The organism is Stenotrophomonas sp. PS02298 (genome assembly GCF_029959445.1).
GTDB lineage: Bacteria > Pseudomonadota > Gammaproteobacteria > Xanthomonadales > Xanthomonadaceae > Stenotrophomonas.
In genome coordinates this window covers 1-56,476 of the sequence record NZ_JASCOR010000008.1, presented here as the reverse complement: position 1 = coordinate 56,476, position 56,476 = coordinate 1, and the positions used below count along the sequence as shown (strand labels likewise).

Below are 56,476 nucleotides of genomic sequence, written 5' to 3'. Positions count from 1 at the left end.
CATGCTCGGCAGGGGCTCTATCGGTAACGCCCCTGCCGAGCATGGCTCGGCACTACAGGTGGGCTCCTGGGTAAAGCCTCTGCCGAGCATGGCTCTGCACTACCGGTGATGCCACTTGCACGCCTCGGCGTGTAGGATCGGCCCATGGCAGGCGCACTTTCCCGCATTGATCGCATCCCCAGACTCAGCCGTCTCGGCTGGCTGATGGGCTTGTATGCGGAAAACCACGATCACCTCATGCGGCTGTTCGCGCCGGATCGGCTGCACGTGGGCAGCCACCTCTCCAGCATCGGCGATGGTCTGGACCTGCGTCTGGATGTGATCGAATGCCACCGCTACACGGTGGAACTGCGGATGACCTACGACCTGTGCGATCCGGTCACCGGCGAGCCTGATCCATCGGCATTCGTGCGGCTGTACCGCGATGCGCGTCAGGCCGAAACCACGCATTGCTACGTGGGCCGACGCTGGCAGGACGTGATGGGCATGTATCCGCCGCCGGAAGCGCTGATCAGCCACCGCATGCGCATGAACACCTTCCTTGGGAAATGGCTGGAATACCTGGCCGAGCGCGGCCACAGCGTGGCCACCTTGCGACGCATCGATGAAACCGTCGTGCCAATCCGGCGCATGGATGTAATGCCCGGCTGAGGCGCGAGCTGTTCATCGGTCATACTGCACGCCCCTTGGTTCCGGTTGTCGCTATGCCGTACACCCCGATTATGGCCACGCTTGGCTATGTGCTGTCTGCCGATGGCAGCAAGGCCTTGATGATCCATCGCAACACCCGGCCCGGTGACATGCACCTGGGCAAGTACAACGGGCTGGGCGGCAAGATGGAGGCCGATGAGGACATCCTCGCCTGCATGCACCGCGAGATCCGCGAAGAGGCGGGCATTGAATGCGGCACGACGCGTCTGCGCGGCAGCATCAGCTGGCCGGGCTTCGGCAAGAATGGCGAAGACTGGTTTGCCTTCATCTTCGTCATCGACGATTACACCGGCACGCCGATGGAGGTTAACCGGGAGGGCACGCTGGAATGGGTTGCAGTGGACCAGCTGGAATCGCTGCCGCTGTGGGAGGGCGACCGCCATTTCCTGCCATTGGTGTTCGACGCGGACCCGCGCCCGTTCCATGGCGTAATGCCGTACCGGGACGGGCGCATGCAGTCCTGGAGTTACACGCGCCTGTAATGGTTTGCTGCAGTCGTGTCATGTAGGTCGCTCCGGCGAGCAGCACTGGCTTCCAGGACGATGGAGTGATCCGGACGCGAACGTGTCCGGGTCCAGCGATGGCGTGCCGCACACCGGGCAAACTGGCCAGGTGCGGGTACTGTCCACTGTTCAGGTGCTCGCGGTACCCTGTTGCGGTCCATGCACCGTGAGTTCCCATGAAACGCCATTTCTCGATGCTCCGTGAGTTCCAGCTCGCGGATTGGTTCACCCTCGGCAACGCGTTCTGCGGCACCGGCGCGGTGTTCGCGGCGATGCGCTTCCTGCAGGACGGCGAGCGCGGTTTCCTGATGTTCGGCATGGCCTTGATCCCGCTGGCGTTTATTTTTGATGCGTTGGATGGCCGGGTTGCGCGCTGGCGCCAGTCCTCGTCCACGTTGGGGCGGGAGCTGGATTCGCTGGCCGATGTCATTTCCTTCGGCGTGGCGCCGGCTGCGCTGGCCTATGCCTGCGGTATGCAAGGCGCTTGGGACTGGTTGATCCTGAGCTACTTCGTCTGCTGCGGCGTCAGTCGCTTGGCCCGCTACAACGTGACCGCCGTGGAAATCGCCGGCGAGTCGGACAAGGTGCCGTATTTCGAAGGCACGCCGATTCCGACCAGCCTGGCTTTGGTCATCGTGTTGGCCTTGGCGGCCCACTTCAATGCGATTGGCCCGGCGTTGTGGGGTGGCAGCTGGCAGCTGGGGCCGTGGCAGCTGCATCCGCTGGTGCTGCTGTTTGCATTGTCCGGCTCGTTGATGATCAGCAAGACACTGCGGATTCCCAAGCCCTGACGCCGATGGGCCGATCGCATTGCTATCATCACCGGGCATCCCGGGAGTAAGGCAATGGCTGCGGCAGGCAACAACGACAACGCGGATTTCGAGGCCAGCATGCGTGCTGCCTGGGAGGCATGGTCACAGGCCATGCAAGGCCAGGGCGCAGCTGCGGGCGGCGATTTCCCATGGGCTGAGAGCATTGCCCAATGGACCCGCCTGGTCAGTACCGATACGCCCCCGGAAGTACAGGCGCTGGGGGCCCGTTTCCAGCATCAGGCCGGCGATTGGCTGGGCATGATGCAGCAGGTGGCCGCACGCTTTGCCGGTCGTGATACCTCGGCGGCGGAGGTAGCAGGGGCGTGGCGCGAGGCCGTGCAGGCGGGGCAAGGCGATGATCTGCTGCAGTGGATGCTGGGTGCCGCACGCGGTGGCAGTGCACTGAACGATCAACCTTGGTTGCGTGAGTTCGCCAAGGCCGCGCAGAGTGGCTTTGGCGGTGGCGATTGGTTGAATGCACCGGCATTCGGTCCAGCCCGTGAGCATCAGGCGCGGTGGCAGGCCTTGCTCAAGATCCAGCAGGAATACCAGGCGCGCGCCGAAGCCTATGTGGATACGATCCGCAGCGTCCTGGACGATGCCTTCAAACGTTTCGAGGCCAAGCTGGCCGAGCATGAAGTGCCCGGTAGCCAGCTGACCAGTGCGCGGGCGATGTTCGATCTGTGGATTGATGCCGCCGAAGAAGCGTATGCCAACGTGGCGCTTTCCGAAGATTTCCAGCGCATCTATGGTGAGCTGGCCAATGCCCAGATGCGTCTGCGCGCAGCGTCGCAGAGTGAACTGGAACGTGCCTGCGACGCGATGGGTGTGCCTACCCGCACGGAGATGGATGCGGCGCATCGGCGCATCGCCGAGTTGGAACGGCAGGTGCGGCGCTTGATGGCGGCAGCCCAGCAGGCCAGCGCGCCCGCGCAGTCCGCGTCAGCGGATGAATCGGCAAAGCCATCGGCAGGGAAAACAGCTGCCAAGCCAGCGAAGCCGGCGCCGCAACGTGCGGCGACGAAAGCGGCGAAGAAAGCCACCAGGAAGGCTGTGAAAGAAATCGTGCAGAAGGCTGCGCCGAAGAAGAACACAGCGAACAAGCCAGCCGCCAGGAAGCCGGCAGCCAAAAAGGCCGTGGTTTCCAGCAAACCGAAGTCCGCACCGGCCCGTCGCAGGAGTGCCAAATGAAGGGCCCGCTGGGTTTTGGCAACGATGACCTGCTGCAGGAAACCCTGCAGTGGCAACGCAAGCTGGTCGATGGCCTGAAGCTGCTGCCCGGTGTCGAAGACGTGGATTATGGCGTCACCGAGCGCCAGGAAGTGTGGAGTGACGGCAAGGTCAAGTTGTATCGCTTCGTCAGCGATCACGCCGATGCTAGCAAGCCGCCGTTGTTGATCGTCTATGCGCTGGTCAACCGGCCCTACATGGTCGACCTGCAGGACGGTCGTTCGCTGGTACAGAAGCTGCTTGCGCTTGGTCAGGATGTCTACGTGCTGGACTGGGGCTACCCGGACCGCTCCGAGCGCTTCCTGACCCTGGAAGACTATCTGCTGCGCTACATCGACGGTGCGGTGGATCACCTGCGTGCACAGCGCGATGGTGCGCCGGTCAACCTGCTCGGCATCTGCCAGGGCGGCGTATTCGCGCTGTGCTACAGCGCGCTGCGCCCGCACAAGGTGCAGAACCTGATCAGCATGGTGACGCCGGTCGACTTCCATACCGCGGACAACATGCTCTCGCATTGGGCGCGGCACGTGGATGTGGACCTGTTCGTCGATACCCTGGGCAATATCCCAGCCGACCTGATGAATGCCAGCTACCTCATGCTCAAGCCGTTCCGCTTGAACGTGCAGAAGTATGTGGGCTTGATGGACATCCTCGACGACAAGCAGGCCCTGGAAGACTTCCTGCGAATGGAGAAGTGGATCTTCGATTCCCCCGATCTGGCAGGCGAAACCTTCCGGCAGTTCGTCAAGCAGTTCTATCAGGCCAATGGCCTGATGAGCGGCAGCATCCGCATCGGCGAGGAAACGGTCGATCTGGCCCAGGTACAAATGCCTATCCTCAACATCTACGCCGAGCAGGACCACCTTGTACCGCCGGCTGCATCCAAGGCCATGCAGGGCCAAGTCGGCAGCACGGATTACACCGAGCTCGGTTTCCGCGGTGGCCACATCGGGATCTATGTTTCCGGGCGCGCGCAGCGTGAAGTGCCCGGTGCCATCAACGACTGGTTGAGTAAACGCGCATGAAGCTGATCGGCAATTTTCTGCTCGCGGCAAGCCTGGCTCTGATCGCCTTGTCGGCAAGTGCTGCCCCCAGTGCGGCAACCCAGCGTGAGATCAGTGGCTTGATGCAGGCGCTGGAAACCTCTGGCTGCCGCTTCCAGCGCAATGGCAGCTGGTATGACGCGGCGGCTGCACGTGGTCATCTGCAGCGCAAATACGACTACCTGCTCAAGCGCGACATGGTCGACAGCAGTGAGCAGTTCATCGAGCGGGCCGCCAGCCGCAGCAGCATGAGCGGCAAGGCGTACAAGGTCTCCTGCAGCGGCGCGCAAGAGCAGGATGCCTCGGCGTGGTTCCTCCAGCAGCTGCGTCAACTGCGTACCCCGGCACGCTGATGTCTGTGCTGGCCGCCAGATCAGCAGTGCAGGCCTGAGTCTCATGCGACTCGAAATGGCCCCGATGTGGTTGCGCATTCTGGGCGGGGTCTGGACCTCGCCCAATACCTTGATTGGTCTGATCGCGGGTGCGCTCGGCAGCCTCGCTGGCGCACGCCTGTACTGGAGCCGCCGGGAAAGCGCACTGGTATTCCGGCGCTGGCCGTGGGGGCCGGGAGGGGCGATCACCTTTGGCATGGTGATCCTGCACACTGGCGACGACCTGGATGGTTTGTGCCAGACCTATGAGCATCGCGCTGGCCGCTGCGAACACCCGCGCGTGCGCTTGGGCGATCATGAGCGTGCGCATGTTTTCCAATACTTGGTGCTGGGGCCGCTGTTCCTGCCGGTCTACCTGTTGTGCGGCGGTGTGAGCGTACGTAATCCGTTCGAGCGTTCGGCGGATCACTACGCAATGCATGGTCGCGGTTGGTGGCCTGGCCGTACCTGAAATGCAGTCATCGAAGCCAGCGCGCTGAGTGCTGACATCAAACGACAACCTTTTATGTACATCTCTGTAACGTGACCCCGCGTATCGTTGCACCTGTTACAGATCCAACAGGAGCACGAACCACCATGGCAATTGTTCTTTATATCGGTGGCAGCAAGGATGGCGATAAGGGTGTGTTGCCGTACGGCTTCAGCAAAACCCGCGCAGATACCGAGCATGGCCCGGAAATTTACGTAGAACGGACGATGAACGTCTCCGGCAGGGGCTCGATGCGGGTCATGGTGCTGGAAGACCTGCGTGACGACGTCGCCAGCCAACGGCTGTATCAGCATCTGGCCTGAGTATTCAGGCACGCGCGCCGGGCGACAGGTCCGGCGCGTGCTGTCAACGGCTTTCCCCCGGGCGCGCGCATTGCCAGAATGGCAGCTTCCGTCACCGTGGCTACCGCACCGGCAATGCAAGACATCAAGCTAGCGCAGCAGATCGCGCAGACAATCGCCGACGAGATCGGCGCACAAGCCACTCAGACCAAGGCGGCCATCGCGCTGCTGGATGAGGGCGCCAGCGTTCCGTTCATCGCCCGCTACCGCAAGGAAGTGACTGGCGGCCTGGACGATACCCAGCTGCGTAATCTCGAAAGTCGTTTGACCTACCTGCGCGAACTCGAAGATCGTCGCCGCGCCGTGCTGTCCAGCATCGACGAACAAGGCAAGCTGACCGATGTGCTGCGTGAGCAGATCATGGGCGCCGATACCAAGTCGCGTCTGGAAGATCTGTATCTGCCCTATAAGCAGAAGCGCCGCACCCGCGCGCAGATTGCCCGCGAGGCGGGACTGGAGCCACTGGCCGATGGCCTGCTCGGCGATCCCATGTTGGACCCACAGGTCTTCGCCGCCGGTTTTGTGAATGCCGAAAAGGGCGTCGCTGATACCAAGGCCGCACTGGAAGGTGCGCGCGCCATCTTGATGGAGCGCTGGGGCGAAGACGCTGCGCTGGTTGGCGAATTGCGCAATTGGCTGGCAGGGAACGGCATCATCCGTGCCCGCGTTGCCGAGGGCAAGGAGGCCGAAGGCGCCAAATACCGCGACTACTTCGATCATGCCGAGGCATTGGCGAAGATTCCTTCGCACCGCCTGCTGGCCTTGTTCCGTGCGCGGCGCGAAGAGTTCATCTTCCTCGAACTGGACCCGGGCAGCGACGCCGAAGCCGGCCACCAGTATGCGGAAGGTCGGGTAGCCCTCAACGCAGGCATCGCCAACAAGGAGCGCCCGGCGGATCGCTGGTTGTTGGACGCCTGCCGCCTGACCTGGCGAGCCAAGCTGCATATGCACCTGCTGCTGGACCTGTTCAACCAGGCCCGCGAGAAAGCCGAGGCTGAGGCGATTGCGGTATTCGGCGACAATCTGAAGGACTTGATGCTGGCAGCGCCAGCCGGTCCCAAGGCAGTGCTCGGACTGGATCCGGGCATCCGCACCGGTTGCAAGATCGCCGTCGTCGATGCCACCGGCAAGCTGCTGGCCACCGATACGGTGTACCCGCACGAGCCGCGCCGGCAGTGGGAGCAGTCGCTGCAGACGATCAAGCAGCTGTGCATCAAGCACAATGTCGAGTTGATCGCGATCGGCAACGGCACTGCAAGCCGCGAGACCGACAAGCTTGCAGGCGAGGCAATCGCCGCCTGTGCCAATCCCAAGCTGCAGAAGGTGGTGGTGAGCGAGGCTGGTGCCTCGGTGTACTCGGCCTCCGAGTTTGCCGCCAAGGAATTCCCGGACCTGGATGTCTCGCTGCGTGGTGCAGTGTCGATTGCGCGCCGCCTGCAGGATCCACTGGCCGAACTGGTCAAGATCGAGCCCAAGGCGATTGGTGTTGGCCAGTACCAGCACGACGTCGACCAGTTCCGCCTGGCCAAGGCACTGGATGCGCGTGTCGAGGACTGCGTCAATGCCGTCGGCGTTTTCGTGAACACCGCGTCGGCTGCGTTGCTGACCCGGGTTTCGGGTTTGTCGGCGACGGTAGCCGAGAACATCGTTCGTCACCGCGACGAGAACGGCCCGTTCAAGCGCCGCAAGGACCTGCTGAAAGTGCCGCGCCTGGGCGACAAGACCTTTGAACAATGCGCCGGCTTCCTGCGGATTGCAGATGGCGACGAGCCGCTTGATGCCTCTGCGGTTCACCCGGAAGCGTATCCCGTGGTCGAGCGCATCGTTGCTGCCGCTGCAAAGCCGATCAAGGCGCTGCTGGGCGACGGCAGCTACCTGCGCAGCCTGAAGGCCGAGCAGTTCACCGACGACAAGTTTGGCGTGCCGACCGTGCGCGACATCCTCAAGGAGATGGAAAAGCCAGGCCGTGATCCGCGTCCGGAGTTCAAGGCCGCACGTTTTGCTGAAGGCATTGAAGACATCAAGGACCTGCGCGAAGGCATGATCCTGGAAGGCGTTGTCAGTAACGTTGCCGCGTTCGGTGCGTTCGTCGATATCGGCGTGCACCAGGACGGCCTGATCCATATCTCCGCCTTGTCCGACACCTTCGTCAAAGATCCGCGCGATGTGGTTAAGGCGGGCGATATCGTCAAGGTCAAGGTGCTGGAGGTGGATGTGCCGCGCAAGCGCATCGCATTGACCCGGCGCCTGGAAGATTCGCCTGCACCGGCCAAAAAACCAGAGCGTGACGAGCGTGGTGCAGGGCAGGGGCGTGCTGCTGGCGGCGGGCGCGACCAGGATCAGCGCGGTCAGCGCAGTCCCGGCAATGGCGGTGGCCGACCGGCAGTGTCTGCGGCGCCGGCCAACAATGCGCTGGCCGATGCATTCGCAAGGGCAAAACGCGGCAGCTGAGTCAGCTGCCGCAGGGCTCCATCAATCTCGTGGGAGCGGCGTAAGCCGCGAAGCAGGCACTGCTGAAGCTCCGGGCAGCGCGTTGCCCGATGATCCATCTGCTTCGCGGCTTGCGTCGCTCCCACACCCCCGGGATATCAAGCCGGAGCAAGCGCGCGTTGCAGTGCCTGGCTGAGATCGCTGCCGGTGTAGGGCTTGGACAGCTTCACACCGGCGTCGAACACTGCAGGCAGCTGATCGATTTCCATTCCGGTGGCTACCAGGAACGGGATGCCGCGCTGCCTCAGGCGCTCGGCAACCGGGCTGCTGTTCTCATTGCATGCCAGCCAATAGTCCAGGAACACGAGCTGGGGCTGCAGCTCATCGATCATCTGCAGGGCAGTACTGACCGTGGCAGCTACGCCGCCCACCAGCATGCCTTCCATCTCCAGCTGCATCTGCAGCAGCATGGCATTCAACTCGTCGTTCTCCACGACCAGCACCCTCGTACCTTCGAGCGAGCCCATCGTTCTCCCCTGTATCTGGATCGGTCGAAGTATAGCCAGTCGCCGAAACAGGCATTACACAAATATTTTCAGCCGAGGCCTGCCCAAGCAGGCAAAGCTCCGCTATAATTCCGCTCCTGCCAGCCGAAGTGGCGGAATCGGTAGACGCAGCGGATTCAAAATCCGCCGCCCTTAAAAGCGTGGGGGTTCGAGTCCCCCCTTCGGCACCAGAGAAAACAGGCACCCTTGGGTGCCTTTTTCTTTGCTTGGAGTTTGTCAGGCGCCTGCGGGTTTGCGATTTGCATTGCTGGTCCGGAGGGCCCTGGCGTGAAGTGCCGAGCCATGCTCGGCAGGAGTTGTCCCGCGGCACTTCAAACTTTCAGCTGCAATGCGAAAACAGCGAAGGTGGTATGGCTTGCAGCACAGAGGGGCAGCGGTGGTGATGTCACTCATCTGCTGAAGCCTGGGTTTCGCGGCTTGCGCTGCTCGCGCAAAAAGGATGGTGTTGCCCGCGTTGGCGCTGCCAATCTCAGGGCTATGCGCGGTTCCGCTTCAGGGCGCCGCCTTTTGCGCCCAGAAGGAACAATAGAATCCCCGCGCCAAGAATCGTCCAGTGTTGAAGCTGATCGCTGCGGGTGATGTAAACCGTGCGATCCGATCCTTTCACCTTGAACGCGATGATCTCACCCTTGGCCTGGTCGGGTACTTGCGAGCGCTCGGTAAAGAGATGGTTGGCGTGTAGCGTGGTCCCGGCGAAGGTCAGGAGTGCTCCAGCCAGCAGGATGGCAAGTGCTTTCATGTTCATTGAATTCTCCACGCCACTGGCTGGCAGCCTCAAGCATCTCAGTTTGCTGACCAGCCAGGCCAGCTGTCGATGACGGCTTGATTGGCTGCTCACTGCTTTCCCGTCAGCGAGGGCAGGGCTGCATTGCCGCAAATACCGGGCAAGAAAAAAGCCCCGATTGCTCGGAGCTTTTTAGAAATGGCGTCCCCACGGGGATTCGAACCCCGGTCGCCACCGTGAAAGGGTGATGTCCTAGGCCTCTAGACGATGGGGACGCGTATTCTTCAAATCTCAAGTTGTAGATTCAGGCGGCCTAAGGCCTGAATTGGTGGAGCCAAGCGGGATCGAACCGCTGACCTCCTGCATGCCATGCAGGCGCTCTCCCAGCTGAGCTATGGCCCCACGTTGTTGCTAGCCCGTCATGATAACGGTTTTTTATCAAATTGGAAGCTTTTTCTTCTTCCGTGCAATCTCTTGGGAAGATTGCTTCGATAAAAAAAGACCCGATACGGCTGGGTCCGTTTGTACCTGATGAATGGCGTCCCCACGGGGATTCGAACCCCGGTCGCCACCGTGAAAGGGTGATGTCCTAGGCCTCTAGACGATGGGGACGCGTTATACTCATCAAATTGTCGACAATCCAGACGGCCTAATGTCCGGATTTGGTGGAGCCAAGCGGGATCGAACCGCTGACCTCCTGCATGCCATGCAGGCGCTCTCCCAGCTGAGCTATGGCCCCGGTGGAACGTTGTTACGTCGTTGCCGAGAAAGAAATAATAGCGGGGCTTCACATTTCCCGCAAGCGATTTGTGAAGAAATTTCTTCGTCCAATGAGATTGGGCCGAAGGCCCCACGCTCACCTCTATGCGGACTCGTGGACAAGCCCGACACAAGGCTTTGTTGTATGCCTGCATCGGAGTCAGTGGCGAACTGCCAGGCTGGCCGCTGGTAAGGTCAATTGGAGTGCCAGCCGTGGCATCTCTTGCTTGCATGGTGTTGGGCTGCCTGCTCGGCAGCACGGGTGGTGAAACGGGAGCGCTGGTATACAAGTGTCAGACAGCCGGCGGCCACTCCTATCAATCGTCACCTTGTGAGGGGCTTGAGCTGAAGCGGTGGAGCACTGTTGATGCCCCCACCGACGAGACCGTGCGCAAACGGCTGGCGGCAATCGAGCTCCAACTGCAATTGCAGCGGGACCGGCTATCGACGAAATCTGGCGTTCGCCCGGGGCGACGACGCGCTGCCCCCGCGCCGAAGGCCAATGCTTGCGAGAACGCGCGGCGAGGGCGCGATCGGGCGTACGCCAAAGCTGGTCTGAAGCGCGACTTCGCCCTCTCGAGCTTCTGGGACAACAAGGTCCATCAGGCATGCAGGTAATCAGCGCGGAATGATGCTCCTGGCTCCAATGGTTGCGCAGTGGTCCAGCGATCAGCCGTTGTGAGGTACTGGCCACGGGACCTGCCGCGTTGTTTACTGACGCCTGCGGCTCAGAACAGCGTTGGCGGCGGACTCGAATTCAAGCAGCGATTGGTGCAGCTGACTCCTGTCTCCCTGTTCAAGCAATCGTTCCATTGCCTCGCAGCGCTCGGCGATGGCGGTTTCGTGGATGAAGGCGAATGCGCCGCGCAGTGAGTGAAGATGTCTGCCGATAACGTCAGTGCCGAACTCATGCGTGGTTGCTGGCGCGTCGTTTGCTGAATCGGGTTGCAGCTGCAGCGTTTGCTTGATTGCGATAAGTGATTCTTCCAGGGAGCTAAGCAGGGGGCCATGTACCTCTGGTGGCAGCGCTCCCCTGGCGATGTCCACTTGTCCCCGAACGCTGCGCAGGGGAAGAACGGCGCTGGCTGGTTCAGCCAGCCTTGCACGCAGTGCTTCCAGTAGAACCGGTTTGATGAGGATGCTGTTGATACCGGCTTCCTCGCCACGGCTCCTGTCTCGGTCCGAGGCGTGTGCGGTCACTGCGATGATGGGTGCCGTCACTCCGCGCCCCCGCAGGTAACGGGAGAAGGCGAAGCCATCCATGCCGGGCATGTTCAGATCGGTCAGGATCAGATCGTAGTTCTGGCTGCTGAAGGAGGCGATGGCCGCGACACAGTCTTCGAATGCACTTGCGGTGCAGCCCAGTGTCTCCAGCTGCAATTGCAGCAGTTTCCGATTGGCAGGGTGGTCATCGACTACCAGGACACGCTGCGCGGCACCCTGAGCGGGGTCCAGTCGGGCGACTGTCTTGTCCTGATGCGGTAAAGCGGCATCGGCATCGGCGGCTGGCTGCAGCGGCAAGGTCACCATGAAGGTGCTGCCCTTGCGTGGTGTGCTTATCACCTGGATGTCACCTTGCATCAGTTCCGCGAGACGCTTGCAAAGTGCAAGCCCAAGCCCGGTCCCACCGTAGCGCCTGGCGATGCTGGAGTCAGCTTGGGAAAAGGTCGTGAACAGCGCTGCTTGCTGGGCGGCGCTCATACCGATGCCAGTGTCGCTCACACCGATCACGATCGCTGAATCGTCGACGTCCTCATCCTGCAGGTAGACCTCGACCAGCACATCTCCCGCCTCGGTGAATTTGATCGCATTGCTGACCAGATTGAAGATGACCTGGCGAATCCGTGTTGGGTCGCCGAGGTAGCGTGGCTGCAGGCCATCGCTGACAACAAGGTTGATTTCCAGTCCTTTTGCGTGAGCCATTGGCAGGAACATCTCGATGCATTGCAGTGCGACCTGCTTCAGATCGAACGGTATCGATTCAATCGTCATCTGCCCGGACTCGACCTTGGAGAAGTCGAGAATGTCATTGATGATATCCAGCAAGGCAGAGGACGACGAGGTAACCGCCTGTAGCCGATTGGTTTGCTCCGACGTCAACGTGGTGCGCTCCAACAGCTCAAGGTTGCCGAGGATCGCGTTCAAGGGCGTGCGGATTTCGTGGCTCATGATTGCCAGGAAGGTCGATTTTGCTTCGTTCGCGGCCTGCGATGCTGCGCGGGCGGTCTCCAGCTCCTGCTCCACCTTCTTGCGCAACGTGATGTCGATGAAGTTGCACAGCAGTACATCACTTCCCTGGTACTTGCTTGGAACGATGCTGACCAGCAGGGAACAGTCGGCACCATCATGGGTCTGGATGCTCAGCTCGACGCCCGGTGACGCGATTGTCTGGACGTCATGCACCCGGAACGCATGAAGGAACTCAAGGTGCAAGGCGCGCTTTGAATCAATCCTTGCGTCCGCATAAGAGGCCATGACCGAGTTCTGGAGAAGGATTTCGCCATTCGCGGACGAAATCAGCACCTGGCCGAATGGCGCGGTTTCCACCATTGTCCGGTTGAGGTTCTCGCTTTCAATGATGCGTTCCGAACGTACATAGCCAGGGCGGAAAACCTTTCTCTCAATCAGCAACAACACTGTCCATACGAATCCTATCGCCAGCAGCATCGCTGCGATGTAGGCGAGCAGGGTACGCCATAAGGCAGTGATGATGGTCCGCCAGGAGAACGAGTGGATCAGGTACCAGCCGGTGTTGGCAGTGGATATCGGATCTGCGGCGACGAAGCGCCCGTCGACCTCTTCGAACCTGTCACGCTTTTCCGCTGGTGTGACGGCTGCCCAGTGATGTATCGGGAACCGTGCGAGCGCGTCGGCGTTTGGCTGCTGCGCGCCGAGGAATAGTTCGCCGCGAGGGCTGGCAATCAGCCAGAATTCGTCATTCTGTGTCGAGTTCAGCGATGGAGTTACGAGGTCGACGGGATAGGACGCGATGAACACCGCAAAGGGCTGTTCGTCGGCAATAGCCAGCTGGCGTAGAAGCAGTGAAGGCCTGCCGGTCAACGGGTCGTTTGCGACCGGTAACCACGCTGGTCCGCCAAGGGCTGGTTGTGGGCTGCCGTTGGCCGTTGGCGACGGATGATCCGGCATGAACCGTTGAATGAGAGTGGCGGTTGACTCGTTCGTATGTTTGGCCAGCAGGTTGCTGTCGGGAAGGGGGCCTGCGCCCAGAAAGGTCCGGTCCGGGTTGGAGAAGTAGATCGATGCTGTGAGTGCGCGGGCAAAGGTGCCGGCCTGATGGCTGACTTCATCGGCCAATTCAAGGTACGGCGCGAAGCTTTCCAGCGAACCTCCTCGAACCGTGTCGGCAAGGATCAGCACGTGCGGCGAATTGGCCGAGCGCTGCATCGTCATTCGGCCCTTGTTCTGGCTGAACCTGCCGATCAGCTCAGTGGCGGGTTTCTGGCGAGACTCCCAGGCGTACTCCTCCTGCGCGGTGGTGATACGCATCGCGCCCTCTCGCACCGCGAAGGCCGCTTGCAACGCGATCCGGCGGCTGGTCTGGTCTGCATGCCGTTCGGCGATGTAGTCCTTGATCTGCGAATGGATGACAACTGCAGTCACCGCAGCGAGGATCAGCGTGGTTACGATGCCGCCCACATGGAGCAGGCTGCGCTGGTGTCGGCTCAGCAGCTTCAAGGGATTTGTGCGGGCAGGGGGGCGGGAGTTTCGCGCATCCTCTGCAGTGTCTGTCTCTGAGGCCATTTGAGATTCCACTCAGGTTTGGCTGCTGCCCGCTGATGGGCTGAAAAGCCCGGTTTCACTGCGTTCATTGAGAGGGACAGGACAAATATTCGGACTAGACCGATGTAGGCGTGATTACTGCGCTGGAACAATGGCGGCATTGAAAGCAGCCCCTTCCCTGATACCGCCGCTCTTGGCGTGGAGACAACACCCATGAACGCTCTCGCACAATTTGTGTCGCCACCACCGGAGACTCGGATGATCCAGAACGCGCTGGTGGTTGACGGCAATGAACTGCAGCATCTTCCGATGGTCAAGATGCTGCGTCAATCAGGGGTGTCCGAAGTGACTTCAGTGCTGGACGGGGCCCGTGCAGTGACGGCGTTGCGAGATCGTAGCTGGGATCTGGTGATCCTTGATCTGGATCTCACCGGCCTCACCGGTCTCACCGGTCTCACTGGCCTACAGGTGATCGACCTGCTGGCCGAACGCTGCCGCAATGCGCGCCTGGCGATCATCAGCAGCCAGCCCAGCCGGATTCTGAACGCCGCATCGGCGTATGCGTCGCATCTCGGCTTCACTGTGGTTGCAGCATTGCGCAAACCGCTGAAGGCGGAGCAGATCCGCAATATCGTTGCTGCGTCCGCCGAACGGGCAGCAGCGGACGAAAGCTTGGGGGGGGGGCAAGCCTGGTGGGCAGAGGTTTTCACGTGAGGAGTTGCGTGGAGCGTTGCTGGGTCAGCAAATCCAGGCGTACTTCCAGCCTCAGCACTGCGCCACCACGGGTGTGTTGCGCGGTGCCGAGGTGCTGGCACGTTGGCATCGGCCTGATGGTTCTGTGCTGGCGCCGGCTGAGTTCCTTCCGGCAATCGAGCGCGAAGGGCTGCTGGAGTCCCTCACGGACTACATGTTGTCCTGTGCGTTCGACTGCATTGCGGCTGAAGAGAGGGAATCAACGCTCTTGATGGCAGTCAATGTTCCCGCACGCGTTGCAACCGGCGTGCACTGGGCGCAATCCGTAGCGGACCATGCCTACCACGCAGGGGTTGACCCGGGCCGCGTAGTGATCGAGATCACCGAGGACGGTGGCGAACTGTGCAACCCGGCACTGGCTGGTGCTGTCGCCCAGCTGCGGCTCCGGGGTTTCAACTGCGCCATTGACGACTTTGGCAGCGGCGACTCTTCACTCGACCGGCTGCTGCAGGTGCCGTTCAACGAGTTGAAGATCAACCGCAGCATGCTGGTGGAAGCCCGTGCACATGCCCATGCCCGCTGCCTGCTTGCCAGTACGATTGCAATGGCGAGACAGATGGTCGCCACTGTCGTTGTTGAAGGTGTCGAGACCTATATGGATCTGGATATGGTTCGCAGTCTGGGCTGCCACAACACCCAAGGCTACCTGCACAGTCGAGCGATGCCCAAGGCCGAGTATGTGAAGTACATCGCACAGCAGAACTTGGCCGGTCTGGGGATGAGAACCGGTTGATGCGCCAGCCGAGGTTGAGTGCGAAGCCAAGACCTGCCATTCAAGGAACTGGACCAGTCCCGGCCGGCTGCTTGGCCGGCCCGCTTGCTTCAAGGCCGGGGCTGGCGGCCTGGGGCGTACGCAGGACGATGGCCAGCGTTGGCGGGGTCAAGGCATTGATGGGGGGCTGGTTCGCGATTGTTCGGGTTCGGACCGAAAGCCTGCGCCATGTGGATATGCAAGATGCGGAATACTCGGCAAGCGTCACCGCTGGTTGGTAGTTTGTGCTGCTTTCCTGGAGCTGCGGGACGAGATGGGGCGCATGGCTGCGACGGCGGTTGCTGGTGTCGCTGTGTACTTCAATTGTTATAAGGTTTTTCCCGTATTTGGAGAAAGCCTGAGGCTTGGCGATGAGCTGCCAGGTTCTTGTTCGATGAATGCCCTGCTTTTTTACGCAGAAGTCTTTGTCTTTGTGTGTGATGTGACATAAATTCTGTCCCGATGTGCCTCGCAGGGCAGGGGATGCCCCCTCAGCCTGGATTGGCCAGCTGCCAGCGCACTTCACGGAGAGCTTTGTCATGAGTGGTTTCAAGATCAGAGTGGTCTTGGCCGACGATCATCCGGGCATGATCGCAGGGGTGAAGTACGAACTGTCATCAGTTACTACCCTCGACCTTGTCGGGACCGCTGCCGATTCAACTGAGCTCATGGCGCTGTTGGGCAGCGTGGCATGCGACGTGGTGATCTCGGACTACGCGATGCCGGCAGGCGACTTTGGCGATGGGATCGCCTTGTTCGGCATGATTGCCCGGCGTTACCCGCAGGTGAGGCTGGTGGTGCTCACGATGCTTGATAACCCGGCGGTGTTGCATACGCTGCTTACCCAGGGGGTGGCGTGCATCGTCAGCAAGTCGGATGCGTTGACGCACCTGGTACCAGCGGTTCACGCAGCCCAAAGCGGGGGCAAGTATTACTCACCCACCATCGACAAGGTGGTGCAGGGGATCGAGCTCAACCGGCGCAGCCGCAATCCAGCGGGCGTGTTGAGCATCCGCGAATCGGAAGTGGTGCGGCTGTATGCTTCTGGCCTCACAGTCAATGAGATTGCCGAACGCCTGCATCGCAGCAAGAAGACCATCAGCACGCAGAAGGCCAGTGCGATGGAGAAGCTGTCCATCGAGAAGGATGTCGATCTGTTGCGCTATGCCATGGAGAATGGACTGGTGACCTCTTCAGGCGGCACACCAGCCACATCTTGAACGGGCGGAATCCTATGCGCCATGATGTCGAGTCCGTGCGCCTTTCTGCTTTGATGCGGGCGTGATCAATCCGCATCCAGTCCCGCTTTTCCCGACTCCCACCGCAGCATGATCTTGCGCCTGCGTTGTGGCGAGGCGTACATGAAAAGGTTGAGTGTCTCCAAAAACAGATTCTTCTGGAGGTTGGATAGGCGGGCGAAATCGATAAGCAGCCGTCTGACGTCTGCGGTTTTCTTGTCCATCTTTGTATGTTCCCAGCCGCAGCTCCAAAGCAAAATACACATGCGACACCTATCTGGCATCGCACAAGAATCTGCTCATGGTGTGATAAGCGCTCCGGTGCGGCCATAGGACCTGTCCCAAGAATGGGGCCTGATCTTGCCTTTTGGTTGCTGGGTGGTTCTCGGATCCAGTGGCTTCCGATCGCGCCGCGGCTGAAGCCTATTTCAGGGATTCCTGCACACGAAGTGATGTGCCACTTTATTATTGGGCGCATTCTGATAGAGAAACGACAATGGCTGATGATCACAGCGCTGTGGATGACCCCGCGGCTGTAGCTGCTCCCCCTGCAAAGCGACGAGGTCGGCCGCGACTCTACGATACGCCGCTATCGCAGGCTGAGCGCGCCAAACGCTATCGCAAAGCCCGGCAATGGGACGAAAGCAGCCTGGGTGACTGCCGCGACCCGGTGCTGATGGATCGACTGAGTTGGGCCTTGAAGCACAAGGACACCTCCGAGGACGCGCGAGGCGCGCTGGATATCTACCTGGAAGAACTCGTACGCCGGCATCACAGCAAAGGAAGCCAGCTTTTCAAGTAATTCTGGTACGCGGCAGTATCGCGCTGCGCTCGGGCTGATGTCCCGCGCAACGCAGCCAGCGGATGCACTGGCCATTGCTGGTGCTGCATTGTGGCAGCCTGGCTGAACAGTTGCTTCACAACTGCAGGCCTCAGATCCGCAGCGCATCCACCACCAGTGCGAACGCAGCCGAATGCTGGCGGCGGCTGGGGTAGTACAGGTGATAGCCGGGGAAGGGCGGGCACCAGTTCTGCAGCACGCGCACCAGCCTGCCTTGCTCGATGTGATCGCCGAACTCTTCCTCCGGCAGGAAGGTGATACCAAGACCATCCAGCGCCGCCTGCACCATCGGCGGCGAGGTGTTGAATACCGCCTGGCTTTCCACACGCACGTTCACCTGCCTGCCGTTGCGCTCAAATTCCCAGACGTACATGCCGCCCGACGTAGCGAAGCGGATGTTGATGCAGTTGTGCTGGGTCAGGTCTGCAGGAACCTTCGGGATCGGATGTTTCTCGAAGTAGGCCGGTGAGGCGGCTGCGGCCATGCGCACCTTGGGACTGATCGGCAGGGCGATCATGTCCTTGTCGATGCTTTCGCCCAGCCGCACGCCGGCATCGAAGCGGTCGGCGACGATGTCGCGCAGCGCGTAGCTGACGTCGAACTCGATGCGGATGTCGGGATAGCGGTGCATCAACGGCAACAGCTTGGGGAGCAGGATGGTCTGCAGCGAATGATCACCGCAGGTCAGGCGCAGCGAGCCGGCCGGCTTGTCGCGCAGCTCGGTGAGTGCGTCCAGCTCCGCTTCGATCTCGTCGAAGCGGTTGCCAATGGCCAGCAACAGGCGCTCACCTGCCGGAGTGGGCGAGACGCTGCGGGTGGTGCGGGTGAGCAGACGGATCTGCAGCCGCTCTTCCAGTGCCTTGATGGCCTGGCTGAGCGCGGACTGCGAGACGCCCAGCAGCGCACCCGCGCGGGTGAAATTGCCTTCACGCGCGACGGTGACGAAGGCCAGTAGATCATTGAGGTTGCGTCGTGCCATGGCTGCAGTGTGGCACGGTTGATTGATTAGTTAAGCTAATAGTGGCTAGAAGCATTGATTACCTTATCAGCCGAGTCACGGCGGTGGACAATGGCCAACTTCCCCAAACACCGCCGGAGTTCCCATGTCTGTCAAAGCCTATGGCGCCTATGCCGCCGACAAGCCGCTGGAGTCGATGGACATCAGCCGCCGCGCGCCCGGGCCGCACGATGTGCAGATCGACATCGCCTATTGCGGCATCTGCCACTCCGACCTGCATCAGGTGCGTGCCGAATGGGCGGGTACGCAGTTCCCCTGCGTACCTGGCCATGAAATCGTCGGCCGGGTTGCTGCTGTCGGCGCGCACGTGAGTGGCTTCAAGCCCGGCGATCTGGTGGGTATCGGCTGCATCGTCGACAGCTGCAAGCAGTGCGAAGACTGCGATGCCGGGCTGGAAAATTATTGTGATGGCATGGTCGGCACCTACAACGGTGCTACCGCGGATGCGCCGGGTTGGACGCTGGGCGGCTATTCGCAGGAAATCGTGGTTCATGAGCGCTATGTCCTGCGTATTGGCCACTCCGAAGACCAGCTGGCTGCGGTCGCGCCCCTGCTGTGCGCCGGCATCACCACCTATTCGCCGCTCAAGCACTGGAATGCAGGCCCTGGCAAGACGGTGGGCGTGGTCGGCATCGGCGGTCTGGGCCATATGGGCATCAAGCTGGCCCATGCAATGGGCGCACACGTAATCGCCTTCACCACGTCCGAGTCCAAGCGCGAGGCCGCTCTGGCGCTGGGTGCGGATGAAGTGGTGGTGTCGCGTGACGCTGCAGCGATGGCAGCGCAGGGCAAGCGCTTCGACCTGATCGTCAATACGGTTGCCGCGCCGCACGACCTGGATGCTTTCCTGGCACTGCTCAAGCGTGACGGCGCGATGGTGCTGGTGGGGGCGCCGGCGACGCCACACCCGTCGCCGAATGTGTTCAACATGATTACCAAGCGCCGCACCCTGGCCGGTTCGATGATTGGTGGCATTCCGGAAACCCAGGAGATGCTGGATTTCTGCGCGAAGCACCAGATCGTGGCGGATATCGAGTTGATCCGTGCCGAGGAGATCAACGAAGCCTACGAGCGCATGCTCAAGGGCGACATCAAGTACCGCTTCGTGATCGACAACGCCACCATGGGCGACTGAGGCGGCTTGCCGAGTCGATAGTTGCCTGCAGCGTTGGCCCTGACGGCCAGCGCTGCAGTGAAGGCGCCGCATGGCCTGCTTGCGGCTTTCACTGCTGTTGCCGCCATGCCATGTCGCCCGGCAGGTAGTGCTGATCAAGCGGATCAGCTCAGGGCGCCCGTATCTTCCATGGAATCCAGCCAGCCCATCGTCCTGATGGTTGCTGGGCGCTTCCCGACCGTCCAAAGCCTTGGCGGGGCCGGTCTTTCAAGGAACACCTATGCAGGACTCACTGAAGAGCCTTGGGCTCATTGCGGTGGCTGTGCCGATGGCCGCGATCACGGCAGTGCCGGTATCCGCAGCTTCAACAACGCAGCATGTTTCGGAAGCCGGCAGTCGGCCATCGCTCGCAGGCGCTGCGGAGCATTTCACCGGGCGCGTACGCATCGACCCGGTGTGGTCTGCGGACCCAGCGCTCACCGCCTCCGGCGCCTGGGTTACCTTCGAGCCTGGCGCGCGTTCGGCCTGGCATACGCACCCGGCAGGACAGCGTCTGGTGGTGATGTCCGGGGTAGGGCTTACCCAGGAATGGGGCAAGCCGGTGCAACAGATCCATCCGGGTGACGTGGTCACCTGCCCGGCGGGCGTCAAGCACTGGCATGGTGCCGGGCCGACAACGGCCATGACCCATCTGGCTGTCACCGGCGTGCTCGATGGCAGCAATGTCGAGTGGATGGAGCAGGTTAGTGATGAGCAGTATCTCGCCACTCAATAGCCTCGCCCCATTCTTGTCTTCGCACCTTGCCGGGGAAGATCCATAGCGTGCATGAGGGCTGCACGCATCCTTGTGACCACGTGGCAGTAGCCGGCTGCGTACAGGGGTTGGTTCTCGCGACACGGTGATGCTCCCGCCGTGGCTGTGGACGCAACGAGTCCGCTTCTGTGCCGGCACCGCGGCAATACCGCGCTGCTGATCAATACAAACATCATGTAAAGAGGTTTCTTATGTCGACTCCCGTCGTCGGCACGCCCGTGCGTGCCTGTGAGGCGTTGGACGAGGCTGCATCTCACTGGAGTGGCGTGTTCGCCATGACCTTGTGCGTGTTCGCCTTGATCGCCTCCGAGTTCCTGCCTGTCAGCCTGCTTACGCCAATGGCTGCCGATCTGGGTGTCAGCGAAGGCCTGGTGGGGCAGGGCATCGCCATCTCGGGTGCGTTCGCGGTGGTGACCAGCCTGTGCATAGCGCGATTGGCAGGCAACGCTGATCGCAGGACCTTGCTGCTCGCATTGACCGGGTTGATGGCCGTGTCTGGCAGTGTGGTGGCACTGGCACCAAACTACCCTGTCTATCTGGTCGGGCGCGCACTTATCGGCGTGGTTGTCGGCGGATTCTGGTCGATGTCCGCGGCCACCGCCATGCGGCTGGTGCCTGCTGCGCAGGTGCCACGCGCCCTGGCCATCTTCAACAGCGGCAACGCATTGGCGACCGTGATTGCGGCGCCGCTGGGCAGCTATCTCGGTGCAGTGATGGGCTGGCGCAGTGCCTTCTTCTGCCTGGTTCCGATCGCACTCATAGCGTTGGCTTGGCAGTGGTGCAGCCTGCCGCCGATGAAGGCTGAGCGCGTCGATGCGGCCAGCGGCGTGCTTCGTCTGCTCAGGCGCAGGGCCGTGGCGCTTGGCATGGCGGCCTGCGCGGCATTCTTCATGGGGCAGTTCGCACTGTTCACCTACGTGCGACCTTTCCTGGAGACGGTGACGCAGCTCGACGTGTCTGCGCTGTCCTGGGTGTTGCTGGGGATTGGCCTGAGTGGATTCATCGGCACTGCCTTGATTGGTGGCGTACTCAAGCAAGGTCTGTATCGGGTGCTGATTCTCATACCGGTACTGATGGCAGTGATTGCGCTTGCGTTGATACCGATGGGGCGCTCGCTGACCGCCGTCGCCGTGCTGCTTGGGTTGTGGGGGCTGCTTGCTACCGCTGCGCCGGTGGGCTGGTGGAGCTGGATTGCGCAGACCCTGCCCGGCGAGGCAGAAGCAGGCGGCGGCCTGATGGTGGCGGTGATCCAGTTGGCTATCGCACTGGGGTCTACGCTTGGAGGGCTGTTGTTTGACCACAGTGGCTACCAGAGCACCTTCGTCATGAGCGCGGCAGTACTTGCATCGGCTGCGCTGCTTTCCGTCGTGATCTCACGATTGCCTGCTGGATCCGCGCCGTAAGTGTTCCTCCTTGCAACGAGCTTCCCGCCAGGATGTGTGCCTGGCGGGACACGCCGGCAAGCGTCGCTCTGACCCGGCAACTCGATGACAGGGCTACCAACGAATCGCTGGCGGTACCGGCGAGTCGTGCGAAGGGAACAGTGGAAGCACGTATTCCGACAGCTCCTGCAGGACGTCCTGTGCCGGGCGCTGACTGAACTGGATTCCCAGGGCCGCATGGTTGACGCCCGCACGCTGCCATTCACCGAGCAGATCGATCAGGCCGTTGCGGCCCGTGCGCAAGGTGTAGCCGCCATCGACAGCCGTTCTGGGATGGTTGCGGTCTTCCACCAGATCGATCCACTCGTTGGTGACGTGCGGGCGGAAGCCGCCATCGCCGATCAATCCGCGCCACGCGCGTATCTTCTCGGCCAGGCGCTTGGGGCCAGCGGCGTGGTGGGTGGCATCCGGGTAGGTCAGCCAACCATCGGCATGTTCGGCAACCCATTGCAGCGGCTGCCGCGAGGTTCCGGTCACCAACAGTGGCACCGCACCGGCCACCGGCTTGGGCAGCAGCTCAACGCCTTGCGCACGCCCCATGGGCGAGTTGATGTTCAGCGTGCCCGGTTGCATCAGTTCACGGACGTAGCTGACCGTATCTGCGAAGCGCTCGGCACGTTGTGCGGGTTCGATGCCATACGCAGGAAACTCAACCGGCCTGTCGCCAGAAGCGATACCCATCACCAGACGCCCACCAGACAGCTGGTCAATGGTGGCTGCCGACTTGGCCAGGTCGATGGGGTGCCGCAGCGAGAAAATGGCGCTGCCAGTGGCCAGGGCAATGTGCTCGGTGTGAGCCGCAAGGAATGCCAGGTAGGTGAACGGGTCGAAGACCTGCCCGGCATCGCCGAACAAAGGATCGAACAAGGGAACGTCGCGTACCCAGACTGCAGCAAATCCAGCGCGATCCAGTTGAGCAACCATCTCCGACTGCCCGGCCAACACCCGCATGTCACCCCGATAGAAGCGCAATGGCAGGAAGATGCCAAGACTCAGCGCGTCCTGACGGAACATCCGCTGATAACCACGGTGGTGCGCAAACGCGGGAGCAGATGCACCCTTGAACGCTGCTTGCATATCGATGCTGTTGTTCAGTGCGCTCACTTTCTGGTTCTCGATCATGGGCCGGTCGCCGGTTCGGGGATAAGCACGCCGCGCTGTACGGCGGGTCGTTCGGCGACACGGGCGTGCCAATCGCTCAAGTTCGGATAGGCGCTGAAGTCCAGGTCGATGACACGGGCGATATGCGTCCAGCCAAAACCGGCGATGTCGGCGATGGAGTATTCGTCTCCGGCCAGCCAAGGCCGGTCAGCCAGACGTTGATCCAGGGTCGCGAAGAACTCGTTGCTCAAGCGCCGGTAGCGTTCAATGGCGAGCGGGAGTGCTTCGTCGGCAAACATCTCGAAGTGAACACGCTGGCCAAGGATCGGGCCAACGCTGGCGGCATGGAACATCAGCCAGGTGATCGCTTCCCATCTTGCCGTGGGATGCCGTGGAAGGAGACGGCCGCTCTTTTCAGCCAGGTACAACAGGATGGCAGCCGACTCGAAGACAGTGATGCCAGCGGATTCGTCCACCAGCACGGGAATGCGCGCGTGCGGGTGCAGTTTCAGGAAGTCCGGGTGCCGGTGCTCGCCTTCGGCTATTCGCACGTGATGCAGCTGGTAGGGTAGTTCGAGCTCTTCCAGCGCAATGCTTGTCTTGAAGCCGTTTGGTGAGCTGTCGGTATACAGGTGAAGTATTGGGCTGGGCATGAAGTAATCCTTTTTTTTGGAATGCGGTTCACCGAACCCACCTAGGGCGAGACCCGGTGCGCAGCTGGCGAAAGTGCGAAGCAGGTGTTGGGCCTGCGTGTTGCTGCAGGCCACCATGAGAGGTCGCATGGTGTTGAGCTCGATTGCCCCGCTCCCCCTGCAACTGGCGGGCGCAGTTGTTGCGCTCGATCTGAAACCGGCGTGCTTGAACTCGCGCTGCCCGTTCTCTTGCCAGTGCAATGTCACTGTGCGCTACGAGGTTTTGATGGCGTGTCGGGGTAGTGCAAGCAGATCGCCTGCTGTTGGAAGCCGGGCTCCTGTCGACCGGGAATGTTTGCAGTCTATGGGGCGCCATCAGCCGTGGAAAACGATCTTATCTGCTCGGTAACGTCAGATTATCTAATGTTTGTTCACGCCGGCTTCTAGGCGATTGCGGAAAGCCAGGGGGCACTATCCTCACGCCCCTCGGCGGTATGGGCGTTGGGGTTCATTGTAGGAATGCATAGGGTGATCAGCGCTTGTCATTCAGACCGCAGATCGCTGGCTGCCGTGCATTGATGAATTCAGCTTTCCTCATTTGAAGAAATGATCCATGCTGGCCCGAGTTGATGGGCGCAAGCGCAGCAGATACCCATCACTTCCAAGCGTGAAAGATCGGGAAATTGAACCAATGGGTGCTGTCCTACCGTTGTTGGCGTTGCGTGCATTCGTGGAGACCGGTCGTCACGGCAGCCTCAAGGCAGCTGCCGAGGTCATGGGGGTTACGCCGGGTGCAGTGAGCCAGCAACTCAAACTGTTGAGTGACCGTACCGGCGTCACGCTCTTCATCCGCAATCGGCATGGTGTCGCGCTCAGTCCAGCAGGCGCGCAAGTCTATCCAGCCTTGCTTCGCGCCTTCGATACCATCCAGGACAGCATGGCTGTTCTGGAGGCGATCAACGGGCGGCAGACACTGACGATCAGCACGGTTCCCGGTTTTGCTGCGTCATGGTTGGTGCCTAGACTGGGCCGCTTCACCGAAAAGCATCCGGACATCGAGGTGCGCGTTGAAGCTTCATCGGCCTTGGTTGATCTGCGCCGCGACCGCATCGATATAGCGATTCGTCACGGGCTGGGTGAGTACACGGGCCTGGTCTCGCGTCACCTTGCGTCGCCGGTGTTCCTGCCGGTAGCGAGTCCTGGTTTGCTGGCCAAGGGCAAACCGATCCGTAAGCCAATCGATTGCCTCAAGTACCCACTTCTGCAGGACTCCGATCGCAGTGATTGGCGACTTTGGTACAAGGCACTGGGAGTGGCGGACGATCCTCGTATCGAGCGAGGCGTCGCGTTCGATGATGATGTGTTGTTGATCCGCGCTGCCGAGGCGGGGCAGGGAATTGCGTTGGTGCGCGATGTATACGTGCAGACGGAAGTCGCCAGTGGTCGATTGGTGGTCGCGTTGGATCAGCCGTGGCCCACCGAGTTCGCCTACTACGCCGTGACCCTTCCGGGGGCGGATGGCAAGCCCGCCATTGCCTCATTCCTCAACTGGCTGCAAAGCGAGGCCAAAGGAGAGAATGCTCTGCTTTGACGGGAATGGATAGGATCTTTGCCGAAGCTGTCGGTGGACATGCCCCACGAGCGTCTCAGCGCTGCTTTTTTCCAGAGACATACGGGTTCCCGGCGACCCACCATCGCCATGGCAGGTCCACGGCTTTGGATATGCCAACGCGCGGTCCTTGGCCGGGAACGAGCGGAGGCGGCATTCCATCGGAGACAATCCGGATGCCGCGATCACCGCTTACCAGGTCAGCGCCGTCATGCGCACGGTTCAATCCAAATGCCTGGGACAACTTGCCGGGGCCGTTGGCCAGGTCGATGGTGCGCTTTGCCGCTGGCCTGAGCGCATGCATCACATCCAAACCCTGCAGCGGCTGCGCCGCCCTGAGCAGCACGCCTACGCCTTGATCGGGCTCTCCACAGACCGCGTTGCTGCCCCAATGCATGCCATAGGTAAAGTAGACATAGAGATGGCCTGCAGGGCCGAACATGGTGGCGTTGCGCGCGGTTTTGCCGCGGAACGAATGTGCGGCGGGGTCATCACCACCGGCATAGGCCTCCACTTCGACGATGCGTGCACAGCGGCCATCGTCGTGAACCAGCAACTTGTTAAGCAGCTCCGGCGCGACCACAGTGGGATGCCTGCGATAGAAATCGCGTGGCAGCACCATCGAGTCTGCAGGAAGAGGCTTCATGTGCCGATCCTAGCCGTGCCTGCCGTCACCTGCCAGCAAGGCTGCTTGGCGGATCGCGTTCCATACGTCTTCTGTACGGCGATGGATCTGACCCGGTCAGCGGGGCAGAACCATCGTTTCAATCAGTGTCTGCGCCCTCACCAATCGGTAGGCGCATAGTCCTTCAGGAACTGACCCCAGACGTGTTCGCCGGTGTTGAAGCCGTGGATGATCGGGTCGACGATGCGTGCGGCGCCATCAACGATGTCCAACGGCGGGTGGAAACGTTCTTCCTGAACCTTGCGCGCTGCCAGGCCCGCCGGATCTTCGTCGGTCACCCAGCCGGTATCCACGCTGTTCATGTGGATGCCGTCGTTCTGGTAATCGGCCGCCGAGGTGCGCGTCATCATGTTCAACGCGGCCTTGGCCATGTTGGTATGCGGATGGCGGGTGGTCTTGAAGTTGCGGTAGAACTGGCCTTCCATCGCCGACACGTTGACGATGTGCTTGTCGCGCTCGGGCGTAGCCAGCATCAGCGGCTTCAGGCGGGCATTGATGATGAACGGTGCAATGGCATTGACCAGCTGGGTTTCCAGCAGCTCCACCGACGGCACCTCGGCCATGCGCAGGCGCCAGGAATTGCTGTCGCGCAGATCGACCTGCTGCAGGTCCTGGTCCAGGCGGCCATCCGGGAACAGATGGCGCTGGCCCAGTAGTTCATCAGCCAGCAGCGGCACCTGCGACAACTCGGCAGCGCGGGTCAAACCGTCGGTACCGACAGCTTGCGGCGACGGCAGCGCGGCCGCCGCGACCGGCAACAGGTCCGCGCTACGCAGGCCTTCGTAATTGCCGATCAGCTTGCGGATGGTTTCCGGCAGGCTCTGCACGGCAGCGGTTTCGTCGGCCATCATGTGCGCATAGAACTGCGGCGGACGACGCACGGTCTGGCAGGCGTTGTTGATGATGAAGTCCAGGCGCGTGCGCGTGGCCAACAACTCGCTGCAGAAGGCCTCGACGCTGGGCGTGTGGCGCAGGTCCAGCCCGTACACCTGCAGGCGGTGGCCCCACACGGCGAAATCGGGTTCTTCGGCATAGCGAGCGGCCGAGTCGCGCGGGAAGCGCGTGGTCACGATCAGCTCGGCGCCAGCACGCAGCAGCTTCAGGCCGGCCTGGTAGCCGATCTTGACGCGGCCACCGGTCAGCAACGCCACGCGCCCACGCAGGTCGGCGGTCTCGGTGCGCTTGATGTAATTCAGGTCGGCGCAGGCCGGGCACATCTGGTCGTAGAAGTGATGCAGCTGGGTGAACTTCTGCTTGCACACGTAGCAATGGCGCAGCTCGGGCGAATGCACAGGCTCCTCGGCGGCGACAGTGCCTTCACCATTGCTGGCATCGTGCAACCCGGCCGCATGCGGCGGGAAGTAGTTCGGTGTGCTGAACACCGGCTTGCGACGCAGGGCGCGGATGCCGGTCTGTTCAAGCAGCGCCTCTGACTTGCGCACCTTTTCCTGGTGGCGCTCACGGGCCTGCTTCTTGAGCATCTGCCGGCGTGCCTTGGGTTCGGGGTGGAAGATCCTGGCAACGACCTGGTGCAGGCGTACACGGTCGGCTTCAGGCAGCGCATCGAGTACGCCGCGATCCGCGTCGATGGCCTCCAGCAGATCCAGCGCGTCGCGCAGACGATCCGCCAGGGGCAGGGCAGAGGCAACAGGGGTATCGATGGCGTTCAAATGACGATCCGGGAAGAGCGGCGGCAAGCCGTGAATGGACAGCAGAGCGATGACCGCCTCGATGCGGGTCCATGCTGTAGCGGGCCGGGAGCGTCCGGCCGGTGGCAATTGTCCCAGATATCATGGGTTTGGCGCCAATGCCGGGTTGATGGCCGGGCTGCAGCGCCTGCCTGGCCGCCTTCGGAGACCGGTCTCACCGGAGCTGATGCAGCTTGAACGGTGCCAAGGACCGGTCTCGCCGACCTGGGCCATCAGCGCCATGCACCACCTCAGCGAGCTTGGGCAATGGTTTCCCAGGAGATGAAGGCCCAACGTTTGGTGGGTGCCAGCCCGAGCCGATTCATAGGCGAATGCCCGTGCCACTCCGCAATCCTGCTGCGCTCGTTCATCTGCAGCTCGCCGAACACCTGTTCTGCCGGGCGGATCAGGTCGTCGGCAGTCTGTGTCTGGTCCAGTGCCGACACCGGCAGGTAGGCGAGCGGGAGCTCCCGCCAAAATTCCAAAAACAGGACCATCACACAGTGATTTGTCCTGCATGGGAATCCATTGTCGACCCAGCAGTGCCGCAAGCTCCAAGGTGCCAGTAGGCGTCTGCGTGGTGCAGCTCACGCAGACGCACTGTGCTGCATGTGCATCGAGTTTCATCAGCGCCCGCGCAAGCTCGGGACCTTCCCTGGCTGTAGCCGAAAATGTGGGCCTGCTTCACTTGTGCGGCGATTGGCAAGCTGAGCGGCCCGGGCCTGCACCCCGTATGCAGCACGCTGCGTTGGCCTGCAGCTTTGCGGTACGCTGTCTGGATTGGACGCATGCCGAGACGGCGGGGCTGCATGAGAAGGAAATCGGTACTGCTCGCCGCCGGCGTCCTGGCAATTGCGGCGGGTGTTCTCCCATTGATCGTAGTGTCCTGGGTGCAGCGCGAGCAGGCGCTGGGGACACAGCAACAGCACCTCGACGATGTCGCTGCATCCACTGCAAGGCGCACCGAACGTACGCTCGATGACGCCAAGCGCGCACTTGTTCGGGCAGGCAGCATTGATCGCGCCGACTGCTCGCACGCGCACCTGAAAATGATGGGCCAAGTGGTTGCCGACGCGCGCAGCATCGAGGACCTGGGCTATTTCGAGGACGGAAAACTGCTATGCACCCGGCTTGGCGTGATCTCGCCGCCGGTGCCGGCTGGTGATGCGGACCTGGATCTTGGCGACGGCAGCACGCTTTCGTATGCCGAGTTGCCGAGGTTGTTCAGGGGGGAGCCCCGGGTCGAGGTCCGGCGCGGCGATTACGGGGTGCTGATCACCCCGGGCCGGCTTACCGACCTGGTGATTACTACGCAGGTCGTGTACGGCGTTGCCAGTAGTGACGGGCGGGTTCTTGAAGCCTCTGGCGTCGTCCAGCCACAGGTGGTCCAGATGCTGCTTGCGGGCAACCAGCCGGGCACTGGCGGTCAATACGCATTCTCCTCCAGGCCGGTGGCTGGCCTCGTCGCCTTTGCGCTGACTGACACCGCGTTGACCGGGGCCACGGCGGGCTTGGAATGGCGTCACCTGCTACCCATCGGCGCGGCCATCTCGCTGATACTGATCGGCCTCATCATCTGGGTGTCGAGGCAGCAACTGTCGCCGGCGAAGACGCTGGAGTTGGCGATCAGGGACAGGGAATTCGTGGTGCATTACCAGCCCATCATCAACCTGGCGAATGGACGGTGCATCGGTGCCGAAGCGCTGGTCAGGTGGCAGCGACCAGGTACGCCGACAGCATTCCCGGACCAGTTCATTCCGCTGGCGGAGGCCACTGGCCTCATTTCTCCGCTGACCGATCTTGTGATCGACATGGGTGTGGCCGAGATGGGCCAGTATCTACGCGGACATGCCGATGCTCATCTTTCAATCAACATACCTGCCAACGAAATGGAGAGCGGGCGTTTCCTGCATGGGTTGAATGCAGCAGTGGCGAAAGCAGGACTGCGGCCGCAGCAGATCTGGCTGGAGATCACCGAACGCGGCTTCATCAATGCGGCAGCGGCTGCAGCGGTAATCGGCAATGCGCGCTCCCTCGGCTATCGGGTCACCATTGACGACTTCGGTACCGGCTATTCAAGCCTCTCCCTGCTGGAAGGCCTCACGCTGGACGCGCTCAAGATCGACAAGTCCTTTACCTGCGTCATCGGTGCTGATGCTGCGCAGAGCATCGTGGCCGACCACATCATCAACATGGCGCATGCCCTGAAGCTGACCGTCATCGCCGAAGGAATCGAGACACTGGAGCAGGAAGCCTATCTGAAGCGCTCCGATGTGCAGTTCGGGCAGGGCTGGCTCTATGCGAAGGCGCTTCCCATCCACCAATTCCTGGCCTTCGCGGCAGGGAAGGGTGTCACGGCTGAAGAGAGCTGACGCAGCGTTACAAAGCAACGCCACCTGAAACCTCTCGCCCCGACAGTCTTCAACCATCACGTGTCACGAATGCGGGAGCGTGACTACGCCAAGCTGATGTGCACCGGCACCGATTTGTAGGAAGGCGTGCCACTGGCAGGGTCGATGTAGCTCAGTGGAATGAGGCAGTTCCCTTCCGGGTAATACGTCGCTACCGAGCCACGGGAAATCTGGTAGCTGACCGCAATGACGTTCTCTAGAACCCTGTCGTCCTCGTTGTCCAGCGCCGTCCTGATACGGATCCGATCCCCTTGCTGGATCCCGCGCTCGCTCATGTCTGTTTCGTTCATGAACACGACATCGCGGCGGCCGAAGACGCCCCGGTAGCGATCATCGAGGCTGTAGATCGTGGTGTTGTACTGGTCGTGGCTGCGGATGGTGGCCAGCCTCAGTACTGCGTTGTCGACGGGTTTCGGGTCTTCAGCCAGTCCCGGGAAGCGGAGGAACTCGGCCTTGCCCGATGCGGTGCGCCAGATGCGTTCGGTAGGTGGCAAAGGAAGGCGGAACCCACCGGGAATCCGGATCCTGGCGTTGTAGTCCGAAAAGTCGGGGAACACCGCTTCGATGGCTTCGCGTATCAGGTCATAGTCGGCCACCATTTCCATCCACTGCACGCGACTCGATGGCAGGGTTGCGCTGGCGATGCCAGCAACGATTGCCGGTTCCGAACGCAGCTGCTCGGAGGCAGGTTTCAGCTTGCCCCGCGATGCATGCACCATCGACATCGAATCTTCCACGGTGACCGCCTGCGGCCCGGTGGCTTGAATGTCCAGCTCGGTTCGGCCGAGGCAGGGCAGGATGAAAGTGTTCTTGCAGACCAGCAGATGACTACGATTGAGCTTGGTCGCAACGTGTACCGACATCTCCAGGCTACGCATGCCAGCGAAACAGGCGTCGCCATCGGGTAGCGCCACCGCCAGATTTCCACCGAGGCAGATCAGTACGGTCGAGCGGCCTTCAATGATGGCCTGCATGGCAGCAACGGCATCGTGGCCATGCTCGCCCGGCGCGCGGAACCCGAACCGCTTTTCGATTCGGTCGATCATCTCGACGCTGGGCTTTTCGGTGATGCCGACGCTGCGGTCCCCCTGCACATTGGAATGCCCGCGTAATGGACAGATACCCGCACCGGGCTTGCCGAAGTTGCCACGCAGGAGCAGCAGGTTGGCAATCTGCTGGACATTCCTGGTGCCCGTGCTGTGCTGGGTAATCCCCATGCCGTAGGTGATGATGGTGGCGTTGGATTTGGCATAGGCCTGCGCGACCTTGCGCAGGTCGTCCTCAAGCAAGCCTGATTCGGACACGATTCCGTCCCAGCTCGCCGCCTGCAGGTCTTCGGCGAGGGCCTCGAATCCCCGGGTGTGTTCTTCAATGAACGCGCGGTCCAGAATGCCAGCATCTCTGCCCTCGGCCGCCTCCATCTCCAGCAGGGCCTTCATGATGCCTTTCAGTGCTGCGGCATCGCCGCCTATTCGCGGCTGCAGATAGGAAGAGGCGATCTCCGTTGCCCCGAGTGTCGCCATCTCCAGCGGGTCCTGCGGATCGGCGAAGCGCTCCAGGGCGCGTTCGCGCAGTGGATTGAGCACGATGATGGGTGCGCCACGGCGTGCAACCTCGTGCAGCGTACCCATCATGCGGGGGTGGTTGGTCCCAGGATTGTGCCCGATGGAAATGATCAGCTCGCAGGCGTCGAAATCATCCAGCGAGACGGTGCCTTTGCCGATCCCTATCGACGACGGCAGGCCCACACTCGTAGCCTCGTGGCACATGTTGGAACAATCGGGGAAGTTGTTGGTTCCGTATTCGCGGGCGAAGATCTGGTAGAGGAAAGCAGCCTCGTTGGAGGCGCGCCCGGAGGTGTAGAACTCGACCATGTTCGGGCCTGGCTGTTCGCGTAGGATCTGCCCGATCCGGCTGAGCGCCTCATCCCACTCCACCGCCTCATAGATGTCCTTTTCCGGGTTGTACGCCAAGGGATGGGTCAGGCGCCCTTGGTCCTCCAGCTGGAAATCTGTCATTTCCAGAAGCGAAGAAACGGTATTTGCCGCGAAGAACTCCGGTGTGACCCGTTTCTTGGTGGCTTCCCAGGTCACCGCCTTCGCGCCGTTCTCGCAGAACTGGAAGGTCGAGGTGTGCTTGCGGTCAGGCCACGCGCAGCCGGGGCAATCGAAGCCTTCCGGCTTGTTGGTCCGGAACAGCGTGATCGCCGCTTCCGGGGCGGCCATCTGATCACTGATCGCCTTGGCCGTTGCCCGCAGCGCCCCCCAGCCGCCTGCCGGAGCATCGTATTTGCGAATACCGGGGACGTCCTTCTCGCTCATGGTGATGTCTCACTCTTGTATTTGCACATCAAGGAAGGGGAGGGACAGCCTGAATCCGTGGCCCGGCCAGGACGATCCGATCTGGTCACTTGCGATGCGGGCCTGGAAAGGCTGCTTTTGGCGAGTAACGCAGAATCAGGTCGAGACGAAGTGACCATCAAGCGGACCTCCCGGGTGGTAGCAACCGGAGTTCATCCCGGTCAACGCGGCACTCCCAGCCATGGCTGCAACACTGAGCGTCTGAATGTTGGCTTCATGTGATTTCCAGAACGGGCTTCTCTGGCATTGGTCTGTTCGCTGCCTCCTGTGCCTCGGCATTCCCTAGTCAAATCCAAGCAATCGCTCTGGATGTGAGTACACGTTGAATCGGTCACGGCGGGCGAAGCCGATCAGGCAGATACCGGCCGCGCTCGCCAGGTCGATGGCAAGTGCCGTCGGCGCGGAAACGGCAGTAACAACCGCAATGCCAGCGTGCGCCGCCTTGCTCACCATTTCATAACTGGCCCGGCTCGATATGAGAACCAGGCCGGCGTCGGTCGATACGGAACCACGTCGCAGACCGCCAACCAGCTTGTCCAGTGCATTGTGCCGGCCGACATCTTCACGAACATGCGTGATCCGACCGTCCGCCTGCACCCAGGCCGCGGCATGGGTGGAACCGGTAGCCACGTTCATGGGCTGCATTCCGGGAAGCGATGACAGGGCCAACCGCAATGAAGCAAGCGGAAAGGTCGAGGGCCTCTCGATCGGAGGTGTCCGGCGCATGACGTCCTCCAGCAGTCGTGCGCCACACAAGCCGCAGCCGCTGCGGCCGGGTAATGCACGGGCAGAAGCGGCTTGCAGGGAGGCAGCAGGTGCTGTGCTGGTCACCTGCATATGAAGTTCGACGCCTTCGATGCAGGGGCTTACCTCGACCTCGATCAACTCGGCCGCATCGGTGATGAGACCTTCGGTCAGCGAGAAGCCGAGTGCCAGGTCTTCAAGATCTGACGGTGTGGCCATCATTACCGAGAAGGGCACACCGTTGTAATGCATCGCAACGGGCACTTCCTCGGCTACGCTATCGACGATGGTGCTCCGCTCCCCCTTGCACCAGCGGAGTGTTCGTCTCGCGGCGACTCCCGGAGGCATTTCGTCGGCAGCAGTTGGATCGACTCTGGACATGCGGGCGGCGACCTGACGGCTTGGCTGGGCGATGTGGAGTTCTGGAGCGTGCTTGCTGGGTCGAAGAATAGCGCAAGCATGTGATGGGAATGCCTAGGCAGGCGCACCAGAACGGAAGGCGCATCGGCCGGGTTTGATGGTGTCTGTTGCCTATCAGGTACTGGCCAAGGCAATCTTGGTGAATCGTCGGCGGGGAACTCGTTTGCCCCATGGCTGCCCTGAAACAGCCGACAGCACCCGCCTTTTACAAAAGGCATCTTTGCAGCGTTGGGGAAACGCAGACCATCATGGTGACCGCAACAGGCTCAACCATCGTCATTTGTCTTGCTGCCTGTGCCGTCCTGATCGTCTGTGAGTACCGCGGCTGGAAGCGTGGCAAAGTTCTGCTGAAGATCCTCGCCAGTACGGCGTTCCTGGCCTTGGCGCTTCAGCTGGACGCGACAGCATCGGTCTATGGTCAATTGATCCTGGTCGGACTGGGGCTAGGGTGGGTGGGCGACGTCTTGCTGTTGTCCCAGAAGAGCCGTCTCTTCCTGCTCGGCCTGGCGAGCTTCCTGCTTGCGCATGTTGCTTACGCGATGGCGTTCGCATCGCTACCCATCGCAAGCACGGCACTGGCGGTAGCGTTCGCCGTGATGAGCTGTCTTGGAATCGCGGTAATCGCCTGGCTGTGGAGCTATTTGAAAGCCTTCCATCGCGCCGCAGTCATGGCGTATGTGACCGCTATCATTGCCATGTGCGCCTTGGCGATCGCCATAAGCGCTGCCTCTGGAACGTGGCAGCTTGCAGCTGCTGCGGTGATGTTTGCGATCTCGGGCATCGCTGTTGCCCGCAATCGCTTCGTCGCACCGGGCGCCAGCAACAAGCTCTGGGGGTTGCCGCTCTACTATGTTGCACAGATCATCCTCGCCTCGTCAGTTTCCGGGGTACAAGCAAGCGCAGGCTGATTGCGACAGGGATAGCAGCCGGGTACTGCAATGCGTCCGCCGACGAACGACAATCCAGTGGAACGCCCAACCATGAGCACGCTCGCGTGGGACTTCTGACCTTCAGCCTGAACATCACCCTGGACGGTTGCATCGACCATCAGGAGGGCATCGCCGACGACGAGACACACGCCTTCTTCAGTCGCCTTATGGATCAAGCCGGGGCGATGCTCTGGGGACGGGTCACCTACGAGATGATGGAGAGCTACTGGCCGGCAGTTGCTCGCGGCGAAGTGGAAGCCGCGCAGGCGATGCGTGACTGGGCGATCGGGCTGGAGGTCAAGCCGAAGTACGTGGTGTCCTCGGTTCGAACAGCGTTCCCTTGGACCAACAGCCACCACATCGGCGGGGACTTGCGCATGAGCGTGCAGAACCTCAAGGAGGCAACGCCGGCTGGGGTGCTGCTCGGTAGCGGCATGCTCGCTACCGAGTTGGATCGGCTGAATCTGATCGACGAGTACAAGTTCCTCGTCCACCCGAGGATCGCCGGGCACGGCCCGACGCTTTACCAGCGCGGGCTGTTCAATACACGACGGCTGGAGCTGATATCGTCGACGCCGCTGCGCAACGGCGCAGTTGTCATGCACTACCGGCGTGCGCGCGGTTGACGATGGGACGTAGTAGAGGATAAAACTTCCACGATCTGGCGCCCGCAAGCCCTGCGTCCCGAACCTGTCAAACACGTTTCCCGGGTGCGCTGCGCTTACCCGGGCTACGTAGTTCAGGCCACTAGTTCGCGACGAACGATCTCTGCACCGGCACTGAGTGCATGCAGCTTGCCTCTGGCCACGTGCCGAGACAGCGGTGCCATGCCGCAATTGGTGGAAGGATAGAGCTTGTCCGCATCCACGAACTGCAGTGCCTTGCGCAGGGTACTGGCTACATCCTCCGGGGTTTCAATGAGGTCGCTGGCCACGTCGATGGCACCCACCATCACCTTCTTGCCGCGTACCAGCTCGATCAGGTCAATGGGAACATGCGAGTTCTGGCATTCCAGCGAGATGATGTCGATGTTGGACTGCTGCAGCTTCGGGAACGACTCCTCATACTGGCGCCACTCCGAGCCCAGGGTCTTCTTCCAGTCGGTATTGGCCTTGATGCCGTAGCCGTAGCAGATGTGAACGGCAGTCTCGCACTTGAGCCCTTCGATCGCTCGCTCAAGTGCGGCAACACCCCAGTCATTGACTTCATCGAAGAAGACATTGAAGGCGGGCTCGTCGAACTGGATGATGTCAACGCCCGCTGCCTCCAGCTCCCTGGCTTCCTGATTGAGGATTCTGGCGAACTCCCAAGCAAGTTTTTCGCGACTCCTGTAGTGATCATCGTAGAGCGTATCGATCATTGTCATCGGGCCAGGTAGGGCCCATTTGATCGGCTGCCTGGTCTGCTGGCGCAGGAACTTGGCATCCTCAACGAATACCGGCTTCTGCCGGCTGACGTCGCCCACGACGGTGGGTACGCTGGCGTCGTAACGGTTGCGGATCCGCACCGTCTCGCGTTTTTCGAAGTCAACGCCATCCAGGTGCTCGATGAAGGTGGTGACGAAGTGTTGGCGGGTCTGCTCACCATCGCTGACGATGTCAATTCCTGCCTGCAACTGTTCGTGCAGCGATAGACGCAGGGCATCCTGCTTGCCTTCAAGCAATTCTTCGTCCTGCAGCTTCCACGGTGACCAGAGCTTCTCTGGCTGGGCAAGCCAGGCAGGTTTTGGCAGGCTGCCGGCGGTAGAGGTAGGCAACAATTTCTTCATGGCGGGTAGATTCATTTTCCTTGGAGTGATCAGAGCGGGCAGGCAGCGGCCCACCGTTCCAGCGTCTGCCGATGCGGCTTGATGAAATGCTCTTCGGTGAAGCGTCCTTGCTTGATCGCCAACTGACTGCGTTCTTCACGGTCATAGACAATCTTTGTCAGGGAGTAGTCCTGGTGCTTCAGGCTGGGCTGGTAAACACTTCCTGCGGCAGAGTTGGCGTTGTAGATCTCGGGCCGGTAGATCTTCTGGAAGGTCTCCATCGTGCTGATGGTGCCGATGAGTTCCAGGTCGGTGTAGTCGCCCAGCAGGTCACCAAAGAAGTAGAACGCCAGTGGCGCAACGCTGTCCGGCGGCATGAAGAAGCGGACCTGCATTCCCATCTTCGCGAAGTACTGATCGGTTGAGGAAAGCTCGTTCTGCAGATACTCCACGCCAAGCGCGGGGTGGTGATTGGCAGTGCGGTGGTAGATCTTGCTGCTGGACGCGCTGATGCAGATCACCGGCAGTTTGTTGAAGTTTTTCTTGTAGGCGCGCGAATTCACGAAGTGCTTGAACAGCTTTCCGTGCAGGTCGCCAAAGTCGTCCGGTGTGGAAAAAGCTGTCCGGTTGCTGTTGTAGTCCGGCAACAGCACGCTGAAGTCATAGTCACGCACGTAGGACGAGAAGTTGTTGCCAACGATTCCTTCGATGCGTGTCCTGGTCTGACGGTCAACGATGCTTGTCTTCAATATCTCGATCAGCGGAAATGCATCGGCCTGGCCCACGCCCGATACGCCCATCTCGGCCGAGATGATCTCAAGTTCAACGGAATAGCGGTCACCCATCGGGTTGTCCCAACCGGCAAGGCTGTTGAACCGGTTGTCTATCATCCTCAGCGTATTGCGCAGGTTTTCCTGGCGGCTGTTGCCCCTGGCCAGATTGGCGAAGTTGGTTGTCAACCGCGTACTGTCCAATGGCTGGTAGTTTTCATCGAAGCGGATACGCTTGAGGCTGAATTCAAAACTGTCTTTCATGGCGGTGCACTACCGTAGGTTCAGCGGAAAGGGGCCGGCACAGCGCTGCGCTGATTCGGTGGGGGAGTTCGCTTTCAGGCAGCGACGATGGCTCTGGCGGTGCGTGCTTCGGTGCCGCGTGTCAGCTCGATCACCGGCAACGCGCGTTCAACCGCCAGCTTGGCGCGTTGGATCAGATCCGCGTTGTGCAGCGTGTGACCGGCGAAGTCCTTGTCGGTCGCGTACACGCCCAGCGGCAAGGTTCGTGCCTGGAAGAAGCTGAAAAGTGGCCGCAGCTGGTGGTCGATCATCAGCGCGTGGCGCTCGCTGCCGCCGGTGGCGGCCAACAACACCGGCGTATCAATCAATGCGTCCTGGTGAATGAAATCGAAGAAGTGCTTGAACAGCCCCGTGTAAGAGCCGCGGTAAACCGGCGTGGCGACCACCAGCACATCCGCCTGCTCGACTGCTGCCAGTCCGAGCTCCACCGTATCGGGCAGTTCGCTGCGTCTGACGGTACCGGTCATGTGCGGGGCAAGCTGGCCCAGCTCGACGAGCTGGGTTTCGCAGTGAACCTGGGCTGCAATCAGCTTCGATAGATGCTCGACCAGGGTTGCGGCCTTGGAGGGGCGATGCAGCCCGCCGGAAACGGCGACGACGCGAAGTGGGGGAGGGTGTGTCATTTCTGCCTTCATGGGGGCTGGATCGTCAGGCAGCTGAATGGAGCAGCTGGTGAGGTTCGATCCTAGTTGCGGTTTTCCATGAGGTAAAATGGTTTAATTTCACCATTCCATGAAGAAAATTCATTCACATGCTTGAGCGCATCCATCTGAGCATCGTCCAGCAGGTCGAAAAGCAGGGCTCGCTGACCGCAGCCGCGGGCGTGTTGAACCTGACCCAGTCAGCCCTGAGCCACAGCATCCGCAAGCTCGAACAGCAGCTGGGTACCGACATCTGGCTGCGTGAAGGCCGAAGCCTGCGGCTCACCCAATCCGGGCAGTACCTGTTGGCGGTGGCCAACCGGGTGTTGCCGCAGCTGGACCTGGCCGAAGAGCGCCTGGGCCAGTTCGCGCAGGGCGAACGCGGTGCACTGCGCATCGGCATGGAGTGCCACCCCTGCTACCAATGGCTGCTCAAGGTGGTATCGCCTTATCTGGTTGATTGGCCGGACGTGGACGTGGACGTCAGGCAGAAGTTCCAGTTCGGTGGTATCGGGGCGTTGTTCGGCTACGAGATCGACCTGCTGGTCACGCCCGACCCTTTGTTCAAGCCGGGCCTGAAGTTCGAGCCTGTGTTCGACTACGAGCAGGTGCTGGTCGTGGCCAAGGACCATCCCCTCGCGTCGGCGGCTTACGTGAAGCCGCAACAGCTGGCCCGCGAGGTCCTGATCAGCTACCCGGTGGATATCGAGCGACTGGATATCTACAGCCAGTTCCTGCTGCCGGCAGGCATCACACCAAGACGGCACAAAGCCATCGAAACCACCGACATCATGGTGCAGATGGTGGCCAGCGGCCGTGGCGTGGCCGCGCTGCCACGTTGGTTGGTGGAAGAATATGCAAGCAGGATGGATGTCGTGCCGGTGCGGCTGGGCGCTCGCGGGATCGCCAAACAGATCTTCCTCGGCGCACGTGAAACGGACACCAGCATCGATTACGTGCGCGCCTTCATCGAGCTGGCCCGGCACTCAACCGCAGTGGCTGCCTCGACCATTGGGCAGGGGGCGGCGGATAAGCAGCGTCGTTGAATCGCAACCACTGACGTTGTTGCAACCATTGCGCTTGCCTCGTGCGTCCGGTCTGAGAGGGCAGGGTGGGAGGCTCATTTGAAACGCATCACGTAGGCACCTTGAGTCATCACGATATCCCAATGCCCAAGCACAACATCACCGCTGGCTACTCGTTGGAAGTCAGCACCAAAGCCGTTCCAGCGCTGACTGCAGCTGCTGCCCGGATAACCCCCGGCGCTACCATCTTCATTCCTTACCTTGCGGGTGAAGACAATGCCGTACGGTTGGCTGCTGCCGCGACGGTTCGCGAACTGGGCTTTGAACCCATGCTGCATGTCCCCGCGCGGCGAATCGTCTCACTGGCTGAATTGGAGTCGTTCATCAGTCGTGCGGTTGAAGAGGCCGGTGTCACGCGTTGCTTCGTGATTGCTGGAGATTCGCCCAGTCCCAAAGGACCATTTGCGGATAGCACGTCGTTGATTGAAGCGGGCCTGCTGGAACGCTCTGGCATCCACCTCGTTGGCGTGGCTGGGCATCCTGAAGGACACCCGGTGATGAGTGAAAGCCAGCGCTGGCAGGTGCTTGAACGAAAGTGCACCAGCATCGAGAACCGTGGCATGACGCCGCTGATCGTCACCCAGTTTGGATTTGATGCCGACGTCGTGTTGACGTGGTTGGCAGCGCTGCGCGAGCGCGGCATCGTTCACCCAGTTCGAGTAGGGGTGCCAGGCCCAGCAGGGGTTGCGGTGCTCGCGCGCTATGCGGCGATGTGCGGTGTCAATGCCAGCGCATCGATCTGGTCCAAGTACGGCATCTCGATCGGCAAGCTGTTTGGAACGGCCGGGCCGGATCGGTTTGTTGATCGCCTGGCCAGTGGGTTGGGCGAAGCCCATGGGGAAGTGAACCTGCACATTTTCCCGTTCGGCGGCATCGCGCAATCCGTGGAATGGGTCGAGAAATACCGTGCTCGCAGCTGATTGGGAGGTGTGCGGGCAATCTGCGATGAGACGAATACTGATGAGGCCAGGCGTCCAGCGAACCCAGCTCTGGTGCTCTCAATGTGCTGCCAGTGAAGGCGAGGAGGAGTGGGTGCAGCAAGCCTACACTCAAGTTGGCAGCGGACTCGTTGAGGGTGTGGCTGCCTTCGATTGGCAATAGCCACGAGGCATTCAAAACTACTGGTTGATACTCAGGTGCGCACGGTACCGAGCCGCCACGCACGGAAACATTCAGCCAAGCCACGGAGACGCGCAGTTGAGCCAGGAATGCGCCTCCTTTCGCTTCCCCGGTGGCCCACGAAGTTACCCAGCCAGATGGCTGTCTTCGTGCTGGGCTTGAGCCTGCTGCTGTTACTCAGGCCGATCAATGCAGGTTGACCCATGAAGACCGGCGATTCGCTCGGGCCACTATCCGCGCGTAGCGCTACGTCAGTTCAACGCTCACCGGAGCGAGGCTTGGCCTCGCCCTCGAAAGGCACTCCGCCATGTCAAACGTAACCTGCGGGGTTCGCTGGGCCTCCCCAGACCGTAGATCTCCGGTGATATGTGCGCTAACCACAACAGACCCGCGCGCCGGTTCGGAAATGTCGCAGTGAAAGGATCCCGCCAACACAGCGCGTGGTTCGCCAGCTGGTCGGCAGTTGAATGCAATGTAATATCATTACATGTTAGTCTGCGACCCCCTCGCCTGTGTGACTCCATGTGACTTCCAGCGCTCCCATCGTCGAAATCAACGATCTCACCGTTACCTATCCCGGCAAAACGGTGCTGTCGCAGCTATCGCTGCAGCTCCTTCCTGGAACCATCTACGCGTTGCTCGGCGGCAATGGGGCAGGCAAGTCGACCACGCTGTCGGTGTTGCTGGGGTTCACCCGGCCAAACGCGGGTACCGTGAGCGTGGCTGGACTTGTTCCATGGTCCGCGCCGGAACAAGCCCGGGCCCAGTTGGCATATCTGCCGGAGAACGTTGCGCTCTATGAGCACCTGACTGCGGTAGAGAATGCCGACTACCTGCTTTCCTTGAGCGGTCGGCGACACGGCGCCGCTGCCATTGCAGATGCATTGCGCGCAGCAGGCCTGCAGCAATCTGCGTGGCATCAGCGTCTGTCTGGTTTCTCCAAGGGCATGCGACAGAAGGTTGCGATCGCGATCGCGCTGATGCGCGAGGTTCCATTACTGCTGCTTGACGAACCCACGTCCGGGCTTGACCCGGGCGCAAGCGCCGAATTCCATGCCTTGCTCGAGCCGGTCCGCGCACGTGGCACCGCGGTGCTGATGGTCACCCATGACCTGCTGGGTGCCGCAGACATCGCCGACCGGATCGGTGTGCTCGACCAGGGGCGCATCGTGCACGAGGTAGATCGCACTGACGTCGACCTCAATGCGCTGCACGCGCACTTCGCTGGCCGGGAAGCTCGCGCATGACGGTGCTCGCTTCGGTGTTCCGCAACGAACTGCGAGCGCTGGTACGCCAGCGTACCGCGCTGACCGGCATCCTCCTGATGGTGATGTTGACGGTAACAGCCACTGTGGTGTCGCTCCACCACATGCAGGCTGCTGCCGAGCATCGCGCGCGGCAGCAAGCCGCCGCACAAGCAGATTTCGAGGCCCAGCCCGATCGTCATCCGCACCGTGTGGTGCACTACGGCCACTTCGTCTACCGCTTGCCAGCGCCGTTGGCTGCGTTTGATCCTGGTGTTGATCCGTTTACCGGCAGCAGCATGTTCCTGGAAGGGCACCGCCAGAACACCGCCAATTTCGGCGACGTCATGCAAAGCTCGATCCTGACCCGCTTTGGTCAGCTGACACCGGCCTTTGTCCTGCAGGTGCTGGCCCCGCTGGTACTGGTCTTCCTGGGTTATGGACTGGTGGCACAGGAGCGCGAGCGCGGTACGCTGAGGCAGTTGATGCTGCAGGGCGCGAGCCGGCGCAGCATCATCGGCGGCAAGCTGGCCGCGCTGCTGGCAGTGGCCGGGATCTTCCTGCTGCCTGCATCCGCCGGACTTGCATGGCTGGCCCTGGGTGCTCCCGAGGCTGCGCCGGTTGCGCTGGCCGTGATGCTTGGCTACGCCTTGTACCTCGCGGCGTGGTGCCTGATTGTTACCAGCGTCTCGGCGCTGCTGCCACGTCGGCGCGATGCGCTGCTCGCGTTGGTTGGCGGCTGGACGTTGATGGCGTTGCTGGTACCTCGCGTTGCTCCAGACCTAGCGTACGCATGGTTCCCGCTGCCTGATCGCCTGCAGAATGAGGTCGGCATCGCACGTGATCTGCGTGCACTCGGCGACAGCCACGACCCAAACGATCCGTACTTCGCCAGCTTCCGGCAACAGGTGCTGGACCAGTACGGCGTCAGCCGCATCGAAGATCTACCGGTGAATTACAAGGGACTGCTCGCAGTGGAAGGTGAGCGACTGACCTCGACGTTGTTCAACCGCTACGCGCAGGACAGCGCCAGCATCCAGAACCAGCAGAATCGGCTGGTGGCTGGGTTTTCCGTGCTCAGCCCAGTGCTGGCGATCAGGCAGCTGTCGATGGCGGCGGCTGCCACTGACCTGCAGGCGCACCTTGGCTTCCTGGACCAGGCAGAGCGACATCGCTACCGGATCGTGCAGCAACTGAATCAGATGCAGGTGGACGAGGTGTCCTATGCCGACGATACCGCCAGCGACGCAGGTGCTGACCAACGCAAGCGCGTTGATCGGGCGCAATGGCATCGGATTCCTCAATTCACGTTCAGGCCAGCGGAAAGGGATGCCGTACTGCGTGGACTGTTGGTGCCGTTGCTGACCCTGGTGGGTTGGACACTGGCTGCCGCAATGCTGCTTGGCGTGGCGTCTCGCCGACTGGGGGTTGCACGATGAATCTTTGGCTCCATGAAATCCGTCTTCTGCTCCGGTCCAGGATTGCGGTGGCGTCGTTGCTACTGCTTGCATTGCTATGTGTTGCCAGCCTGGTGTCAGGAATACAACGCATCGACAGTCAGCGCGCAGCTATCGCGCGCATTGCGGTGTTGCATGCGGAAGACGCCGCAGCGGTCTCCGCAGCACACGGTGAGTCGACCGATGCTGGGCGAGCGGCGTACTACAGCTTCCATCCAACCTGGAACCCACCAGCGCCGTTGGCTTTCGCGGCTGTTGGCATGCGTGATGTCGCTCCCGTCATGTTGCGCGTGCGGGCGCTTGGGCTGGAAACGCAGATTCACGACGGTGATGCGTTCAACCCGGAACTGGCGCTGGCCGGCCGCTTCGACTTCGCGTTCCTGCTGACCTTCCTGGTTCCGCTGTTCGTCATCGCATTGATGCATGACCTGCGTTCGTCGGAGATGGAGTCCGGCCGCGAACGTGTCCTGCGCAGCCTGCCCATGCGCATGGGTGGCCTGTACCTGCGCCGGACGCTGGTGCGACTGGCAGTGCTTTGGTTGTGCATCGCAGTTCCATTCACACTGGCTGCCGTCAGCCAGTCGGTGTCGTTGCTGCAGATCACCGCGGTGCTGGCTTTGGTCGTTGCCTATCTATTGTTCTGGACCGGGCTGTGCTTGTTGGTGGCCTGGCGCGGTTGGAACTCAGGCGTCAATGCCGCCTCGCTTGCGTCGGCGTGGGTGGTGATCGCCCTGATCGCGCCGACCGTGGCCAATGTCGCCATTGAACGCGGCATACCGGTGGAGCAGGGCGCCTCGATCGCGCGCGCGCAACGCGAGGCAGTGAACCATGCCTGGGACATTCCCCGTGAACAGACGATGCGCAGCTTCTATTCACGCTATCCGGAATGGAGCGGGTCTGCGCCCCTTGGCACGGAGTTTCACTACAAGTGGTACCTGGCGTTCCATCAGAACGGCGATGACCATGTCGCGCCGCTGGCTGCACAGTACCGCGACGGCATAGAGCGGCGTTCGGCGGCAGCCTCCACATTGGGCTGGGCGCTTCCGCCCGTCGGCCTGCAGGTGGCGCTGACCCGCATGGCGGAGACGGACATGCAGGCACATCTGGCCTACCAGGACCGCATACGCGATTTCCATGCACAGCTGCGTCGCTACTTCTACGGCTTCCTGTTCACGGACAAGGAATTCCACCAGGCTGACTACGACCAGGCTCCTCAGTTCGAACCCGCTCGCTAACCCCGTTGTACACCGCTGTCGACATTCCCACTCAAGCCATCCGCTCATGAAAATCCGTATTGTTTCCGCCACGATCTCCGCTGCGCTGATCGCCCCCGCTGTGTATGCACAGTCCTCCGATTCCGCACTGACGCTGGGCAAGGTCGATGTCCACAGGCACAGCGAAGGGCAGCTGACCGCACATCAGGTACTCACCTCGGTAGATGTTCTTGGTGCAGACCAGATAGAAGACAAGCAGGTCCAGCACAGCTGGGAGTTGCTGGGACAGATGCCCGGCATCCAGCTGACTGAAACCCGCCAGGGCGCCGAGTCAGGCAAGGTGAGCTTCCGCGGCTTCAACGGTGAGGGCTATCTCAATGCAATCAAGACGCTGATTGATGGCGTTCCCAGCAACGTCAACAGTGGCAACCAGCGCTTCATCGACATGCTGTTCCCGCTCGAGATCAGCTATGTGGAGGTAGTCCGTGGGACCAACGATCCGCGCTATGGACTGCACAATATCGGCGGAAACGTGAACTTCGGAACCCGTCAGGGTGGCAATTACAATGATGCCCGGCTGTCTTACGGCAGCTACAACACCCGCGATGCGCAGTTTGCAGTAGGCCATGAAAACAACGACTTCGCGCAGAACTACTTTTTCGGCACACAAGCCTCCGACGGTTATCGCGACCATGACAGTTCGAGGAAGTACGCAGTCGGCGGCAAGTGGTTCTTTGGCAGCCTCGATGACGGTATGCGCATCGGCCTGACCGCGCGCACCTATCACCACGAAGCCGAAGAACCGGGCTTCATGACTGAAGCTGAGCTCAGGGCTGACCGGCGAGGTTCGCAGCGACGGAATGCCAATGACTTCGACGAACGCGACATGCGCCAGATCGGACTGCATGCAGACCTGGCGCTTGCACCGGATCTGTTCCTGAGCAGCAAGCTGTACTACAACCGCTACGAAGACGATCGCAAGGTGACCTTCAGTGACCTGCCGACGGGCAATGCACCGCGGCAACGCCGCGTATGGGACGAGAAGCAGACCGGCATGCTGACCACGCTGACCTGGCAGGCCAAGGACAACTTGACTGTCGAAGGCGGCGTGAACTACGAGCACCAGGACAACGGTTACATCCGGCAGCGGTTCGACTACAACGAGCCGACTGATTTCAATGCAGCGCCCGCGCGAGTACAGAACGACGACCGTCACACCTTCGACAACTGGGGCGCCTACGTGCAGGCGATTTACCAGCCGACCGACGCGTTGAAGATCGTGCCGGCCTACCGGGTCGATCGGTTTGATGGCAATACCCGCTTGCCGGGCGGCGTGACCGGCAAACTGCAGCGCTACGGAACCATCGGACAGCCGAAGCTCAGCCTGGTGTACGAACTTGGCGCGCAGGCAAATGTGTATGCCAACTGGGGCCGCACGTTCCAGGTACTGACCGGCTCCACCGCTCCGGCCTACCTGACACCGGGGCAGGCCACCATGCGGCCGTCGACCAACACCGGCATGGAGCTTGGCCTGAAGTTCAGCCCATTGGCAGGAAGCCAGGCGCGGCTGGCGCTGTGGCAACAGGATGCCGAGAATGAGACGTCCAACATGCCAGCAACCGGCACCACGGTGACCCTTGGCAAGACACGCCGACGTGGTGTGGATCTGCAGGCAAGCGCGCAACTGGGCGACAACTGGACGCTATGGGCATCGCATGCGTATCAGGAAGCCAAGATCGTACGCGATGGTCGCGACGTCGAATTCTCGCTGAAGGGGCGTGAGGTTGCCGCAGTCCCCCGCCATATCAGCACCATCGGCGTGGACTACCAGGCTACGACGGCACTGCAGTTCGGCCTGCAGGGCAGGGCACAAGGCGATTACTACCTGGAAGAACGCAACGTAACGGGCAAGTATGGCGATCTAGCTGTGCTGGATCTGAGTGCGAAGTACCAGATCAACCCCAGATTGAGCATGGATATGCAGATCAAGAACGCGACTGGCCGCGAGTACGCATATGCCTGGTACGACAGTTTCTTCTGGGCACAGGCACAGCCCATGTTCTCACCTGCGGCAGGACGCGCCATCTACGTTGGCGTGACCATGAAGCTGTGATTTCGCTCACTGGTCTCCCGGAAGCGCGCTGGGCCGCTATGCCAGCTTCCATAAGCCCTATCGGCCCCGGTTCTCCTGGTTAGAACGAATAGGGATTGATCAACGGAGCAGCCGTCCTGTGTGCCTGCCGCTGCCGCGTGTCGAGCAATGTTGTCGTTGGGCATTGACTTGGGGACCTCAGACTGAGGGATCCGTTCGGTCGAACGCTGTGCGGTTCGATTCCCCGGCAGGCACCTGCCGTTGCCCGAGTCGGAAGAAAGACCAGGCAATGACCATCAGGCCGATCATTGAAGGAGCCAACTGGGACCAAGGCTGACCGATCCGAACGACATTCCCGATCAATGCCGAGAGCATGGCAAATACCGAAGCCGTCATTTTGTAGCTGTGCTCGTACCGCCAGATCGAGCGGTACCAGTTTCGGGGAAACGTCCATTTGATAGCGTCGTAGGCCAGTATCAACCAAAGCGCCCCTACCGCCGAATAGTCAACGGCCACCAACCGACGGCCATGCCACAACACTTCCAGCGTCAAAGGCAAGGCAAGCGTCAATGCGACCAGCAACACCCCCGCGTCAATCATCATTGGCCCGCTTCCCTGCGTGCGTACCGCGCGCCAGCCGCCAAACAGCTGATACGGGACCAGCAGGCTCAGCACCGCGAATGCGGGCAGGAACCGGAAGAAGATCGTTCCGATGGCGGCCGTTGAGCAGACCACCAACGTCATCCAGAAGAACGCGCGTCCAAGCCGCCGGTGACCGGCCGTTCCTTTTTCCCTGAGCAGGATCAGGAAGCCCAACGCGAGCGCGATGGAGCCGGTCGCGATGTGAACCGCAATGTTTGCAAAGTGCATGTGTCAGCCCCAGGAAATATGTCCGCGCCCCGGAGGGCATGTCTGCTTGCCGGTCCGCTTCCCCGGGCCCACCTTGTTGCAACCGCCGTCCGGCCTGCAAACATATTGCGACGAAGGGCACCTGAAGGCGACGAAGCCGCGCTACAGCTGACGGAGCAGGGGAGCGCGGGTCGAGCGACAACGAACACTCGTTGATTCGTCCAGGCCGCGATCCCCCGTATTGGCTGCTCCAGGCCGATCGCGGAGGTCGAGCGCAGTTGGGATAGTGCGAATTGACCTGGATGTCGGTGTTTGAGGCCGGCGGGCAGGCGACAGTCATGCGCTCGTAACATGCGACGCCTACCTTGCGGCGCACTTCAGGGGTAAGGGCGAGGCAGGTGGCCGAGCAGGCAAGACGGCGCTTGGCGCGCATGTTCGAAGACCACGCGCCATTGCTGCGTGGCTTCTTCGTGCGGCGTGGTGCAAGGCAGGATGCAGAGGATCTGGTACAGGAAACCTATCTGCGGCTGTTGCATGCCCACGAACGGAAGGGTGAGCTGATTGCCAATCCTGAAGCGTATCTGTTCACCGTCGCGCAGAACCTCGCGCGTGAGCAGGCCGCTCGACGACGCTGGTCGACGCTGTCCATCGAAGAGATCACGGGCGCGGCCCAAAGCCTTGCCAGCGGGGAATGCGTGGAAGACGCCGCCGAACGCGAACAACGTAGCCAGCGTCTGCAGACCATGCTTGCGACGCTGCCCGAACACACCCGGGCGGTTCTGGTCATGCAATAACGCGATGGGCTGAGCTACAAGCAGATTGCCGAACGCATGGGCGTATCACCGCATATGGTGAAGAAGCATGTAGTTCGCGGCCTCTCGGCGTGTCGCCGTGTCATGGCTGAACCGGCTGGGGGCCGCTGAGCATGGCCGTGGAACATCCGTCTGCGCTGACGATTGCCGCCGCGAACTGGCATGCCTTGCAGCGTGAGGGCGATCTCAGTCCATCGCAGCAACGCGATTTCATGCGGTGGTTGCTGGTCTCTCCGGAGCACCTGCGCGAATACATGGCGATCAGCGAAGTGGCCGGTGCACTTGGGGAAGCGTTCCGCGCCATGCCCGTCGACGTGGAGTCGCTGCTACAAGCCCCCGCACCTGCAGGCAACGACCACAACGTAATACGTTTTTCTCCGCGTCCGCGTGCGCAGCCTGCGGTACCGAAGATCAGCCATGCACGGGGGCGACCGCGCATTGCGGTTGCGGCGGCGCTGATGCTGGGTTTTGGCTTGATCACAACCCTGGCCTGGCCTCGCACGGGATACTACGCAGCCGCGCATGGGGCGCCACGACAAATCACCCTGGCAGATGGCACGCTGGTGCATCTGGATGCAGAAAGCGAGATATCCGTTCGCATGACCCTGCTGGGACGACGCGTTGAGCTCGAACGCGGGCAGGCCAGCTTCGTGGTCGGCAAGGATCGCCGTCCTTTCTCGGTACATGCTGCAGGTCTGCAGGTGACCGACATCGGTACCACGTTCGATGTGTCCTTGCTCCGGGAGCAGGCCCGTATCGCCGTGAGCGAGGGGCGCGTGCATGTCCGCGGCGACGGGGGCAACGGGCGCATGCTTGCAAACCTGGGCGCCGGGCAGGCGGCACAGGTGGACTACCGCGACCAACGTGTGCGCGTGAGTCAGGAAGACGCCGCCAGCATGACCGCTTGGTGGAAGGGCAGGGTTGTCTTCCGGGACGCGTCACTACGGGATGTGGCAGACCGCTTCAACAGGCGCAACACGCTGCGCCTGCACGTGAGCGAGGAAGCCGGCGCACTGCGGCTCACCGGGAACCTGCGTGTGGATGACGTGGAATCGCTGCGCGCGTTCCTTGACCAGCAGCCAACCCTGGTGACGCAACGTGCATCCGACGGTATCCATGTGCGCTTGCGTCCGCGCTCGCCGCAGGCGCTGTAAGAAAAAATTCATTGAAAAACCGGTGCCCGATCGGCGCGCTGCGCACTCGTAGTAGGGGAAAGCAGGAACAAACCTGTTCTGTGACCACCGCCATTCCCTCACTGGATCCCACGATGCGCCGCACACTGTTCCTTTCCATTGCCCTTGCGCTACATGTCACTGCCACGGCAGGTGCCAACGCCGCTGAACCGGACCGCGTAGCCAGCGAAGCCATCGCTTCGCAGCCGTTGGACATGGCGCTCAACGCCTTGTCACGGCAGACCGGCCTGCAGTTCGTCTACAACGCCCAGAATGCAGGCAATCCCCGCACGCCGAGCATTCCCGCGGGGTTGAGCGCAAACGCGGCGCTAAGCCGCTTGCTGGCCGGCACCGGGTTGCGCTATCGCTATCTCAATGCCACAACGGTCACCATCGAAGCGCAGGACACGGCTTCGCCGGGCCCGATATCCGCGCTGGCGACACCGGGCACGATGACGGGGCCGGGTGCGGCATTGGCCCAGGGCGGTGTCGATGCCCCCGCAGCAGAAGCTGCCAATCTGGAAACCATCCAGGTCACCGGCAGTTACAGCCGCAGCCTTGAGCAGGCAGTGGACATCAAGCGCGCCACCGTCGGCTTCTCCGACTCGATCGTCGCCACCGATGTGGCCGACTTTCCCGAACAGAACCTAGCCGAGGCACTGCAACGCGTCCCCGGTGTGACCATCGAACGCAGCAAAGGCCTGGGGACAAAGGTCAATGTGCGCGGCCTGCCTTCGGAATATACCCATGTTTCGATCAACGACCTGGCAACGGCGTCGGGCAGCGGCGGACGTGATGTGGAATTCGACATGTTCGCCTCGGAGATCATCCAGCAGGTGACTGTGCAGAAATCTCCCACTGCAGCGGACGAGGAGGGCGGCATCGCAGGCTCGGTGAAGATCTCCACCGCACGGCCGTTCGACTACAACGAGCGCAAGCTGGTGTTCTCCGCCGAGGGCGCGCACAACAGCATCTCGGAAGAGGTGGATCCGCGCTTCGCCTTCCTCGCCGCCGACACCTGGGGCGACTGGGGTGCGCTGGTGTCGTACTCGCAGTCCAAACGCACAAACCGTACGGATTCAACCTCGGGCATCAATTTCCGTCCCTCCTCGCGCTTCCTGACTGCCTCCGGTACTCGCGGCACGCAGGCGCAGGCCGTGCTGCTGCGCGATGCAGGGATCAATATCACCGACCGCAATGACGCCAGCCAGACCAACCTGGTGGTATTCCAGGACAAGGTCGGTGACCGCGTCTACCTCAACGAACAGGACAAGTGGGGCGCGACCGGTTCGTTGCAGTACAAGCCAAGCAACAACTTCAGCCTGACGTTCGACGCGATGGTCGGCGGTTACGACAGCACCGAGGACGAGTATGACGCGGCGGCCTATTCCGCCTCCAGTCGCAGCACCTTCGACACCATCCACGAGTACGACGCCACTACGCTGTCCGAGTACGGCATGGTGGTGCTGCGCGATGTCTCCTACACCGCGACCCAGCACGAGATGCTGAGCAAGGAGCGGATCAACAAGACCGACTACAGCCAGTACAGCCTGGCCTTGGACTGGAAGGGCGACAGCTGGTACGTGGATGCGCTGGTTGGCTATTCCGGCGCGGAGAAGACCTCGGACTCTTCCAATCTCAAGCACGTTGCGTATGCGCCTTCGCGCACCCGCTGGAATGGCAGCAGCGGCGAGACGATTCCAACTGCCGCGGCCGGCAGCTTTGACATGTATAACGATCCGAGCCGCTACCTGTTCGAAGCGTATGAGACCACCCTGGAAAAAGTGAAGGACGACAAGTACGCCGGCCAGGTCAATGTCACCCGCCTGCTGGACATGGCCTTCCTGCCCGCACTGCACACGGTCAGGTTCGGCGCGCGCTACACCGATCGCTCCAAGCAGCGTCAGTACGGGGAGTTGAAGATCACCGGCCCAACCGCCGGAAGCGCAGCCTGGGTCAATACCCGCACGATGGCCGACAGTCCGCTGGAGTACATCGGCGACATCGTCCCGGGCGGAAGCTACTCCAACAAGGGGCTGAACTGGCAGCAGATTTCCAACGACTACGCGCGTAACGCGTTCCGCTACGATGGCTTCTACACGCCTTTTGACCCGGGCCAGTACTACCAGGTCGACGAGAAGGTGATGAGCTTCTATGCCATGGCCGACTTCGCCTTCGACCTGGGCAAGGTGCCATTCACCGTCAACGCCGGCGCGCGCTACGTGGATACGAAGGTCGATTCGTTCGGCTACCACCCGATCCAGCTTCCCAACGGCAGCACCGGCTATACCGACAGTCCGGTATCAAAGGACGGCAGCTACGACGACGTGCTGCCCAGCTTCAACATGACCGCCGAGCTTTCCTCGGGTCTGCTGCTGCGAGCGGCTGCCTCCAAGGTGATGATGCGCCCGGCGTTGACCGATATCGCGTACAAACGCACCGCCAGTTGGAGCTCCTATCGTTTCACCGACGGCAACCCGGCGCTGAAACCGACCTACGCCAAGCAGTGGGAAATCGGTCTGGAGAAGTACCTCGATAATGGTGCGCTGTTCGCCGCCAGCTACTTCCGCAAGAACATTGACGGAGTAGTCATCAATTCGCTGACCGGCGTGGTCGAGGACGTGGCGGTGTACAACGCCAACGGCAGCCTCAACGGCATCTACGACTTCGATGTGTACCAGCCGGTCAACGCCAAGGGCGCGTACGAAGTCGACGGCATCGAGCTCGTCGCGCAGCTGCCGTTGAACATGTTCACACCTTGGCTGGATGGTTTCGGCATCAATGCCAACTACACCATGCTGGACAGTTCACTGGCCGGTGAGTCCGCCCTTGGCATCCGCACACCGATGCCGGGCTTGTCGGAGAAGACCTGGAATTTCACCGCCTACTACGAGAACGACCGCTTCGATGCCCGCGTGTCGTACAACCACAAGGACGAGTACGTCGAATCGATCGGCTACAACCTCTACCCGATCTGGCGCGATGCCTATGGCCAGATGGATGTATCGATCGGCTACCGCATCACCGACAACATCAAGCTCAGCCTGAAAGGCATCAACCTCACCAACGAACGCACCAGCGGCTACACCATGGACCCATCGTTCCCGACCATGGATGAGACCTCGGGTCGCCGCATCAGCCTTGGCCTGCGCGCGGACTTCTAAGGAACGGCTTACCTGCGATCGGCATGCGGACCAATCAGGTGTCCGCATGCCGTCGTACGCTTTTCAGAGGCGATGCAATGAAGAAATTCTTGATGTTGGCGCTGCTTGCAGCGTCAATCCCTGCGGTGTGCGCTCCTGCTTCAACTTCGGGCAATACGGACCGCCAATGGCTGGCCGGCGACCACCATGTGCACAGCGAATGGAGCGTGGATTGGGACCACAGCACGATGCCACCGACGCCCGTGCGCGGTGGTGACTCATCCTATAGCCGTAGCCATAACGCCTCGCGGGCCAGAGCCTTCGGTTTGCGTTGGATGGTCCACACCGATCATGGCGGCCCGGGCCACTCCGCGGTAACCCGCGACCACGCCTATCCCGCATTGCTTCGAGCACGTGCCGATGTGCCGGAGGTGATCCAGTTCAATGGCATGGAATTCGATGTACCGGCGGGGGAGCACGCCTCGCTCATCATCGCGCCAGGCCCGCAGGAGATGGAGCAATTGGTTGCCGCTGAGCGGGACTTCAGCCGTAGCGAGCCGCTGCAGGGCAGCCGCGACACCGAAGCGCAGATGCAGGCGGCACTTGCCTACCTGCGGGATTTGAGCCCTGCGCCGCTGATGTTCATCAACCACCCGTCGCGCACCGCGAGCGGTCTTGGCGTGTGGGGGGAAGTAAGTCCAGAAGAACTGCGCGGTTGGCATGCGGCCGCGCCGAAAGTGCTGGTCGGCATGGAAGGCGCACCCGGACATCAGGCCATCCGCTCCGAGCGGGGCCTGTACCGCAACACCGATGCCCCAACCATGGGCGGCTACGATCAGATGACCGCGCAGGTGGGTGGTATCTGGGACCAGATGCTGGCGGACGGCATTCGATTCTGGATAACCGCGAACTCAGACTCGCATGTGAATCTGCGCGACGGTGGACGTGACTATGACCCTGGGGAATACAGCAAGACCTATGTGCTGGCGCGCCCCGACGCCGAAGACATCCTCGATGGTTTGCGCCACGGCCGCATGTTCACGGTCACCGGAGACCTGATCGACGCCCTGGAACTTCGGGTGACGGATGGGAGTGTCAGCGGCTTTCCAGGCGATACAGTGACGCTGGCCGCTTCACCTCAAATGCAGGTGGAAGCGCGGATACGGCAGCCAACGAGTGCCAACGCGAATGGGCAGCACCCAGTGTTGAAGCGCATCGAACTGATTGTGGGTGGAAAGCGCGAAGACGGCAGCCTGCAGATGCAACGTCGTGGCTTCGACGCGACAACCTGGGTGCTCGAAGGCGAGTGGATCGTGGCACGTTGGTCACTTCCAGTGCCATCGCACGGCGGTTTCGTGCGCGTGCGCGGGAACAACAGCGGAGCCGTCGAGGCGCTGCTGGACGAGCCTGGCGAGGATCCCTGGGAAGATCTGTGGTTCTACTCGAACCCAATCTTCGTCGGTGTTGCTGAGGCAGTGCGCTGATGGTCCGTTTGTTGGCAAAGAGGAAAGGCGGCTCATACGGTCGTGATCTGGAACTTGTTGACGGAGCAGGGCACCGCCCAGAGTGACGGCTAACCACGCGTTGCGTCGCATGCCTCATCGAGAGACGGATGGGCGGGTGGCTTAGGCCATGCTCAGGATCACACCGCGCTGGTGGGAGGCGATTGCACGTGCAGCGTGCGTATCGCGTGCTTGCATGAATGCATGCGGCGCGCGACGATGCGGGATCGACATGGAGACTGCTGATGGAACTGCTTTCGCTTGAACACTTCGCTGGCTGCGTGAACGAGACCTTCCATGCCGGCTTGTCCGAGGGCGAGGTTCCGTTCGTGCTGGTGGAAGCGCGCCCGCTGCAGGCGCAGCAGGTCCGCGGCACGCAGGCCATGCGCACGCCGTTCTCGCTGCTGTTCCGCCATTGCGCATCATTCCTGCTGCCGCAGCAGATCTACCAGATGCGCCATGATCGCATTGGTTCCGTCGGCATCTTCCTGGTGCCGATCGCGCGGGAGCGCGAGGGCTTCCTGTATCAGGCCGTGTTCAACTGACGCCTGGCGACCAGCGCATGGACAGGTGTGTTGCCGTGGCGCCGTCCACGGCAAAGCCTTCGCGTTCGTACAGATGTCGCGCCCGCGGATTGTCGATCTGCACGTGCAGGTCCAAGGGGCAACCGTGGCTGCCAGCCGAGGCCTTCAACACGGTGAGCGCCAGGGTGCCAATACCGTTACCGCGGACCTGCTGGTCCAGCAGGATGTCGATGAGCAGGTGCCGCACGGGATCGAGGTCCGCGTACAGGCGGCCGCATGGCGCGCCGTCGCGGGTAATGACCCAATATTGAGCAGACGGGTAGTGCCGCACGTAGTGCAGGTGCTGCAGTGTGAACTGCTGGTCGAGGAACGCCGTGCCCATCGCGTTGTCCCAGCCAGCGCGCTCGATTTCCCACCAGCGTGACTGACGAAACAAGGCTTGCAGCCACGGCAGGTGCGAGGTGTCCGCCGGGATAAGGGCAAGGCGCGGATCGTCAAATACAGGAACCGACCCGCGTATGCCGCAGGTCGGGAAGGCGGGCAGGGTGGCGGTGGCCAGCATGCCGCGCAGGCCTCAGGAGAACGGGGGGAATACGCCGTACAAGGCGATCGAGAAGTTGACGGCGAGATAGGGCTGTCTGTTCTCGTGCGCTGCGGTTCCGCCGGCCACTCCCAGCAGTAGCGGTGACAGCGTGGTGTTGCTGCCCTGGTCACTGCCGATGAAGGCCGTGGTGCCGGTGGCGGTCGGTGGCGACATCACATCGTTGGCCTGCGGGACCGTATGGCGCTCGGTCTGGATGTTCTGGCCAAAGAGATTGAATGGGTGGGTATGGCGTGGCATTTCCGCCTCAGTCAGTGTGACAGCGCTCCTTCCGTCCGACTGGCCCATGACCCGCGGCGTCAGGCCGGGGCCGGCGCCCTGAGCGGCGACGACGCGGCCACGGAAGTCCGGCAGCGCGAAGGTGGTTTTGCCGTCACCACCATAGGTGGTGCCCAGCAGCGAAAAAAGGGCCGTGTTCTGTTGGATCTGGATGATCGTGCCATCGCAGAATGCCCACTGGTAGGGCGGGAAGTTAAAGCCAAACTGGGTGATCTGACCGACATAGGGTTCCGTCATGATGTTCTCCGTGGTGCAGGGGGCGCGCGGCGCCACCCTGCAGAAATGGGTCAGGACTGGCTCGGATAGATACCCGACCAGGCGATGCAGTAATTCGCCGTCTGGGTGGGCATCATGTTTTCGTGGGGCAAGCCGCCACCCGTGGCACTCACGATCGTGGGCCCGAACGCCAGCGGCTTGGTCGCATCGCGCGCCGTGGCCGCGTACAGGCTGTCGCCGGAGATCACAGCGGGGACAAGCGTGGCGCCCGGCGTATTGCTGCTGCCGTTGGCCGCGCTGACCACAACGGGGTGCGTGTGCGCGGGCATCTGTGTGGCCAGCAGCGTGACCGATTCCGCGCCCGCCGTCTGGCCGATAGCGTAGGTGCTGCCGCCTGGCAGTGTGCCAAAGTGCAGGGGAATGCGCCCGCGCAGGTCGGGCACGCCGAAGGTGGTCTGCCCGTTGCCGCCATACGTGGTGCCGAGCAGGGTGTACAGCACCTCATATTCCGCGATGGAGTACAACGTGCCGTCGCACGCAAACCAGCCCTGGGGGACACGCGGAAAGCCAAACAGGCGGATTTCGCCGATGTAGGGATCGCTCATGCAGTAGTGCTCCGTGTAGGTCCAGGCTCAGTTGCGGGACGGGTAGACGCCCGACAGTGCGATGCAGAAATTGAGGGCGGTATAGGGTTGCATGTTGGAATGCGCCTGGTTGCCGCCCACCGCACCGCAGGTGGCAGTGGACAATGTGACCGGCGTACCCTGGCCGTACATGTTGACCTGGGCCTGGGCAAACTGGTTGCCAGTCGGTGCGCGCACCGTGCCCGGGCTCGTGCTGGCGCCGACCAGATGGGTATGCGTCGGCAACTGCGGGGTCGTCAACGTGACGGTCTCCCAGCCGGCCACCTGGCCGAGCTGAATGGGTCCGTCCGGACCGACCCCGTATGCCATCGGCGTGCGCCCCTGCAGGTTGGGCAGCGCAAAGGTGTTGACGCCATTTCCGCCGTAGTACGTACCGAGCAGGGAGAACAGTGCGGTGTTCTGCTGGATATTGAGCAGTTGGCCATTGCAGAACGCCCAGTTCTTCGGTGCAAAGTTGAAAGCGAACGGCGTTATCTGGCCTAGAAAAAAATCAGACATGGACTTGCCCTTTCCATCCTTTGGAGGTTCGTTCGATCAATCTGCCCCATATTCATGAACTGTTCAAGTCTTCCTGAATTCGACTTCGGGGAGGGATGAAGAGTTGTTGCCTGACGAATGACGTGGCTATTCAGCCCATGTTCTGTTTCAATGGGAAGTGCCGCATCACGGGTGCGGTAGACGGTCGTGCGCGTCAGCGCGGACCCGGCATGGCTCAAGACAGACAATCAGACAGGGGGACGGGCCAGCGCGCACGCGCTGGTCGGCTGTCG

51 protein-coding genes, 5 tRNA genes and 1 pseudogene are annotated in these 56,476 nt (G+C 61.5%); 32 read left to right on the top strand and 25 right to left on the bottom strand.

Features of this window, described 5'->3' with window-relative positions:
- Positions 1-144: 144 nt before the first annotated feature.
- The 9 genes from QMX78_RS02705 to QMX78_RS02665 all read left to right on the top strand — a co-directional run bounded on the left by QMX78_RS02705 (position 145) and on the right by QMX78_RS02665 (position 7,973).
- The gene (locus QMX78_RS02705; RefSeq protein WP_282266282.1) at positions 145-651 is read left to right on the top strand and encodes a DUF1249 domain-containing protein; all 507 of its coding nucleotides are present in this window, start codon (positions 145-147) and stop codon (positions 649-651) included.
- A gap of 53 nt (positions 652-704) precedes the next feature.
- Positions 705-1,193 carry an 8-oxo-dGTP diphosphatase gene (locus QMX78_RS02700; RefSeq protein WP_282266280.1) on the top strand — a complete coding sequence of 163 codons (489 nt, stop codon included), beginning with the start codon at positions 705-707 and terminating at the stop codon, positions 1,191-1,193.
- A 197-nt stretch (positions 1,194-1,390) separates the two neighbouring features.
- The gene (locus QMX78_RS02695) at positions 1,391-2,005 is read left to right on the top strand and encodes a CDP-alcohol phosphatidyltransferase family protein (RefSeq protein ID WP_282266279.1); all 615 of its coding nucleotides are present in this window, start codon (positions 1,391-1,393) and stop codon (positions 2,003-2,005) included.
- A 54-nt stretch (positions 2,006-2,059) separates the two neighbouring features.
- Positions 2,060-3,217, top strand: coding sequence for a class III poly(R)-hydroxyalkanoic acid synthase subunit PhaE (gene phaE, locus QMX78_RS02690; RefSeq protein WP_282266278.1), 1,158 nt, complete (start codon positions 2,060-2,062; stop codon positions 3,215-3,217).
- Positions 3,214-4,281 carry a class III poly(R)-hydroxyalkanoic acid synthase subunit PhaC gene (locus QMX78_RS02685; RefSeq protein ID WP_282266277.1) on the top strand — a complete coding sequence of 356 codons (1,068 nt, stop codon included), beginning with the start codon at positions 3,214-3,216 and terminating at the stop codon, positions 4,279-4,281. Before phaE ends, QMX78_RS02685 begins: the two co-directional genes overlap by 4 nt.
- A complete protein-coding gene (locus tag QMX78_RS02680) occupies positions 4,278-4,652 on the top strand; it encodes a DUF5329 domain-containing protein (protein ID WP_282266276.1) in 375 nt (124 codons plus the stop codon). The genes QMX78_RS02685 and QMX78_RS02680 overlap by 4 nt, the downstream gene beginning before the upstream one ends.
- A 43-nt stretch (positions 4,653-4,695) precedes the next feature.
- Entirely contained in the window at positions 4,696-5,142 is a 447-nt protein-coding gene (locus QMX78_RS02675; RefSeq protein ID WP_282266274.1) for a hypothetical protein, read from the top strand.
- Positions 5,143-5,267: 125 nt separating this feature from the next.
- The gene (locus tag QMX78_RS02670) at positions 5,268-5,483 is read left to right on the top strand and encodes a hypothetical protein (protein WP_282266272.1); all 216 of its coding nucleotides are present in this window, start codon (positions 5,268-5,270) and stop codon (positions 5,481-5,483) included.
- Positions 5,484-5,597: 114 nt separating this feature from the next.
- Positions 5,598-7,973: a Tex family protein gene (locus tag QMX78_RS02665; protein WP_282266288.1), complete on the top strand. Its 2,376-nt coding sequence runs from the start codon at positions 5,598-5,600 to the stop codon at positions 7,971-7,973.
- Between the two features lie 137 nt (positions 7,974-8,110).
- Here QMX78_RS02665 and QMX78_RS02660 read toward each other — a convergent pair whose 3' ends face one another.
- Complete coding sequence (locus QMX78_RS02660) at positions 8,111-8,479, bottom strand: response regulator (RefSeq protein WP_282266269.1); 369 nt, start codon at positions 8,477-8,479, stop codon at positions 8,111-8,113.
- Positions 8,480-8,601: 122 nt separating this feature from the next.
- On the opposite strand from QMX78_RS02660, the gene QMX78_RS02655 reads away from it, so the two are divergent.
- Positions 8,602-8,688, top strand: a tRNA-Leu gene (locus QMX78_RS02655).
- 305 nt (positions 8,689-8,993) lie between these two features.
- On the opposite strand, the gene QMX78_RS02650 is transcribed toward QMX78_RS02655, so the two are convergent.
- The 6 genes from QMX78_RS02650 to QMX78_RS02625 form a co-directional block, all read right to left on the bottom strand.
- Complete coding sequence (locus QMX78_RS02650) at positions 8,994-9,263, bottom strand: hypothetical protein (protein ID WP_282266267.1); 270 nt, start codon at positions 9,261-9,263, stop codon at positions 8,994-8,996.
- Positions 9,264-9,441: 178 nt separating this feature from the next.
- A tRNA-Glu gene (locus QMX78_RS02645) sits at positions 9,442-9,517 on the bottom strand.
- 51 nt (positions 9,518-9,568) lie between these two features.
- A tRNA-Ala gene (locus QMX78_RS02640) sits at positions 9,569-9,644 on the bottom strand.
- Positions 9,645-9,778: 134 nt separating this feature from the next.
- Positions 9,779-9,854 (bottom strand) — tRNA-Glu (locus tag QMX78_RS02635).
- A 51-nt stretch (positions 9,855-9,905) separates the two neighbouring features.
- A tRNA-Ala gene (locus QMX78_RS02630) sits at positions 9,906-9,981 on the bottom strand.
- Positions 9,982-10,712: 731 nt separating this feature from the next.
- Complete coding sequence (locus QMX78_RS02625) at positions 10,713-13,697, bottom strand: hybrid sensor histidine kinase/response regulator (protein WP_282266265.1); 2,985 nt, start codon at positions 13,695-13,697, stop codon at positions 10,713-10,715.
- Positions 13,698-14,000: 303 nt separating this feature from the next.
- Between QMX78_RS02625 and QMX78_RS02620 the strand changes: the two genes are divergently transcribed.
- Both QMX78_RS02620 and QMX78_RS02615 read left to right on the top strand, forming a co-directional pair.
- A complete protein-coding gene (locus QMX78_RS02620; protein WP_282266263.1) occupies positions 14,001-14,456 on the top strand; it encodes a response regulator in 456 nt (151 codons plus the stop codon).
- The gene (locus QMX78_RS02615; RefSeq protein WP_343239156.1) at positions 14,377-15,228 is read left to right on the top strand and encodes an EAL domain-containing protein; all 852 of its coding nucleotides are present in this window, start codon (positions 14,377-14,379) and stop codon (positions 15,226-15,228) included. The genes QMX78_RS02620 and QMX78_RS02615 overlap by 80 nt, the downstream gene beginning before the upstream one ends.
- A 40-nt stretch (positions 15,229-15,268) precedes the next feature.
- Here the strand turns inward: QMX78_RS02615 and QMX78_RS02610 are convergent, their stop codons facing one another.
- A complete protein-coding gene (locus QMX78_RS02610; protein WP_282266261.1) occupies positions 15,269-15,787 on the bottom strand; it encodes a hypothetical protein in 519 nt (172 codons plus the stop codon).
- Between QMX78_RS02610 and QMX78_RS02605 the strand changes: the two genes are divergently transcribed.
- Positions 15,786-16,466 carry a response regulator gene (locus QMX78_RS02605; protein ID WP_282266259.1) on the top strand — a complete coding sequence of 227 codons (681 nt, stop codon included), beginning with the start codon at positions 15,786-15,788 and terminating at the stop codon, positions 16,464-16,466. The two genes, QMX78_RS02610 and QMX78_RS02605, sit on opposite strands and share 2 nt — an antisense overlap.
- A 65-nt stretch (positions 16,467-16,531) precedes the next feature.
- On the opposite strand, the gene QMX78_RS02600 is transcribed toward QMX78_RS02605, so the two are convergent.
- The gene (locus tag QMX78_RS02600; protein WP_282266255.1) at positions 16,532-16,708 is read right to left on the bottom strand and encodes a hypothetical protein; all 177 of its coding nucleotides are present in this window, start codon (positions 16,706-16,708) and stop codon (positions 16,532-16,534) included.
- Positions 16,709-16,980: 272 nt separating this feature from the next.
- On the opposite strand from QMX78_RS02600, the gene QMX78_RS02595 reads away from it, so the two are divergent.
- On the top strand, positions 16,981-17,286 hold the full coding sequence (locus tag QMX78_RS02595; protein WP_282266253.1) for a hypothetical protein: 306 nt from the start codon (positions 16,981-16,983) through the stop codon (positions 17,284-17,286).
- Between the two features lie 130 nt (positions 17,287-17,416).
- Here the strand turns inward: QMX78_RS02595 and QMX78_RS02590 are convergent, their stop codons facing one another.
- A complete protein-coding gene (locus QMX78_RS02590) occupies positions 17,417-18,304 on the bottom strand; it encodes a LysR family transcriptional regulator (RefSeq protein WP_282266251.1) in 888 nt (295 codons plus the stop codon).
- A gap of 124 nt (positions 18,305-18,428) precedes the next feature.
- Here QMX78_RS02590 and QMX78_RS02585 point away from each other — a divergent pair, with 124 nt between their 5' ends.
- The 3 genes from QMX78_RS02585 (at position 18,429) to QMX78_RS02575 (ending at position 21,674) form a co-directional block, all read left to right on the top strand.
- On the top strand, positions 18,429-19,478 hold the full coding sequence (locus tag QMX78_RS02585) for an NAD(P)-dependent alcohol dehydrogenase (RefSeq protein ID WP_282266249.1): 1,050 nt from the start codon (positions 18,429-18,431) through the stop codon (positions 19,476-19,478).
- Between the two features lie 259 nt (positions 19,479-19,737).
- Positions 19,738-20,232 carry a cupin domain-containing protein gene (locus QMX78_RS02580; protein WP_282266247.1) on the top strand — a complete coding sequence of 165 codons (495 nt, stop codon included), beginning with the start codon at positions 19,738-19,740 and terminating at the stop codon, positions 20,230-20,232.
- 230 nt (positions 20,233-20,462) lie between these two features.
- Positions 20,463-21,674: an MFS transporter gene (locus QMX78_RS02575; RefSeq protein ID WP_282266245.1), complete on the top strand. Its 1,212-nt coding sequence runs from the start codon at positions 20,463-20,465 to the stop codon at positions 21,672-21,674.
- 93 nt (positions 21,675-21,767) lie between these two features.
- Here QMX78_RS02575 and QMX78_RS02570 read toward each other — a convergent pair whose 3' ends face one another.
- Entirely contained in the window at positions 21,768-22,835 is a 1,068-nt protein-coding gene (locus QMX78_RS02570) for an LLM class oxidoreductase (RefSeq protein ID WP_282266243.1), read from the bottom strand.
- Positions 22,832-23,467, bottom strand: coding sequence for a glutathione binding-like protein (locus tag QMX78_RS02565; protein WP_282266242.1), 636 nt, complete (start codon positions 23,465-23,467; stop codon positions 22,832-22,834). Before QMX78_RS02565 ends, QMX78_RS02570 begins: the two co-directional genes overlap by 4 nt.
- Before the next feature lie 592 nt (positions 23,468-24,059).
- Here QMX78_RS02565 and QMX78_RS02560 point away from each other — a divergent pair.
- Positions 24,060-25,037, top strand: a complete 978-nt coding sequence (locus QMX78_RS02560; protein WP_282266241.1) for a LysR substrate-binding domain-containing protein — start codon at positions 24,060-24,062, stop codon at positions 25,035-25,037.
- A 55-nt stretch (positions 25,038-25,092) separates the two neighbouring features.
- On the opposite strand, the gene QMX78_RS02555 is transcribed toward QMX78_RS02560, so the two are convergent.
- The 3 genes from QMX78_RS02555 to QMX78_RS02545 all read right to left on the bottom strand — a co-directional run bounded on the left by QMX78_RS02555 (position 25,093) and on the right by QMX78_RS02545 (position 27,928).
- Positions 25,093-25,701, bottom strand: coding sequence for a DNA-3-methyladenine glycosylase (locus QMX78_RS02555; RefSeq protein ID WP_282266239.1), 609 nt, complete (start codon positions 25,699-25,701; stop codon positions 25,093-25,095).
- A 137-nt stretch (positions 25,702-25,838) separates the two neighbouring features.
- Positions 25,839-27,410, bottom strand: a complete 1,572-nt coding sequence (locus tag QMX78_RS02550) for an SDR family oxidoreductase (protein WP_282266238.1) — start codon at positions 27,408-27,410, stop codon at positions 25,839-25,841.
- Positions 27,411-27,679: 269 nt separating this feature from the next.
- A complete protein-coding gene (locus QMX78_RS02545; RefSeq protein WP_282266237.1) occupies positions 27,680-27,928 on the bottom strand; it encodes a hypothetical protein in 249 nt (82 codons plus the stop codon).
- 288 nt (positions 27,929-28,216) lie between these two features.
- Between QMX78_RS02545 and QMX78_RS02540 the strand changes: the two genes are divergently transcribed.
- Positions 28,217-29,800 carry an EAL domain-containing protein gene (locus QMX78_RS02540; protein ID WP_282266236.1) on the top strand — a complete coding sequence of 528 codons (1,584 nt, stop codon included), beginning with the start codon at positions 28,217-28,219 and terminating at the stop codon, positions 29,798-29,800.
- Between the two features lie 83 nt (positions 29,801-29,883).
- Here the strand turns inward: QMX78_RS02540 and QMX78_RS02535 are convergent, their stop codons facing one another.
- On the bottom strand, positions 29,884-32,160 hold the full coding sequence (locus QMX78_RS02535) for an FdhF/YdeP family oxidoreductase (RefSeq protein WP_282266235.1): 2,277 nt from the start codon (positions 32,158-32,160) through the stop codon (positions 29,884-29,886).
- A 321-nt stretch (positions 32,161-32,481) separates the two neighbouring features.
- Complete coding sequence (gene fdhD, locus QMX78_RS02530) at positions 32,482-33,291, bottom strand: formate dehydrogenase accessory sulfurtransferase FdhD (RefSeq protein ID WP_282266284.1); 810 nt, start codon at positions 33,289-33,291, stop codon at positions 32,482-32,484.
- A 242-nt stretch (positions 33,292-33,533) separates the two neighbouring features.
- On the opposite strand from fdhD, the gene QMX78_RS02525 reads away from it, so the two are divergent.
- Both QMX78_RS02525 and QMX78_RS02520 read left to right on the top strand, forming a co-directional pair.
- Positions 33,534-34,271, top strand: coding sequence for a lysoplasmalogenase (locus tag QMX78_RS02525; protein WP_282266234.1), 738 nt, complete (start codon positions 33,534-33,536; stop codon positions 34,269-34,271).
- Positions 34,272-34,357: 86 nt separating this feature from the next.
- Positions 34,358-34,918, top strand: coding sequence for a dihydrofolate reductase family protein (locus tag QMX78_RS02520; RefSeq protein WP_282266233.1), 561 nt, complete (start codon positions 34,358-34,360; stop codon positions 34,916-34,918).
- A gap of 113 nt (positions 34,919-35,031) precedes the next feature.
- Here the strand turns inward: QMX78_RS02520 and QMX78_RS02515 are convergent, their stop codons facing one another.
- The 3 genes from QMX78_RS02515 to msuE all read right to left on the bottom strand — a co-directional run bounded on the left by QMX78_RS02515 (position 35,032) and on the right by msuE (position 37,735).
- On the bottom strand, positions 35,032-36,060 hold the full coding sequence (locus tag QMX78_RS02515; RefSeq protein WP_282266232.1) for a methionine synthase: 1,029 nt from the start codon (positions 36,058-36,060) through the stop codon (positions 35,032-35,034).
- 29 nt (positions 36,061-36,089) lie between these two features.
- Positions 36,090-37,073 carry a DUF1852 domain-containing protein gene (locus QMX78_RS02510; RefSeq protein WP_282266230.1) on the bottom strand — a complete coding sequence of 328 codons (984 nt, stop codon included), beginning with the start codon at positions 37,071-37,073 and terminating at the stop codon, positions 36,090-36,092.
- A 74-nt stretch (positions 37,074-37,147) separates the two neighbouring features.
- A complete protein-coding gene (msuE, locus tag QMX78_RS02505) occupies positions 37,148-37,735 on the bottom strand; it encodes an FMN reductase (protein ID WP_282266229.1) in 588 nt (195 codons plus the stop codon).
- Positions 37,736-37,863: 128 nt separating this feature from the next.
- Between msuE and QMX78_RS02500 the strand changes: the two genes are divergently transcribed.
- The 6 genes from QMX78_RS02500 to QMX78_RS02475 all read left to right on the top strand — a co-directional run bounded on the left by QMX78_RS02500 (position 37,864) and on the right by QMX78_RS02475 (position 45,985).
- The gene (locus tag QMX78_RS02500) at positions 37,864-38,799 is read left to right on the top strand and encodes a LysR family transcriptional regulator (RefSeq protein WP_282266228.1); all 936 of its coding nucleotides are present in this window, start codon (positions 37,864-37,866) and stop codon (positions 38,797-38,799) included.
- Between the two features lie 122 nt (positions 38,800-38,921).
- Complete coding sequence (locus QMX78_RS02495) at positions 38,922-39,758, top strand: methylenetetrahydrofolate reductase (RefSeq protein ID WP_282266227.1); 837 nt, start codon at positions 38,922-38,924, stop codon at positions 39,756-39,758.
- Positions 39,759-40,481: 723 nt separating this feature from the next.
- Positions 40,482-41,204: an ATP-binding cassette domain-containing protein gene (locus QMX78_RS02490; protein WP_282266226.1), complete on the top strand. Its 723-nt coding sequence runs from the start codon at positions 40,482-40,484 to the stop codon at positions 41,202-41,204.
- Positions 41,201-42,640 carry a DUF3526 domain-containing protein gene (locus QMX78_RS02485; protein WP_282266224.1) on the top strand — a complete coding sequence of 480 codons (1,440 nt, stop codon included), beginning with the start codon at positions 41,201-41,203 and terminating at the stop codon, positions 42,638-42,640. The genes QMX78_RS02490 and QMX78_RS02485 overlap by 4 nt, the downstream gene beginning before the upstream one ends.
- Positions 42,637-43,893 carry a DUF3526 domain-containing protein gene (locus QMX78_RS02480; RefSeq protein ID WP_282266222.1) on the top strand — a complete coding sequence of 419 codons (1,257 nt, stop codon included), beginning with the start codon at positions 42,637-42,639 and terminating at the stop codon, positions 43,891-43,893. The genes QMX78_RS02485 and QMX78_RS02480 overlap by 4 nt, the downstream gene beginning before the upstream one ends.
- A gap of 46 nt (positions 43,894-43,939) precedes the next feature.
- Positions 43,940-45,985 (top strand): TonB-dependent receptor, encoded by a 2,046-nt coding sequence (locus QMX78_RS02475; RefSeq protein WP_282266220.1) that lies wholly within the window; start codon positions 43,940-43,942, stop codon positions 45,983-45,985.
- Positions 45,986-46,162: 177 nt separating this feature from the next.
- Here the strand turns inward: QMX78_RS02475 and QMX78_RS02470 are convergent, their stop codons facing one another.
- Positions 46,163-46,834, bottom strand: a complete 672-nt coding sequence (locus QMX78_RS02470) for a hypothetical protein (RefSeq protein WP_282266218.1) — start codon at positions 46,832-46,834, stop codon at positions 46,163-46,165.
- Between the two features lie 377 nt (positions 46,835-47,211).
- On the opposite strand from QMX78_RS02470, the pseudogene QMX78_RS02465 reads away from it, so the two are divergent.
- The 5 genes and pseudogenes from QMX78_RS02465 (at position 47,212) to QMX78_RS02445 (ending at position 53,987) form a co-directional block, all read left to right on the top strand.
- Positions 47,212-47,736, top strand: a pseudogene (locus QMX78_RS02465) (sigma-70 family RNA polymerase sigma factor).
- A gap of 8 nt (positions 47,737-47,744) precedes the next feature.
- Complete coding sequence (locus tag QMX78_RS02460) at positions 47,745-48,779, top strand: FecR domain-containing protein (protein ID WP_282266217.1); 1,035 nt, start codon at positions 47,745-47,747, stop codon at positions 48,777-48,779.
- A gap of 113 nt (positions 48,780-48,892) precedes the next feature.
- Entirely contained in the window at positions 48,893-51,961 is a 3,069-nt protein-coding gene (locus tag QMX78_RS02455; RefSeq protein WP_282266216.1) for a TonB-dependent receptor, read from the top strand.
- A gap of 77 nt (positions 51,962-52,038) precedes the next feature.
- Positions 52,039-53,424 (top strand): hypothetical protein, encoded by a 1,386-nt coding sequence (locus tag QMX78_RS02450; protein WP_282266215.1) that lies wholly within the window; start codon positions 52,039-52,041, stop codon positions 53,422-53,424.
- Positions 53,425-53,687: 263 nt separating this feature from the next.
- Positions 53,688-53,987 carry a hypothetical protein gene (locus QMX78_RS02445; protein ID WP_282266213.1) on the top strand — a complete coding sequence of 100 codons (300 nt, stop codon included), beginning with the start codon at positions 53,688-53,690 and terminating at the stop codon, positions 53,985-53,987.
- Here the strand turns inward: QMX78_RS02445 and QMX78_RS02440 are convergent.
- The 4 genes from QMX78_RS02440 to QMX78_RS02425 are packed head-to-tail and all read right to left on the bottom strand — an operon-like array spanning position 53,980 to position 56,204.
- Complete coding sequence (locus QMX78_RS02440; protein ID WP_282266212.1) at positions 53,980-54,528, bottom strand: GNAT family N-acetyltransferase; 549 nt, start codon at positions 54,526-54,528, stop codon at positions 53,980-53,982. The two genes, QMX78_RS02445 and QMX78_RS02440, sit on opposite strands and share 8 nt — an antisense overlap.
- 12 nt (positions 54,529-54,540) lie before the next feature.
- On the bottom strand, positions 54,541-55,083 hold the full coding sequence (locus QMX78_RS02435; protein WP_282266210.1) for a tail fiber protein: 543 nt from the start codon (positions 55,081-55,083) through the stop codon (positions 54,541-54,543).
- 50 nt (positions 55,084-55,133) lie between these two features.
- Positions 55,134-55,667, bottom strand: a complete 534-nt coding sequence (locus tag QMX78_RS02430) for a tail fiber protein (RefSeq protein ID WP_282266208.1) — start codon at positions 55,665-55,667, stop codon at positions 55,134-55,136.
- 27 nt (positions 55,668-55,694) lie between these two features.
- Positions 55,695-56,204 (bottom strand): tail fiber protein, encoded by a 510-nt coding sequence (locus tag QMX78_RS02425; RefSeq protein ID WP_282266206.1) that lies wholly within the window; start codon positions 56,202-56,204, stop codon positions 55,695-55,697.
- Positions 56,205-56,476: the final 272 nt, after the last annotated feature.

Excerpts from the sequence above, each read along its gene's own strand:
- QMX78_RS02705 (WP_282266282.1), top strand. The coding sequence starts at position 145 with ATGGCAGGCGCACTTTCCCGCATTGATCGCATCCCCAGACTCAGCCGT.
- QMX78_RS02700 (WP_282266280.1), top strand. The coding sequence starts at position 705 with ATGCCGTACACCCCGATTATGGCCACGCTTGGCTATGTGCTGTCTGCC.
- QMX78_RS02695 (WP_282266279.1), top strand. The coding sequence starts at position 1,391 with ATGAAACGCCATTTCTCGATGCTCCGTGAGTTCCAGCTCGCGGATTGG.
- phaE (WP_282266278.1), top strand. The coding sequence starts at position 2,060 with ATGGCTGCGGCAGGCAACAACGACAACGCGGATTTCGAGGCCAGCATG.
- QMX78_RS02685 (WP_282266277.1), top strand. The coding sequence starts at position 3,214 with ATGAAGGGCCCGCTGGGTTTTGGCAACGATGACCTGCTGCAGGAAACC.
- QMX78_RS02680 (WP_282266276.1), top strand. The coding sequence starts at position 4,278 with ATGAAGCTGATCGGCAATTTTCTGCTCGCGGCAAGCCTGGCTCTGATC.
- QMX78_RS02675 (WP_282266274.1), top strand. The coding sequence starts at position 4,696 with ATGCGACTCGAAATGGCCCCGATGTGGTTGCGCATTCTGGGCGGGGTC.
- QMX78_RS02670 (WP_282266272.1), top strand. The coding sequence starts at position 5,268 with ATGGCAATTGTTCTTTATATCGGTGGCAGCAAGGATGGCGATAAGGGT.
- QMX78_RS02665 (WP_282266288.1), top strand. The coding sequence starts at position 5,598 with ATGCAAGACATCAAGCTAGCGCAGCAGATCGCGCAGACAATCGCCGAC.
- QMX78_RS02660 (WP_282266269.1), bottom strand. The coding sequence starts at position 8,479 with ATGGGCTCGCTCGAAGGTACGAGGGTGCTGGTCGTGGAGAACGACGAG.
- QMX78_RS02650 (WP_282266267.1), bottom strand. The coding sequence starts at position 9,263 with ATGAACATGAAAGCACTTGCCATCCTGCTGGCTGGAGCACTCCTGACC.
- QMX78_RS02620 (WP_282266263.1), top strand. The coding sequence starts at position 14,001 with ATGATCCAGAACGCGCTGGTGGTTGACGGCAATGAACTGCAGCATCTT.
- QMX78_RS02605 (WP_282266259.1), top strand. The coding sequence starts at position 15,786 with ATGAGTGGTTTCAAGATCAGAGTGGTCTTGGCCGACGATCATCCGGGC.
- QMX78_RS02610 (WP_282266261.1), bottom strand. The coding sequence starts at position 15,787 with ATGACAAAGCTCTCCGTGAAGTGCGCTGGCAGCTGGCCAATCCAGGCT.
- QMX78_RS02600 (WP_282266255.1), bottom strand. The coding sequence starts at position 16,708 with ATGGACAAGAAAACCGCAGACGTCAGACGGCTGCTTATCGATTTCGCC.
- QMX78_RS02595 (WP_282266253.1), top strand. The coding sequence starts at position 16,981 with ATGGCTGATGATCACAGCGCTGTGGATGACCCCGCGGCTGTAGCTGCT.
- QMX78_RS02590 (WP_282266251.1), bottom strand. The coding sequence starts at position 18,304 with ATGGCACGACGCAACCTCAATGATCTACTGGCCTTCGTCACCGTCGCG.
- QMX78_RS02585 (WP_282266249.1), top strand. The coding sequence starts at position 18,429 with ATGTCTGTCAAAGCCTATGGCGCCTATGCCGCCGACAAGCCGCTGGAG.
- QMX78_RS02580 (WP_282266247.1), top strand. The coding sequence starts at position 19,738 with ATGCAGGACTCACTGAAGAGCCTTGGGCTCATTGCGGTGGCTGTGCCG.
- QMX78_RS02575 (WP_282266245.1), top strand. The coding sequence starts at position 20,463 with ATGTCGACTCCCGTCGTCGGCACGCCCGTGCGTGCCTGTGAGGCGTTG.
- QMX78_RS02570 (WP_282266243.1), bottom strand. The coding sequence starts at position 22,835 with ATGATCGAGAACCAGAAAGTGAGCGCACTGAACAACAGCATCGATATG.
- QMX78_RS02565 (WP_282266242.1), bottom strand. The coding sequence starts at position 23,467 with ATGCCCAGCCCAATACTTCACCTGTATACCGACAGCTCACCAAACGGC.
- QMX78_RS02560 (WP_282266241.1), top strand. The coding sequence starts at position 24,060 with ATGCTGGCCCGAGTTGATGGGCGCAAGCGCAGCAGATACCCATCACTT.
- QMX78_RS02555 (WP_282266239.1), bottom strand. The coding sequence starts at position 25,701 with ATGAAGCCTCTTCCTGCAGACTCGATGGTGCTGCCACGCGATTTCTAT.
- QMX78_RS02540 (WP_282266236.1), top strand. The coding sequence starts at position 28,217 with ATGCCGAGACGGCGGGGCTGCATGAGAAGGAAATCGGTACTGCTCGCC.
- QMX78_RS02535 (WP_282266235.1), bottom strand. The coding sequence starts at position 32,160 with ATGAGCGAGAAGGACGTCCCCGGTATTCGCAAATACGATGCTCCGGCA.
- fdhD (WP_282266284.1), bottom strand. The coding sequence starts at position 33,291 with ATGCCTCCGGGAGTCGCCGCGAGACGAACACTCCGCTGGTGCAAGGGG.
- QMX78_RS02525 (WP_282266234.1), top strand. The coding sequence starts at position 33,534 with ATGGCTGCCCTGAAACAGCCGACAGCACCCGCCTTTTACAAAAGGCAT.
- QMX78_RS02515 (WP_282266232.1), bottom strand. The coding sequence starts at position 36,060 with ATGAAGAAATTGTTGCCTACCTCTACCGCCGGCAGCCTGCCAAAACCT.
- QMX78_RS02510 (WP_282266230.1), bottom strand. The coding sequence starts at position 37,073 with ATGAAAGACAGTTTTGAATTCAGCCTCAAGCGTATCCGCTTCGATGAA.
- msuE (WP_282266229.1), bottom strand. The coding sequence starts at position 37,735 with ATGACACACCCTCCCCCACTTCGCGTCGTCGCCGTTTCCGGCGGGCTG.
- QMX78_RS02500 (WP_282266228.1), top strand. The coding sequence starts at position 37,864 with ATGCTTGAGCGCATCCATCTGAGCATCGTCCAGCAGGTCGAAAAGCAG.
- QMX78_RS02495 (WP_282266227.1), top strand. The coding sequence starts at position 38,922 with ATGCCCAAGCACAACATCACCGCTGGCTACTCGTTGGAAGTCAGCACC.
- QMX78_RS02485 (WP_282266224.1), top strand. The coding sequence starts at position 41,201 with ATGACGGTGCTCGCTTCGGTGTTCCGCAACGAACTGCGAGCGCTGGTA.
- QMX78_RS02480 (WP_282266222.1), top strand. The coding sequence starts at position 42,637 with ATGAATCTTTGGCTCCATGAAATCCGTCTTCTGCTCCGGTCCAGGATT.
- QMX78_RS02475 (WP_282266220.1), top strand. The coding sequence starts at position 43,940 with ATGAAAATCCGTATTGTTTCCGCCACGATCTCCGCTGCGCTGATCGCC.
- QMX78_RS02470 (WP_282266218.1), bottom strand. The coding sequence starts at position 46,834 with ATGCACTTTGCAAACATTGCGGTTCACATCGCGACCGGCTCCATCGCG.
- QMX78_RS02455 (WP_282266216.1), top strand. The coding sequence starts at position 48,893 with ATGCGCCGCACACTGTTCCTTTCCATTGCCCTTGCGCTACATGTCACT.
- QMX78_RS02450 (WP_282266215.1), top strand. The coding sequence starts at position 52,039 with ATGAAGAAATTCTTGATGTTGGCGCTGCTTGCAGCGTCAATCCCTGCG.
- QMX78_RS02445 (WP_282266213.1), top strand. The coding sequence starts at position 53,688 with ATGGAACTGCTTTCGCTTGAACACTTCGCTGGCTGCGTGAACGAGACC.
- QMX78_RS02440 (WP_282266212.1), bottom strand. The coding sequence starts at position 54,528 with ATGCTGGCCACCGCCACCCTGCCCGCCTTCCCGACCTGCGGCATACGC.
- QMX78_RS02435 (WP_282266210.1), bottom strand. The coding sequence starts at position 55,083 with ATGACGGAACCCTATGTCGGTCAGATCACCCAGTTTGGCTTTAACTTC.
- QMX78_RS02430 (WP_282266208.1), bottom strand. The coding sequence starts at position 55,667 with ATGAGCGATCCCTACATCGGCGAAATCCGCCTGTTTGGCTTTCCGCGT.
- QMX78_RS02425 (WP_282266206.1), bottom strand. The coding sequence starts at position 56,204 with ATGTCTGATTTTTTTCTAGGCCAGATAACGCCGTTCGCTTTCAACTTT.